Genomic DNA, 57,671 nt, shown 5'->3' with positions numbered 1-57,671 from the left:
AATAAAAATTCTGCTTTGGGATGACGCGCCATCAAAATTAGGTTTTGACTTCAAGCAAAACCTGATTATATCGATATGTAACAAACCACATTATATCTGTGCTGACACGAGATCTGTGGGGACATGGCAATGCCCTGTCCTTAGCCACTCGGAACCAGCTTGCCCAAATCTCCAATCCGTCCCCCCAATCCCCCACACCGTTGAGGCGCGCTACAATCAAAAATCGATCAACTTAGCACTCAGACTCAGAGAGTGCTAAATTTGCTAATGTAAGCGATTGGAGACAAACATGACCAAAATAGTTGCATTTAGCGACAAATCTCGGCGGGCACTAGAACGCGGCGTCAATCAACTCGCCGATGCTGTCCGCATCACCTTGGGCCCGAAAGGCCGGAACGTCCTATTGGAAAAGAAATACGGCGCTCCCCAAATCGTTAACGACGGTATCACCGTTGCTAGGGAGATCGAACTCGAAGACCCCCTGGAAAATGCCGGCGCTCGCTTAATTCAAGAAGTTGCCTCCAAAACTAAAGATATCGCAGGCGACGGCACAACAACCGCAACGGTTCTAGCTCAATCCCTCATTCGCGAAGGTTTGAAGAATGTAGCCGCGGGCGCGAACCCAGTCGCGCTGCGCCGGGGTATTGAAAAAACGATCGCCCACTTGGTGCTGGAAATCGAGAAATTGGCGAAACCCGTGGAAGGGGCTGCAATTGCTCAAGTCGCCACTGTCTCCGCCGGTAACGACGAAGAAGTCGGCGCCATGATTGCCCAAGCAATGGAAAAAGTCACCAAAGACGGCGTAATTACTGTTGAAGAGTCGAAATCTCTGACAACGGAATTGGAAGTTGTCGAAGGGATGCAGTACGATCGCGGATATCTTTCTCCGTATTTCGTCACTAACACCGACCGCATGGAAGTTGAGTACGAAAACGCTCGCATCCTGATTACCGACAAAAAAATTAGCTCGATTCAAGAACTAATTCCAGTTCTCGAAAAAATCGCCCGCACAGGTCAACCGCTGCTAATTATCGCCGAAGATATTGAAGGCGAAGCTTTGGCAACTCTGGTAGTCAACAAAGCCCGCGGCGTATTGAACATCGCAGCAACGAAATCTCCTGGTTTTGGCGAGCGGCGCAAAGCTATGCTTCAAGATATCGCCGTGCTTACTGGCGGTCAACTGATTTCTGAAGAAGTCGGACTCAGCATCGATACCGCAACCCTAGAAATGCTTGGTACCGCCCGCAAAATTACGATCGACAAAGAAAACACCATCATTGTCGCTGGCGAAGAACACAAAGCTGACGTGCAAAAACGGATCGAGCAAATCCGCAAGCAGCTAGAAGCGACCGATTCCGACTACGACCAGGAAAAGCTAACCGAACGCATCGCCAAACTCGCCGGCGGCATCGCTGTAATTAAAGTCGGCGCAGCTACCGAAACCGAGCTCAAAGACCGTAAACTGCGTATAGAAGACGCTTTGAACGCTACTAAAGCTGCTGTGGAAGAAGGTATCGTTGCCGGAGGTGGCACGACGCTAATTCACCTGATTACAAAAATAGATGCGATCGCACATACTTTAGACGCCGAAGAACAAGTAGGCGCTGACTTGGTGAAGAAAGCTTTGGAAGCACCATTGCGTCAAATCGCAGATAATGCCGGTGTTGAAGGTTCCATCGTCATCGAGCGAGTGCGGGCGAGCGAGTTCAACATTGGCTACAACGCACTCACCGACGTGTACGAAGATATGATTGCCGCCGGGATTATTGACCCGGCTAAGGTGGTGCGATCGGCTTTGCAAAATGCCGGTTCCATTGCTGGTATGGTTTTGACCACTGAAGCTGTGATTGTCGAAAAACCCGAGAAGAAAAAAGCCGGCGGCGGCGACATGGGCGACATGGGCGGCATGGGCGGCATGGGCGGCATGGGCGGCATGGGTGGCATGGGCGGCATGGGCGGCATGGGCGGCATGGGCATGATGTAGTCTTCAGCCATTAGTCAGCAGTCATGAGTCTGTAGTCTGTAGGGTGCGCCATAATCACCATTGGTGTCAACAAGCGCATCTTCTGTAGTACCCGTCTGTTTGACGATTAGCGCAGCTTATCCCCCCGGCGCCCCCCTGATAGTCCGGGGGGACTTGAAGCTATCAAAGTCCCCCTTCTTAAGGGAGATGCAATGGGGATCGGGACTAAGCTAGAAGCGAGAGTTCTCATGGATTTTAAGCTTAAGTTGACACCTATGCAGTGGGCGCCTTACCCGATCGATAAACTAAGATTCTTCCAGGAAACCGCCTCTGGCCCCTCTCCCGTTCTCTTTTAAGACGAGGGAGTTACATTGTTGCTGTGCAAGTCTTGAGGAGATTGAAACAGAGTTTCGAGATAAACTCTCGCAGCCTGGCGATAGCTGCGCGAAAGTTCAGGCGTACCGCTATCGGCATTCTGCAACAAAAACAGCGACAGCGCTGCGGAAAATACTCGGTCTAGATCCCATTCAGGATGGGTTTCCAGGTAAGTTTTGAGAGAATCGTGCAGCGTTTCGGGAATTTCGGCAAAAATACTGACTGTTGGGTTCATCATTTTTTTTAGTCTCGCTAATAAATTGAAAACAGAACCCCCCTTCGGCCGGATACAGGTGCAGGCACAGCCGAAATCAGAGCGCTTTTTTTTAGGTCGGTCGCATCATTGTGCGCTATCAGGGGGTGGGTTTGTCAATGTTGCGAAATATTACAAAGTCCTTTATATAAAAAAAAGGTTTACCAAATAATAAGCTTTTCAGGGCATTTTTTGTTACATATCTTTATATTTTGGGAGCTTTATGAAAGATTGGGCAGCAAGTTAACGAAATCCCCAATTCCGCAGCAAGAGGCTACCGTGCCGTTAATTTCTGTGGAAAACTTTGTCTAATCTGTGGAAAACCTCAGACTTGCCTGTGGAAACACTGTGGAATGTTTAGGGAAAAGTCAGGGAAAAAATAAGAATTGCAAAGGGCATGGGGCATGGGGGCATGGGCATGGGGCATGGGGCATTGTTGACTGTTGACTGTTGACTGTTGACTGTTGATTAATGTTATTGGTTATTTGTTATTAGCCACTGCAAAGGATTAACAACTGACAACTGACAACAGTCAACAGTCAACTGACTAAGTGCCACTCTGCTGCTTTTTGGCGGATGGTTGCCAATTCTTCCGGTGGCATTTTGTCGAGATTGGCTAAGATAAAGCTCATGCGACCGATCGACTGAAGTTTGTCCCGGTGGCGCGCGAGGAAATCCCAGTAGAAGAAATTGAACGGACAGGCATTTTCGCCCGATCGCACTGTGCGATCGAATTTGCACCCCCGACAATAATCGCTCATTTTATTGATGTAATTGGCAGAAGCAGCATAGGGCTTCGACGCCAACACACCGCCGTCAGCAAACAAACCCATGCCCAGCACATTAGTCTGCATTACCCAGTCGTAGGCATCAATAAACGCACTGTGGAACCATTTTTCTAGCTGCTGGGGCGAGATTCCCGCAATTAGACCAAAATTGCTCACAATCATTAAGCGCTGGATATGGTGCGCGTAACCGCTGACTTCGACTTGAGTTAAAACTTGGCGCAAACAGTTCATATCTGTTTTGCTAGCGTCCCAAAAAAACTCCGGCAGCGGCTGAGTGTGGTTGAACCAATTCTTCTCAAAATAATCAGCATCCACGTAAAAATACATACCGCGAATGTATTCTCGCCAGCCCAGAATTTGGCGGATAAAACCTTCGACGCCGTTTAAATTTAATTTTTTTTCTAAGTAGGCTGTTTCGGCCGCTTGAATAACTTCTAAAGGATGCAGCAAGCCAATATTGAGATACGGAGAAATTAGGGAATGCCACATTGTTTCCTCCCCCGTTACCATCGCATCTTGATAAGGGCCAAAAGCAGGAAGACACTGTTCGATGAAATGCTCTAATACTTGCAGTGCTTGCTCTCGCGTAACTGCCCAGCGAAAAGGTTCAATCTTTCCGTAAGTTGGGAAAGATAGAGATTTAACTTGTGCAATAACTTCTTGAGTTATGCCGTCCGGTTCAAACCATAGAGGTTTCGGTGTATCCAGTTTTCCTTTGGGTGGCTGACGATTTTCTTTGTCAAAATTCCACTGCCCTCCGACAGGCTTATTGCCATCCATTAAAACTTGGAAACGCTGGCGGCTGGCTCGATAGAAGTCTTCCATTAACAAACGTTTGCGGCTTGACGCCCAATCTTTGAATTCTGTTTCTGTCCAGAAAAAGTGATTGTTGGGAATTAGGGTTATTTTGCAGGGGAGTTGCAAGTTTTGAAGAATCTGTAAAAAAGGTCTCTCGTTCGGAGCCATCACCTGCACTTCGGTGATATTGTGAGCTTGTATCCAAGCTTTGAGAGGTGTTTCAAAGTCGCCCGATGTTTTGTAAGTGACTTGGCAGCCGCTGCCGCGCAATTCTTCAGCAAAGTGCCGCATTGCCGACCAAATTAATACTAATTTTTGTCGGTGGTAGCGGCGCTGTTGAACGTGCTGCCAAGATTCAATTAAAATTACGGTTAGGGAAGATTTATCATCTGTGCGGTTGAGAGCAGCTTGGTTCTGCCAAAGTTGATCGCCTAATATCCAAATGCCAACAGTCATTTTACTTGTTTTACCCTAAAAGTTATATTTTACTTTTTATGAGCGCTGGTTGTCTATTCACAAAAATTAATTTGGTGAAAAATCACCACCCAAAACTCATAATTTATCCGCTTGTGGCGAGAACGTACTAGAGCATAACATTGATTTCCAAAGATAGGGCCATCGACCAGCAAATTTAAATTTTATGTCTGTGTATCCTTCAGATGTTAATAACTTGGTCAGCGTCTCTACTGAAAAAAATTTAATGTGACCGTTATCCCAAAGGACGGTAAAATGTTTGTCTAGTTTACCAGAAACCGCTAAAGCCAGATTTTTTAAATACCCGTGATAGGGTGTGGAAATAATTAGCCTTCCTCCGGGATTGAGGCATCTTTTGGCAGTTTTTGCTAGTTCTTTAGGATAAAGCAAGTGTTCGATTACTTCAATAGCTAAGACAACATCAAATGAGTTCAGAATATCGGTATCTGGGAGGTCGTAAATATCTGCTTGGATAAACTGACACTCGGGGAAACTTTGACTGGAGATGGCAATTCCGGGCGCAGAAGTGTCAACGCCGACAACTTCGCAGCCCTGCTCTGCGATAACGTGACTGAGGCTGCCATTGCCGCAGCCGAGATCCAAAACTCGGAGTTTTGTCTTGCTGGTGTGCTGAAGTGTCGCCAGCATTTCTAAAAGGGGAGATATCAAATAAGCGTGATGATATCTCGGACGGTTGTTTGTGTAATAATACGTATAATTGCTAAAGTTTTTTTTCATCGATGAAGCTATGGAGATTATTGCCGAGACCGCGAATTTATGGAGCGTGGGTGCACTGTTTGGGCCAAGGTTCCCCACATTAGGGTTGTCAGAGTTGATCGGCAGCTCGATCGTCTCATTCTTTTTGTTTGACAGGTGAATTATTGTCACCGAATCAACCAGATGCCAAAAGAAATCTTTCACAGGGTGCAAAATCTTGCATCGCCCATCTCTGGCCCATCTCTCGAAGGCATTCGGAAAGAAAAAGTCCGATCGAGCAAGAATTCTCTCTGTACACTAGCCGGAAACCGAACTTTTTGCTTGTTAATTGGGGGCGAGTGCATCCATGCGATTCTAGCTTCAAGCAACTGCGGTATGTTCACCCGATGCTTTTTCCAGCCTGAAAAATTGGCTCCTGGGCGATGAGGTGCCAGTCCCTCCGAGAATTGAGAAGGGAAGTGTGACCGAAATCACAGGCAGTGGCGAAACAAATTGCTGAGCATCTTTGGGTCTACAGACTTAGAATCGAGATTACTACAGTGGCTTATATAATTGTGTTTAAATGTTGTTCTGAAGCGGTGTTCTCCAGTCAGCAGAGTCCCCTAGACAGATTCATGCTTTCGGTCTGGTTTATTTCACTTTAATGGTCGCTGTTGGGTGTTGCACCTTAATTTAGATATTTCCTATGGTTAAGTTAGGTCAATCCTCCTTTCGCCGTATTTTACTGTCGCGGATTTTGTTGCTCAGCGTACCTGTTCTACTGGTGGGGGAGTACGTTACCTATCGCAAGGCACGCTCAACGCTTCTGGAAACTGCTCGTCAAAACTTGACAGAAAGTGCAGTCAGAAAAGCAGACACTATTGAACAGTGGGCGAAATCGCTGAAGTCGAATCTGATCGGCGCTTCGGAAAGCTCGATGTTGCAGTCGGTAGATCCGAAGGATTATCAAAAGTTTATCGCCCAATTAGGGCAGCGGTTGCCAGCGCAGGTTGATTGCTTGCAATTGACTAATTTAAAGACAAATCAAGTGATAGCAAGCACTTGCGGGCAGCAGCCGATTCAGTCGTTGCCGGCAAAATTTTGGCCACCCGTACAGCAGCAGCAAACGCTGCTGGACGACAAGAGCGTTTACATCAGTCTGTCCTTACCTAAGCAACGACAGGGGACAGCAAACGATCAGAAGGTGGCTTTGGGGGCTGAGGATTTTCCTGGTGCGGGTAAAGAAGGCTCCGATAGCCAAGCGAGTTTGGTGTTGAGCGCTCCTGTTTACATTCGTCGGGGCAATACCCTGCAGTTGAGTTATGCTTTGAGTTTGCAGTCGGCTTTGCCTGTCCAAACCAGCGCTCCCAAGGGTTCTTTGGCCGGCTATACGGTGGCTATCGACCAAGATGGGACGATTTTGGCCCACCCGAATATAAACCGCGTGGGCCGCAATATCGCCCAAGAGGCAGATGCCGATCGACTCAAAAGTATTGTCAAAAGGGCGATCGCAGGCGGAACAGCTTTTCTCCATCTCTTTTCTTTTGAAAGAAATGGTGTAGAGTTACTAGCAGGATACGCTGCTATCCCGAGTCCTTCAACTAAACAGGAGAACAGCAAGTGGATTATTTTAGCTGTTTCTCGTTTAGATTACGCTCTGTCAGGTTTGGAAGAAATTCAGCAAGTTTTATTTAATTTAATTGTAGGTTTGGTTGCTGCTAGTATCATCGCGACTTTATATCTGTCTCGCGACTTGGCGCGTCCTGTGGAAAAACTCAGAGACTACGCGATGAAAGTAGATACGGAAGCGTCGCAGACAGTGCCCCAAGATTTCCAAATTAGGGAATTCAATCAACTATCAGAAGCACTAAACAGCATGGTGCAGGGCCTCAGATCCCGGGCAAAAGCATTGGAAGTCGCAACCGAGGAAGCGCAAGTTGCGAATCAATTAAAAAATGAATTTTTGGGAAATATTTCTCACGAATTGAGAACGCCGCTCAACGGGATTATTGGTTTTATTCAAATTGTGCGCGACGGCTACTGCGATGACCGAGATGAAGAAATGGAGTTTTTACAGCGGGCCCACGACTCGTCCATGCAATTGCTCAATATTATTAATGATATTTTGGACATTGCTAAAATAGAATCCGGCACCTTCTCCATGATCTTAGAAGTAGTTGATATTATTCAGGTACTTGAAGATGCCATTGATTTGCAAGCGACTCCAATCGAGGAGAAAGGCTTGAAGTTACGTTTGCCAGATCCTCATGATCCGATTATTGTTCATGCCGATCCAGAGAAGCTAAAACAGGTGTTTTTAAATGTTTTGAGCAATGCCGTTAAGTTTACAGAGTCGGGCAGCATTAATATATCTGTGCGGCTAGAGTCGAGGACTAATTCTGGTAGTTTTAACGGCAGTGGGGAAACTACGACTGGCACCAGCGCTCAAAGCGATTGGGTGGTGGTGACAATTAAAGATACGGGAATTGGTATTGAGCCCGAGAACCAGCAGAAATTGTTTCAACCTTTTGTGATGGCTGATGGTTCTACAACTCGCAGGTTTGGCGGTAACGGTTTGGGCTTGGCTATCTCGCGAAGGATAATGGAATCTATGATCGGAAGCATTACCCTGCACAGCGCGGGCGTGAATCAAGGTACTACGGTGATGATTTCTTTGCCTGTTAATCAGCAGTCAAGTTTTTATTTTCACAGCCCGGACTTAGTAACGGAAAAGGGAAATTTCAAAAGTTGAGGAGTGATTTTCCCAATCTAAAATCTAAAATCTAAAATCTAAAATCTAAAATCTAAAATCTAAAATGGTATTAGGGGCTGTCCGCCGAGTTCGAGGGATTTGCTCAAAGTGCTGAGAATGCGGATTAATTCAACGGAGGCGGAGCCGGAAGAGGTAGGACAGGAGGTATTAGTGTAGACGCAGTTGAGGAAGCGATCGCACACTCTCCTGAGCGGTTCTACTTGTTCTAAACTCAACACTTCGCGGTGTTTAAGGCTTGTTGGCTGCGGTGCGAGCGCACTTTCAAAAGAGTTATTCTCTTCGCCTCCCCAATCTGGATTGCCACGCTGCACAATCAGGGGAGTTTCTGGCGACATTTCGTCAAAAATCAAGGTTCCCAAACTGCCAACAACTGTTAAGCGCCGTTGTTTGTCGGGATTTAGCCAGCACAGGTGAATAAATGCTTGAAATCCGTCGGGATAGGTAAGCGTTACCCAAACTAAATCTGCTAGTTTGTCGGCCGGATTAGTAGTCAGCAGTGAAGGAGCCAATTGATTTTCAATTTCTGCTGTTTCTTGATTTATTCCTTTTTCCTTGTTCCCTTTTCGTGATTCCTTCGGAAAAACAGTGCCGATCGCCCTTACTTCAATTGGGGTTTGTTCCAACCAAGTATTGAAAATCGCGATATCGTGAATAGCTAAGTCCCAAAGGGCATCAACGTCATGGCGAACAGGTTCAAAATGGGTGCGCTGGGCGTAACCGTAGCGCAATTTTCCCAGTTGATGCTGTTTAATAATTCTTTGGCCTCGATCAACTGCTGGATGAAACAGATAAGTGTGGTCAACGAAGAGTTGCCGCTGCTGTTTTTCGGCTAATTGGCAGAGTTCTATGGCTTCCGTGAGGTTGAGGGCGAGAGGTTTTTCTGCTAAGACGTGGTAGCCTTGTTTCAGCGCTGCTGCTGCGAGGGTGTAGTGTGTGGAAGCTGGAGTAGCGATCGCCACAGCTTGCAGTCCCGGTAAGGCTTGCACTTGAGACCAATCGGTAGCTAGAATCACCGAGGCATCCAGATTAAACTGTTTTTGAACGGCCGCCAATGAATCTCGATTCGGGTCTACCACCGCTAAAACTTGGCTATTGGGATGTTCGAGAAAGTTGCGAATTAGGTTAACTCCCCAGCGACCTGCACCCCATACAGCTATTCCGATTTTCATTAATTATAATTTCAAAAATAGCACCGGAATTCTAGCATATTTTGTTATTATCTATGTTTTAATAAAAAAAAATCACGGTTGACTCTTGACTGTTGGGAGTAGTTATTGGTTATTGGTAGCAGCTAACAAATAACAAATCACTGCTAACACCAGTCAACTGTCAACTGACTAATGACTACCAACTAATTTATTGAAAGCTACCTGAGCCGCTGCTTGTTCGGCCGCTTTGATCGATCGACCTTTTCCCTCTGCTACCAACTTTCCCTGAATGAGAACTTCTGCTGTAAAACGATCTTCCCCGCCCTGCACTGTCCCGGTTTCTTGCACGCTATATTTGGGCAAAGTTTTGTATTTGCCTTGAGTCAACTCTTGGAGAGCAGCTTTGTAGTTTTGGCGGGCAGGATCGCTGCGGATTTCTGTCGCTAAGCGTTGAAAGTGAGAATCTAGCCAAGGGCGAATTAATTCTAAGCTCTGGGTACTCAAATAAAGCGCAGCCAGTACCGCTTCCAAAGCGTCGGCCAGTCGGGGTTCAGCGCCTGTTTTGTCCGAGGCGGCGCTGCTGGAAACAATTAAATAGCGATCGAACCCATAACTTTCAGCGATTTTAGCAAGAATGCGATCGCTCACCAAGATCGATCGAATAGCCGCAAATTCCCCCACTGTACAGTCGGGATAAATCTCAAACAACAATTCCGACGCAGCCAGTCGCACAACTGCATCCCCGACAAACTCTAGTTGCTCGTAATTTGCCTTAGCTGACGCGCTCGCATGAGTCAAAGCTAAATCGAGGAGATGCCATTTTATCGCATCATTTTTTTGCAGTCCCAATTTTTGAATTAATGTTTCAAGTTGCTTTTGGCGACCCGGATAAATCATACCATTTTAGATTTTAGATTTTAGATTTTAGATTTTATAATTGCGAATCACGGATGACTATCCTGGCTTGGAGCTTGTGTAAAGTTGCATTATTTTTTGAAAATGGTATCAGATTCATCTCGCCAAAAAGCTTTTCATTAAAAAACTAAATAGTCCTCCTGGTGCTTATGGTGAACCTTACCTAAAAGCAGTGCACACCTTTGCCAACATAAAACAGGTCGAAAGGATTTGTTGACCTTATTCCCAAGCGGTAATTTTAATTAAATGGGGGGGGAAAAAGTCGGACATAAGCCGGGTTCTGTTCTCTCAACTGCAAGCAGTTTTCGAGGGCAGTTATCTATCTGGGACGCCTGTTACCAGACGCCTCAAGCGGTACCAAAAAACGGAACTGGTAAAAAACCAACCATAGTTCCTCCGACCTTGCTCCCAACTGGGGTTTACCGAGCCAGCACCTCTCGATGCTGCTGGTGCGCTCTTACCGCACCTTTGCACCCTTACCCCCTCACACTTTGCGATGTTCGATGCTTGATTTTTGATTCAATCTCAAATCTCAAATCTTAAATCTCAAATCGGGGGGCGGTATCTTTCTGTGGCACTATCCTCACGATCGCTCGCACTGGGCGTTACCCAGCAAGTTTGGTTTTTCGGGAGCCCGGACTTTCCTCAGACCAGCTTTCGCTAATCCGCAACCGCCTGCGCCTACTTTTTCCCCAGATTTATTGTACGCGATCGTTCGTCAATCAATTTAAGATTTGAGATTGAAGATTTTAACTTGTCGCCCACTTAATTTAGGGATTTGTGTTTATTCAAACTCTTGTACGGTAGGCCCGAAAGCCCGCCCAACAATTGAATTTCCCTGCAACTCCCCTTAAATTCACTCACGGATGAATCAGGGGGCACAAAAGTTGGCAATTATCATACAAGGATTTAGGACACGGATTCAACTAGGGGCAGGAAACCTTTTTACCTAACAGGATTTAGAATTCTTCAATCTTGAATCCTAAATCTAAAATCTTCAATTCGGTTACTTTCTTGAGTCATCTTTCACAGTAGAAAAGTTTTCAAACCAGCCGCGCCGCCAAAAGAAGTAAACTAAAGCAGAGGCTATCGCTAGCATCAGCGTCCAACAAAGCGGATAGCCAAAATACCAATTCAGTTCTGGCATATTCAATGGCGATTTCTCTGTATTGAAATTCATCCCGTATACTCCCGCCACAAAAGTTAGAGGAATAAAGATACTAGAAATCACTGTCAGCAGTTTCATAATTTCATTCATTTTATTGCCAACCGAGGACAGATAAACATCCATTAAACCCGAAGACAACTCTCGATAGGTTTCCACCATATCCATCACCTGCACCGTGTGATCGTAACAGTCGCGCAGGTAAATTCGCACCTCCGGACTAATCAAATCACTGCTATCTCGAATCAAAACATTAATTGCATCCCGCTGCGGCCAAATGGCACGGCGCAGAGTCAGCAATTCTCGCCGGATTTTATAGATTTTTTCCAGGGTTTTGCGGGTGGGGTTCACCACCACTTCATCCTCTAATTCTTCAATGCGCTCTCCGTAAACTTCTAATACTGGGAAAAATCCATCTATAATCGAATCTAACAAAGTATAAGCCAGATAATCTGCTCCGTGTTTGCGAATAATTCCTTGTCCTTTACGAATGCGATCGCGCACAGGTTCAAAGCAATCATAGTCCGGTTCTTCCTGAACAGTTAACAGGTAGTGCTTGCCCAAAATGAAACTTACTTGTTCTTTATGAAAAGTATCTAATTCGGGATGGAGCATCACCATCCAAGCAATGATTAAAATGTGTTCTTCATAGTCTACTACTTTCGGTCGCTGGGGAACATTAACTACATCTTCCTGAGCCATTAGGTGTAAATTAAACACTTCGCCCATTTGTCGCCAAGTTTCTTGGTTTCCCAATCCCAACATATCAACCCAAGAAACAGATTCTGTATCTAAATAAGGAGCAGCTATTCGAGGATTTGCCAATTTAGCGCGAGTTGCGGATATTTCGCAATAGTCAATTAATACAATCTCCGGAGGCGGCGCATCTGGTTCTAAGTCGAGAGTTCCCGGCGGAGCCCCCGGATCATCATAAAAATAGTCAACATAGGAATCATCATCATCATCATCTTCTTCTTTAATTTGTTTGGCAACGGCACTAGAAGTATGTATGCTTTTGTATACCATGCTAATATTCCTGACTTTTAGAACCTTTAATTAGATTATCATTTTTCTGGTGCAACTACCAATTACCAATAAGTCATTACCTTTGCCGAATTGGAATCTCGATCGCGAATTCAGTTCCCTCTCCCGGCGCGGAAATGCACCGCAGCGTTCCCCCGTGTCTTTCCACCACAATCTGATAGGATATAGACAATCCCAAACCTGTACCTTTACCTACGGGTTTAGTAGTAAAAAACGGGTCAAATACCCGAGATTTAACAGACTCTGCCATTCCCGACCCATTATCTGAAATTGCGATCGCAACCCGATTGTTCTCCAACACCTCCGTGCGAATCCGAATCCAAGGCAATGCGTCGCAACTTAAAGGTAAAGTCGGAAAATCTTGCCCTCCCTCTTCCGAATAACTCGCCAAGTCCAACTTCCTATGCCTGACATCCGCTAAAGCATCAATAGCATTATTTAAAATATTCATAAAAACTTGATTTAACTGTCCAACGTAGCACTGTATCGGCGGCAATTTTCCATATTCTTTAACTATTTCAATCGGGCGATTTCTGCCATTTTCTTTAATTTTGTGTTGCAAAATTAACAGAGCGCTGTCTATGCCTTCGTGGATATCAACACGCTTGATATCTGATTCTTCCAGGCGGGAAAAGTTGCGTAAAGACAGAACAATTTGCCGAATGCGCTCTGCTCCCGTTTTAATTGAATTCAGGAGGTGCGGGAAATCCTCTTTCATAAATCCCAAGTCTATTTCTTCAGCCAACTCTGCTATAATAGCAACAGGTTCCGGGTAATGTGTTTGGTACAAACTGCACAGTTCCAGCAAGTTTTTGGCATACTCACTAGCGTACATAATATTACCGTAAATAAAACTGACAGGATTATTAATTTCGTGAGCAATTCCCGCCACTAGCTGTCCCAAACCCGACATTTTTTCCGCTTGAATTAGTTGAGCTTGAGTCCTGCCTAATTGTTTCAATGTTTGCTCAAGTTGGCGATTTTTATGTTTTAATTGAGATTCGGCTTGTTTCCGTTTGGTGATATTGCGCGCGATCGCGATCGCTTGATTCGAGTTAAAAGGCAGCAATCTCGCTTCATAAGTTTCTTCTCCTGCGGGCATAGCTAGCGAATACTCTATATTAATTGGAGTTCGTTTTTCGGAAACTTCAAGCATTGCCATCTCGAATTCGCGGGCGGCGGTTGCGGGCAATATATCGGTCATTCGTTTGCCCAGAAAATACTCGGGGCTGAGGTAAAAATCCAAGGAATTTCCTGACAAGTAGTCCAAAATAAGGCCGTCAGCATTGAGCCGGAAATACAAATCTGGCAATGCCAGGAAAACTGCTTCCAACTCGGAAGTTTTTTGGCGCAATGCTTCTTGAGCGCAGTAGCGATCGCTAATATCAAAAATCACCCCGTCCAAACAGCAAACGTTTCCCTCTGCGTCGAACACAGGAGAACCTTTATCCCACACCCATTTAACCGTGCCGTCTGCTGCTAGCAAGCGGTATTCCAAATTATAAGACTGTTTGTTTTCTATTGCTTGCCGAATAGTGACTTCTACTTTTGCCAAATCTTCCGGGTAAATAATGCTAGCAAAAGTCCTACCTCCCCTGTCCAAAGACAAAATAAAATTCGCAGCAGGGTAGCCCGTTAGTAAGTAAACGGCATTGCTAATAAAACTTGTTGAAAAATCGCATTGCCAGCGATAAACTACTCCGGGAATATTCGCTACCAAAGACCTAAATCTGGTTTCGCTCCGGCGCAAAGCTGCTTCCGATTCATGGCGTTCTGTAATATCGTGAGCGAAAGCTAGCACTGCAAATATATTGCCCTCAGCGTCGCGCAGGGGCAGTTTTTGGGTGTCAAAAATATGTACTGAACCGTCTGCAAACGTGGCCACATCGCAGGGATTATGGACGATTTCACCTGCCAGTACAGCAGAGTCGTCAGTGCGAAAGCCTCGGATATTTTTTGCTGAGTTTCCCAATACTATCTCTTCGGAAAATCCTAACTCTACATCTAATTTTCCAATAATTTCTTCGACTGTTTTACCGAGCGCTTGAGCGAAACTCCTGTTTGCCAAAATACAGCGAAAATTGTTGTCCTTGGCAAAAATCCAATCGCTGGTTTTGTCTATTACTGTACGCAGGAGTTGTTCGGAACGTTCGGTTTTTTCCAAAGAGGCTTGCAGTTGTAATTCCAGGCACTTGCGAGCAGTAATGTTTTCAAAAGCAACACCGACGCAGTTATTCGGTAAGGGAAAAGCTTTAATAGAAAAAGCGCGAGTTATTCTGCCCGCTTCATCACAGTCAATATCTTCAAGTTCTACGGCTTTCTGGCTGCGAATTACCGAAGCAAATGCTTGGGGAATGTTTTTCGATCGCAGGTGGGGAAAAATCTCGTCGATTGTCATTCCCAAAACATCCGCCATTTCTAATCCGGTAAACAGGGTAGCAGCGGGATTCGAGGCGATCGCCCTGAGAGTGCTGTCATCGTCTATATTTTCTAAATGGTAGACGTACAAACCAATTTGCATATTCTCGACAATTTGGTCGTAGAGGCGCACGCTTTCGTCTACCTGCCTGCGTTCGGTGATATCTTCAGTAATACCTAAAACGTACTGAGGATTGCCTGCGGAGTCGAGAATTGGCACTTTGCGGGTGTGCAATATTCTCATACCTTTGTGGCGAGTTTGGATCGGTTCTTCGGCTATGTCTTGAACAGTAGATTGGTTGCGATCGGCGGTCAATATTTCTCTATCTTGAGCAGTAAAAACATCAGCTTGTTCTTTGGGGTAAATATCGTAGTCATTTTTGCCTATCGCCTCTTGAGAAGTAACACCTGCGATCGTTTCTCCGGCTTTATTCCACAGCACAAATTTCAGCGAAGAAGCATCTTTAGCAAAAACTCCCACCGGCAGGTTTTCTACTACGGAATTGAGGAAGCCTCTAGCTGATTTTAATTCAGCTTCTGCACGCTTGCGTTCGATGCCTAAAGCGATGACATCGGCAACCGATGCTAAAGTTTCCTGAAAGGGTGCTGTCAGGGGCTGGCGGCTGATAATTACCATGACTCCCACCAGCCGTTCTTCGACTATCAAAGGGTAGCCAGCGAAGGTAAGAATTTGCTGGGGAATTGGGCAATTTGCCGGCTTTTGACTGGTGTTGATAATTGCTACTTCGGAATTTTGCGCCTCTGTTGCTTTGGCGGATTCTTCCTCTGGTAGTCCAAAATTATTCAGTTCAAATCCGCAGTCAAATTCCGGTTTTTGCTGTTTGGCGATCGAGTTAACCTTACTTTCAATAAAGCTAGCCCGATCGTCTGTGCGGCTGTATATTCCCGAGGCTGCTTGCAATTCCCAAACATGATGTGGAGAGTTGAAAGTCCAAATTTCAGCCGAAGCCACATCGAGATTTCGCACCATTGCCTCGCAGCAGGGAAGCAGGATATCTTGAGGGTGTTTGGTGAGGGCAATACCCACATCGGCTACCATTGCTGTGAGGCGAGAAGCTTGGGCTTTTTCTGCTTCCAACCGTTTGCGATCGGTGATATCTTCCACCAAAGAAAGCACGGTAAAAGTGTCGCCACTGCGAATAATCGAGTTGAACCAGCGACACCAAATTACCTGTCCGCTTTTAGTATAGTTGCGGTTAATTGAAGTATTGCCGTTGCCGGTGGCTAGTTCGAGTTCGATCGCGCTTACAGCCTCTCTATCTTCCTCGCAAACCAAAGCCAAATCGCCGAACTGCTTGCCCATCATATCATCGGATGTCCAGCCAAAGATTTCTTCAGCGCGTTTCGACCACTGAATGATCCGAAAATCTTCATCCCAGCCTACCATTGCCAGGGGACTGTTAGCTGCATTCAACCATAGTAAATGGTTCGATCGGCGCAACTGTTGAGTTTTCTGCTGCTGCCAGCGGTAGTGCCTGGTGATATCTCTACCGACGCCCAAAACCCGCATCTGGTTGCTAGAGGCATCCACCGCTGGCGTATAAGCAGTTTCGTAAATTTTAATCCCGCCGTCGGCCGCCGTCACCTCATGAATTGCCAGCCGTTTTTCCCCGGTTATAAATACTTGTTGCAGGCAGGAATCAATCTGCAAAATTATATCTTTTATCGCAGGATTATTAGGATATAATTTCAATAATTCCTGATTAGTTTTGTTGAGTATTTCAGCAGGCTCCAATCCCATCCAAGCAGCAGCAATAGGATTGATCGAGAGGTACTTTTGCTGTCGGTCGCACTCTAGGAAACCATCAACCGAGTTAGAGAAAAAAGACTGAAACGAGTTGATAACTTCCTGCATGGGTATTTTTTCATGAGAAAAGCTTAGTATTACGGAAACCTCATGTCTTTAGACTGAGCGAGGCAGCACGTATCAGGCAGTTTTCACCGCCTTGAATATTGATTATTGCTGCTACACAGGGCTACTAGGTACTTTTATGATCTATTTTCAACGGAACAATTACCGTTTTAAATATTTCATCGGCGATGCCATAGCAGCTTGGCCTTACACCCATATTTTTGATAACGTAATCCGTTAAGACTATAGCTAGTCAACTCTCTCTTTTGATTAGGGCATAAAGCCCCCTCTCTTGAGAGCGGGGTGCTGACTTGCTTAAGCTGTAAAATTTTCCTAAAGTTAGTTTAACCCACTCAAATCTTTTTGGGCACTTTACTGCTGCGTTTCCCGGTGCAATTTTTGGCGCTGTTCCCTATAATACAAAAATTTTAAAGAAATAGTATTTTTAGGAATATAGCTTAATTACAGCAGATGCTCTTTTTTTAAACCAGGCCCAGCGGATACAAAAGCGAGATGGAGAGAGGGGGAGACGAGGAGGTGGGCAGAGAGAGGTTCTCATCCACAACCTGCGAGAAAAATGCTTAAGAAATGCCCGAAAGCGTACCAATTCCCAATTCCCAATTCCCAATTCGGTAATCTGAAAGCGGTTTGGCACTACGCGCGGCAATGAACGCAAGCCGTGCAAAGCCATGTAACATAAAGATTGCGATATTTTTCTATGTAATATGGAACTATTAGATACCTTGATTGTGGGTGCGGGTATTAGCGGTTTGAGTTTGGCGCACGCACTTGACAAGGAAGCAACGAGTGCATCGCCGCTGAAGATTTTAGTCGCTGAGAGTCAGGGACGTGTGGGCGGGAACATCACCACTGTCACAGCGGAAGGGTTTCTCTGGGAGGAGGGCCCGAATAGTTTTTCGCCGACGCCGGAATTGATGAAGTTGGCTGTGGATGTGGGATTGAAGCAGGAGTTGATTTTTGCCGATCGCAAATTGCCTCGTTTTGTTTATTGGCAAAATAAGCTGCAACCGGTGCCGATGAGTCCACCGGCGATGATTCAGTCTCAGTTGCTGAGTTTTCCAGGGAAACTGCGGGCGTTGTTCGGGGCTTTGGGGTTTGTCGCGCCGGCAATCGGTGCTCGACTTTCGCAGCAGGGTGACGAGGAAACTGTTTCTCAATTTTTCCGCCGTCATCTCGGTACGGAAGTGATGCAGCGGTTGGTGGAACCTTTTGTTTCTGGGGTTTATGCGGGAGATCCGCAACAACTTAGCGCGGCGGCGGCTTTTGGTCGGGTAACAAAGATGGCTGATGTGGGTGGCGGACTGGTGGCGGGGGCGCTGCTTTCTGCTAGGAAAAGACCGAAGAAAATGCCCGCAGACCCGAATGTTCCTAAAACTAGGCCGGGGGAGTTGGGTTCGTTTAAACAGGGGTTGAAGGCTCTGCCAGAGGCGATCGCTGCTCAATTGGGCGATCGACTGAAACTCAACTGGCACTTGACTCGCCTCCAGCGTACACAACGCGAAACTTACATTGCTGTATTCTCCACGCCCGACGGACAGCAGGAAGTTGAGGCGCGTACCGTGGTTTTGACAACGCCGGCTTACGTTACAGCCGATTTGTTGCAGCCTCTGCAACCGGAAGTTAGCAGTGCTTTACAAGCTTTTACTTATCCTACGGTTGCCTGCGTTGTATTAGCATATCCGCAGTCAGATGTCAAGGGTAAATTAGTAGGTTTTGGAAATTTAATTCCGAGGGGGCAGGGAATTCGCACTCTCGGGACGATTTGGACATCGAGTTTATTTGCCGATCGCGCGCCTGCGGGCTGGCAAACTCTCAGCAGTTACATCGGCGGGGCTACTGATTCGGATATTGGCAATCTTGACTCAGAACAAATCGTTCGGGAGGTACACCGAGATTTGTCTCGGATTTTGCTGAAGCCCTCGGCGGCGCAGCCGAAAGTTTTGGCGGTGAATGTGTGGAAGCGGGCGATTCCTCAGTACAATTTGGGGCATTTCGATCGCCTGCAACAAATCGATCAAGGTTTAAAATCTTTGCCTGGGGTGTATTTGTGCAGCAACTACGTTGGTGGCGTGGCTTTGGGAGATTGCGTGCGAAGGGGTTTTGATCGTGCACGAGAAGTGGGCGAGTATTTGCAGAACAAACAATCAGATACTCGATCTGAATGATTGTCTGGGGAGGGCGGGTTTAAAAATATCGAGTATGTTAATCCGAGATATTGGTGAACCCGCCCCTAAAGCCGAATGGCGAATGCTACTAGGTTGTTGGCTCAAACTTGTAACCCACCCCCCGGACGGTTTGAATCATCGGCAGTTGATTGGGATCTAGTTCAATTTTGCGGCGAATTTGACCGATATGGACATCCACCACGCGATCGGCTCCTACATACTCGTAGTCCCAAACTTCATGCAGCAATTCCGATCGCCTCCATACGCGACCGGGTTTGCTGGCCAAACAGTACAGCAGGTCGAATTCTAAAGCAGTCAAAGCAACTATCTGACTGCCGAGAATTACCTCGCGGCGAACCGGATCTATTAGTAGCTCTCCAAAAGTAAGACTTTGTTGTTCGGCGGGAGTAACAATGCGTTTGCGCTTCAAAATTGCTGCAACGCGAGCTCCAATTTCTACAAGACTAAAAGGTTTAGTAATGTAGTCGTCAGCACCTTCGGCAAACCCTTTCATTTTGTCAGCTTCATCGGTTCGGCTGGTCAGCATCAACACAAACACGCCCGTGCGTCTTTGCATTTCTTGACACAGTTTGTAGCCAGTCGTATCAGGTAAATTTACATCTAGAACTACTAAGTCAGGATTGAGTTGCTCAAATAATTCCAGACCAGTCTGACCGTCCTGGCCAGACTCAACTTGATAACCTTGCTGGCTCAAAAAACGGTGAATTAAATTTCGGATTGCCGGGTCGTCATCAACCACAAGAATTTTTACAGGGGCCATGACCACAAGTTTGCTTGAAGAATTAGGCAAGAATATTCAGCCATAATAATAGAAAACTGGATACAAATCTCGAAAAAATTGAGCTTTTAATAGTTATAGCCCTATTTATAACCTACGCAAAATTTCAGGCAATAAATCTCCAGGAACTTTGGATAAGGCTAAATTTTGGCCTGGCAGCCCACATTCACTATAGAAAGCTCTAATCGTTTTAACAATATAGCTCAATGCTGTTTGCCGGGAATCAGCAGCTTGGGAGTTTGCCGGGGCTTGCAGGTTGAGTTTATCCCCATATGTTAACCCTTTGTCATTGAGATGTTGTCCCCATTCGACGCACACTTGCAACTGGTGGTGTAGTGCTGCTTCTAGATGGCTTGTCTGTGCGACTTTGTTAGTGGCGAAAGTTGGGTCGGTGGCTAGTTGATAGTGGGCTAGTCCGAGATTGTTGCGAGCGGCCAAGGCGTCAAAGGTGAGTTGGGTTCGATCGAGCTCTCCGGCGATATCCAGAGCGGCTTCGTAGGCGGTAATCGCCTGCTGCAATGATTCTGTCCGCGCCTGTTTCTGCTGAAACTGGTTCGCCAAATGCCAATAAGCGGTACCCAGATTATTGGAGGTGGCTGCTGCTGCTGCGGGTACTAATTCTCGGGTGCGGTATTTCAATGCTTCGCGGTAGGCGGAAATCGCCCTGACTAGCAGGGGTTCTGAGGGTTCGTGCTGGGCGAGGTTCCAGCAGGCGGTACCGAGGTTGTTTTGCACTCCGGCATAGTTGAGGGGTTCTCGTTCGGGACTGTAACAGGAGAGGGCTTGGGTGTAAGCTGCGATCGCCCTTTTGAGATATACGATCGGCTCACCATCTTGGGCTAAATTCCAGTATGCTGTCGCCAAATTATTCTGAGCAGCAGCGTACTGCTGAGGCTCCACGGCGGGGTCTAGATCCAGCAGCGCTTGTTGGTAAGCTGCAACTGCGTGCTGCAAGTTCTCTGTCTTGTCTCGATAGCGGGCTAAATCGGCCGAGGCGATTCCCAAATTTTTGTTTAATCTAACGCGGGTTTGGGGTACGGTTTCGGTATCTGTTCGGTTCAAACCTTCAAGGTAGAGGGCGATGCTGCGTTCAAGGCAGGATACCGGATCGGAGGCGTTATGCTGCGTGCGATCGCGCGATAGCATCCAATAGAGAGTGCCGAGATCGTTAAGCAGATCGGAAATTGGCGGTAGGCTGTTGGACTCCTGGGCGTACTGAGTTAAATTTTGTGTCAATTGGGCAATCAGCCGCGCGCATTCCTCAGTTAGTGGTTGATTTTGCTGCGAGTTGCTGTCAACGTCGAGATACGCAATCACTTGTTCGATCGCGCGAATAGCGATTGTCAGGTTTTGCTCTGAAACGTCTCCGCCCAGAATGCGATCGCGGTAGTAATTTCCCAAACTGTGATAAGCCAAAGCCAATGCTTCGGAACAACACTGATGTTCTTGCAGCAGTTCGATGTATTGCAGAGTTTGCAGCGGCAGAAAATTCTCCTCTGATGAGGCATTATTTTCGGCTGCCACATCCTCAGAAGCGGCTGCTAGCACCAAATCTGCCAGTTCGACGGATTTAGAATCTGGCCCTGGGGACGGGGAATGGGAAATTGGGGATTGTTCGTCCTCTGTTAGTTGGACGGATTTAGAATCTGGCGCTGGGGACGGGGGATAGGAAATTGGGGATTGTTCGTCGGGAATTGGGGATTGTCCAGACAAAGAAGGTATTAAAAGTTGGTTGCCAAAGTCTCCGCTGTCCCGTAAGTTTCGTAAGTCTCCGGAGTGCCCGAAGTCCTCAAAGTGCCCGAAGTCTCCCTTAGCTGGAGTTGGTTCGCCTTCAAACTCAAATACTCCGGTTCGCCAGTGCCAAAATTCCGGGGCCGATTGCTCGATCGAACTTAGCCAGGGGCGCGACACCCACAGCAACAGAGTAGACTCGCACATTTGCAGGTTTGCTTCGATGTCTCTCAAATAGCTCAGGAACGACCACTGCACTGCTGCTGACTGTCTGGTCAGGTGTTCTGCCCCGAGAATTTGAAATCCCGGCAAAGGGCTGTAGCTGCCTCTGTTTTGCGGCGGTGGGTGTTGGGTCAGCCACGCGGCGATCGAACCCCAAGGATTTGGATCGCTCAAGTCGAGTTCCAAACTGACAAATCGGGGGTAGTTGATCGGGGAGCGAGGATCTGAGCCTGCGCTCTCTGCGGCTAATTCTGTCTGCAAGCGGGCTGCCAGACAGTCCCGCAAGCACAAGTCGTCGCAGGCGGCAATAAAAATTTGACGGCGTAAATTGAGGTCGATCGCCTGTTTCAAGCGTTGGTATATCAGCTTGTTCGAGCTAGAAACTGTTTGGGAAGGAATAGACATCACGGTCAGCCGATGTTAGATTTTAGATTTTAGATTTTAGGTTTTAGATTGTAGATTGTAGATTTTAGAGTTGAGAGTTAAAATCTCCATCGCTCATAACTCACAACTAAGCCCCGAAGGCAGTCAATCGCACCCGTGATGACTAAAGGATTGTAGATTTTCAATTGGCAATTTTATGTGGGTGGCGAACCAGTGTGATTAATTGCAACCCAAGTCCCTGAACCCAACAGCCGAGAGGAAAAAACCCAATTTCTGCTTGTCTTATTTAGCTTTCCAGCTCGCTCGGCACGCTTCAGGATTGTCGCAACTACCTGCTTTGTATTGAAACACAAAAACCATGTTTCCATTGGTTGGAAAACATGGTTTGCTGAAGGATTATTTAAAATTGCGATTTGAAGCAGCTTTGACTCTCAGCCCAGCTTTTAGACGGAAGCAGCCACAAATACCAAACCAGCGACCAACATGGCTGCTGCAATTCCCATAATGATATAGTTCCGTTGCTGGTTCTTGTTGGGAGGTTCGGCGCCGTACACCTTCGGCTCTTTAGCAAAGTTGTTCAGGCGTCCATCGTCATCTTTGATGTAAGGCATCAGTCACAATCCTTAATATTTTTGATGCTTACAACTGTACCAAAAAAGCGCCCAGGAAAATTCTGCCATTTATTTGGAGGTGACAGTGCCTGTTTGGGGAGAAGAGGCGATCGCGTAATCTTTGACCGGCATTCTTCCTGCTAAGTACGCCATCCGCCCCGCTTCTGCTGCCATTCCCATTGCTTTGGCCATTGCGGGGGAATTTTGGGCATTGGCGATCGCCGAATTAATCAAAAGTGCATCGGCTCCCATTTCCATTGCTCGGGCCGCTTCGCTCGGCGTTCCGATCCCCGCATCGACTACCACCGGAACATTCACCGTGTCAATAATTATTTGAATGTTGGCCGCATTATTGATCCCTTGCCCGGAACCGATGGGCGAACCTAAAGGCATGACTGTCGCACAACCGACTTCTTCGAGGCGTTTTGCCAGCAAGGGATCGGCATTGATGTAGGGCAAAACGGCAAAACCTTCTTTAACTAATTGTTCTGCCGCTTCCAAAGTGCCGATCGGATCTGGCAGCAAATATTTAGCATCGGGAATCACTTCTAATTTGACAAAATTATTGTCTTCTTGCCCTAAAAGTTTCGCCATTTCCCTGCCTAAACGAGCTACTCTAATAGCCTCATCCGCAGTTTGACAACCCGCAGTATTTGGCAGCATCCAAATTTTAGTCCAATCCAGAGCCTCTGCCAATCCTTCATGGCCGGGAGCATTTGTTTGCACTCGCCGCACAGCTACAGTCACAATTTCGCACCTGCTAGCGTTGACACTTTGCTGCATTTCTGCGATGCTGCGATATTTTCCCGTCCCCGTCATCAAGCGAGAATGAAAAGTTTTGCCGGCGATAATTAGAGGTTTGTCTAAAGGGGGCGTTGCTGTATCTACTGGATAGCCAAAAATGCTGTACTCAAGTGCCTCTTCCCACTGTGTTCTGCCACCCATCATCTCTTCAAGCTTCCAACCTTCTTCTATTGTGAGATCGTCGTGGCTAACAGCATATAAAATTTGCCCTACAGTAATTAATTTAGCATCTCGCGGCATATTGTTCTGCAATCCCCGCGCTACAATCTCTTTAAATTCGCTGAAATGATCTTCCATTGTTCCACTCTTCCCTTGTGATGATTTGAATTTGTTCGCTGTTAACAACAAAAAATATTTTTTGAATTTGCTTTTCGGTATCCCAAAACAGAGCTTGTTTGATGCCAGCGTTGATTTTCCCGACATCATAATTTTCTCGATTGATGTGAAAAACAACGGCTGATGCACCTTGCTTTTTGGATCTACTGATGCCTTCTTGCACTCTGTCTCTGATGTTTTGAGTCTGTTCAGTCAACTCCTTAAATTCGCAAATCTCACCGTCAATCTCAGCGTCTGGCGTTCTCACACCTTCTGCTGCTTGCTCGCTCAACATTCTAACTCTCTTCCCTATTTTAGCCAAAACTTCCGCAAGAAATATTTCCGAATTATTAAGATTATGTTGTTGGTGAATTAGCACAAATCCGCCAGCTATCTCATCAAAATAATATCGCCGATATTCGGGTTCGGCATTTTCGTAGATGGCTCTGCTTGTTTCGATATATTCTGAATTCACCGTTATTATACTGTCAATAGACTCCGAGCGGGTAGAGTTAAATGTATGAAAGCAACTGTTGAGCAACTGGCTAAAATTGGAATATTTGCCAGCTTAAACCCAACTGAATTAGAGCGATTGCAAGAACACACAGTAATTCGGACTTACCGACAGGGAGAAGTTGTGATGTATGAGGGCGATCGCATCCCCGAAAAATTATACACTCTTTTGAGTGGTTCTCTGCGGGTTGCAAAAACAGCGGCGGCGGGCAAAGAAACAATTCTCCGCACTTTATTTCAGGGAGATATTTTTGCCGCACCTGCTTTGCTAGGCAACGGCATTGCCCCCGCAACGGTGACAGCAGAAACGGATGTGGAAGTTCTTACCACAGAACGGGAAGTTTTGCTAGCAGCTATTCGGGAAAATCCTGAGATTGCCTTGCGAATATTGGCGGTGTTTAATCAGCGGTTGCAGCAACTGCACGATACAGTTCACGGGTTGGTGTCGGAAAGGGCGATCGTGCGGCTGGCCCGATTTATTCATTACTTTGGGATCGAGCAAGGTACGAAGATTGCGGATAATAGTGTATGTTTAGAAAAACGTTTTCCCTACTATCAAATTGCTCGCAGTATTGGAATTACCTACGAAGAATGCGTGCGGTTGTTTAAGAAACTCAAGCCGTTTGTATCCTACAGTCGAGGCGGTAAAATTATTGTATTGGACTGGAAAAAATTGGAGGATATCGCCTCTGGAGATGAAATAGATTAAATGTTAAAATCTCCATTCTTGTAAGGGCGGGTTTCACAAACAATATTTGACTGCCACTCACTATCTATATAAACCCGCCCCCCACAACCAGTGAATCGGGGCGGGTTTATCAGATTATTGATTTTCGGCAATTATGGTTGGTAAAATTCGCTCCTACAGAATAATGATGGCATTAATTAGGCTCAGAAAGTGTCAAGATAAATGCCAAATTTTGTTCAGCTTTCAAAGCGTGGAGGGCGCGGGCGGGCAGAAAAACAAACACCCCCGGTTCCAAGACAATATCTTTGCCTTCTAGAGTCAAAATCCCCTTTCCTTCGATGACATTAACTGTGGCATTGCGCGGCGAAGAGTGTTCGGAAACCTCGCTACCAGCAGCCAGACAAAGTAAACTGTACTGACAATTATTGTCTTTGATTAAAACTTTGCTCGACACTCCGGCGGCGGGATATTCAATTGCGTCTCGGAGTTGGATAGCTGAAGATTGTAGCGGTAAAAGAGTAGTAGTCATAGTTTTTGACAATTAATTAATTTGGTCACAAGCCTCGAATTTATCAGTGGCTTCACTTTCTTCCATCGAAAACCCAAAAGCGAAAATCGATTGACTGGGTTAAGATTGTTTTTTGGCAGAGATAACGATGTAACCTAGATCTTTTTGGTAATGCTGGAAAACTCGACGCATTGCTAAGATACGATCGCGAATTTGCGATCGACTTAAAATATTCCACACAATCCGCACAGTACCCACAAACCCTTCATCTTGCAGCATTCGTGGCAAATTTAGGAGTCCCATCGCCCCGGTTTGACACTTTTCTACTTGCAAACCCGCGTTTTGGCAAACAGCAATCCAGCCAGACTCAGACAAAGGCGTTGAATTGACGCGAATCACTTCTGATAAAGCTTTGTGAATTTCTGATTCTCGGTTTTTAGCTAAAAGTTCGTGAGAGAGAAACTTGCCACCTGGTTTTAAACGATCGCAAATTCCCGATACAATTTTAGCTTTCCCTGACGGCGACTGCATGGTCAGGATAGCTTCAGCCAAAACCCAATCAAACTGTTGGGAAATCCGATCCAAGTGAAAAATATCTCCTTCCACAATTTCCACTCGATCGCTCAAACCGGCTGCTGCAACATTAGCACGAGCGCGGGCCACACTCTCGGGATTTTTCTCCACTCCAACTACTTTTACGCCAAAACGTTCAGCAAGGGCGATCGAACTATATCCAAAACTAGCAGCCAACTCCAAAACAGTCTCGCCCGGTTGAAAATCCGCCCATTCAAATAACTGTTCCGTAGCAAATTTACCCCCCGGCCTCAGCATTTTCTTGCCAGCCGCCGCCAGAACTTCATGTCCGGGTGCAGTCTTAAAATTGAGAGCAGTATTGGTCATTAAATTGACCTCCTATTTAACCTTACTCTCAGTTTGCCAAATTCTCCCAAATCTTTCTATGATCTAGCTCATATTCAAATTATCGTAGGGTGTGTCAGCCTTTTCAATTTTTACAGTTTTAGATTTTAGATTTTAAATTTACTCTACAAATTTTAGATCTTAGATTTGAGATTTTAGATTTACTCCACAGATGAATCTGGGAGGTTGAATAAGAGTCTAAAATTTGGGCTACTCACGAAAAGAGTCGGGGGCTTGTATCCGTAGGCAGGTGCGTTCAAAAACAATCAAAATCCCAGCCAGCAAGTTTTCGAGGCTTTCTCGGAACTCTAAAGCAATTCTCGCGCCACTAATACCCAGCAGTTGAATCAAATCCCCTGCTTGGAATGAGGGGATAGCGATGAATAACGCGATCGGCAATAATTGATTTATAATCAAGATATCTACTCCACCCCAATCATACCGAATCATGCTCGCAGAAGCAAACGCGACACTTTGGCCTAGTCTAATTACTGTTTCAGCATTAATTCTCTACTTCGTTGTTACTATCAACGTCGGCAGAGCTAGATTCAAATACAAAGTTTCTCCCCCGCAGATGACAGGAAACCCAGACTTTGAGCGAGTGGTGCGAGTTCAGCAAAATACCTTAGAGCAAATGATTCTATTTTTGCCATCGCTGTGGCTGTTCTCGCAATTTATCAGCCCAATTTGGGGGGCGGGTATCGGCGCAGTTTGGATAGTTGGACGCATTTTGTTTGCTTGGGGTTACTATCAAGCTGCCGAAAAAAGAGCGGCAGGATTTGGCATTAGTACCTTAGCTACTTTAGCTTTGCTGGGTGGTTCCTTAACAGGCATAATTATGTCGCTGCTGAAGGTTTGAGCCTAGCTTCGGGCCGACATAATTGTTTGTTTTTCTACTTGTTTCCCGGCTCTCCCTAGAAACGCATATCTGGAGGCTCACCCTCCAATTTTCCTGCTGAAAAAACGAGGCTGAGCCTCTGGACAGAGGTTCCCAGGCAGAGAGAACCCCGCAACCAGTTAAATGTAATAAATGTTAGGAGTCAATATGTCAGAAACCAACACACCCGTATTTGAAATTAAGCCGAAACTTTTTCAGCAGCTTGTCGAGTGGCAAGAAAAACTTGAACGAGAAGATGAATTAGCAAGCGAGTCAGAAAACGAAAAACGAACTGAGGTAAAAACTCCTCCCGACAGTGATGAACAGCATCCTCAAACAGATAATTTCTAGCTGGTGGCTAGCCGCATCTTTGGGATTTCCGGCTGCTGTCTCAGCTCAATCGCTGACACCCAGCCAAATTCAGCCCGTCAATAGCGGTTTGTTTCGTTCTAACTCTCAAGATTTCTTTCAGCAAGGCTATCGCCAACTGGAAAGAGAAATCGCAACTTTGTTGCAAAAAAATGTCGCTTCCGAAGGCAATATTCTGGAGATTGATGAAAAATTGCTCTCTCAGCTTTGCAACCAAGAATTTAAAATATCCTCGCGCAATTTTGACACACTAAATGCTGCTAATATTGCTGATTTTAAGGCAAAATTAACAAATATTTGTAAATCAAACTAAAATAAAAGTGAGGTAAAAATATAAGTTTTAGTGTAGATGGATAAAGAAGAAATGACCCAATTGAAACTAGCCATGCTGGAAGCGGAAACTGCCTCTCAATTGGCTGCGATCATTCTTGATTACACTCATGAGGAAATGATGCTAGTTTTTCAGGCGCTAGAATGGGAACAACAGGATAGGATTAAGACTGTTTGGAAGACTGTTAGTTAAAGTAGATTGGCGGAAATCAGAGGTTTTAATTTTTAACCGCAGATGTAAGCCGATAAACGCAGATGAACGCAGATTTAATTTTGTTAGTGTTCGCTGTGTAGAACAATCTGAATTTGTACACAGCGAACAATGACATATCTAAACTAGCGATTCGAGGCATAATTGGCGGAAATGATCGCCCCGTTGCTCGAAGTTTTGGTATTGATCGAAGCTCGCACAGGCTGGGGAAAGTAGCACTACTTTAGCATGATTTTGTTGGGCTAATTCTGCCGATCGCGGGATTGCTCGTTCCATTGTTTCGACAATTTCCCAAGCGTTGTAATTTGCTTGTTTGAGCCGATCGGCAAAAAGACTCGCTGCATCTCCAATTAACAGCACCGCAGCAGCTTTCGCCTTGATTGTATCAATCCAAGCGCGATCGTCACCTTCTTTGGCGTCACCACCCGCAATTAAAATCGCTGGTGCGCTTACAGAAGCCAACCCGACTTGGGCGGCGTCATAATTAGTAGCTTTGCTGTCGTTGATGAAATCTATTCCTTCCCAAGTGCAGATGTGTTCGAGGCGGTGCGAAACTCCGGGGAATTTAGCGATCGCCCGGGCGATCGCACTTTTATCTATCCCCGCCAAATTAGCCGCAGCCACCGCCATTAACAAATTCTGCAAATTGTGTTCTCCCACCATCCGCAAAGAATCAGCAGGCAGAATTTTTTCGCTTTGAGCTATTACCCAACCGTTTTCGATGTAAGCTCCAAAAGTGCGATCGCCCAACAAATCTTTTTCACCTTTGACACTTGTCCAACACGCATCCGGCCAAACGTCAACTCCTTGCTGCCGCAAACAAGGATCGTCGCCGTTGATTACTTGCAATTCAGACTTTTTCAGCAAATGCGCTTTAATGTTGTAGTAATTTTCTAAAGTTTTGTGGCGGCTGAGGTGATCCGGCGTCAAAGTCGTCAAAACTCCGATTCGCGGCGCTACAAAGGGCGAGGATTCTATCTGATAGCTGCTAATTTCTGCGATTACCCAATCCGGCTGTTTTTCGGCTAAAGCTAATTCACACGCAGCATAGCCAATATTGCCGCAAGCGGGAGCGTAAAGCCTGGCTTCGGCAAAAATAGCAGCAATTAAAGCAGTAGTAGTAGTTTTGCCGTTAGTGCCAGTAATTCCCACCCAAGGAGATTTGAGGTAACGCCACGCGAGAGCCATTTCTCCTATTGTTTCAATGCCTAACTCTCTAGCGCGCACTAATGCTGGACTGTCCCAGGGAACGCCCGGACTTACTACTATTAATTCTATAGATTCGACTGGTTCAAAAGATTTACCTAACTCAACATTAATTCCTTCGTTAGCGAATTCCTGTTGCTGTTCAAGCAAATTTGGGGAAGATGAGCGATCGCTCAGCGTTACTTCCCATCCTTCGCGTTTGAGCAGTCTTGCGGCGGCAATTCCTGATTTTCCTAGTCCAATGATATGAGCGATCGGCATAAGTTGTGTGTGTGATGGAGCGAACTTCCCTGGTTTTATAAGTTTATATCTTAACCTTCGATCGGTTGTTGGCTATTGGCCATTTTGCCTATTTTTTTATAGAGCGATCGAACTCTGCTGAGACGCGCGCGGTTTCGCAATAATTCTAATAGATTTACTACTTTTATTGGTAAGCTTTAATGTTATTTCGAGCGAGATTTTTAAGAAGTACGTTTCTCAAGTTGGTTTGTCGGCAGGCCCGCTCGTTTTCCCCAGGCCCGCCAGGGGTTGAAAACCCCTGTCTAACAGCTAAAGTTAGTTTTAACTGACTAAAAAGTATGGTATGTCTGGGTTTCAGTCCTCTTAAGAGGACTTTCGCTTTGAGACGGGGGTTTCAACCCCCGGCGGACTGAAGCGGAGGTTTTCAATCCCAGGCGGACTCAAATCTTGTCAATTTTAACTTTTCACGATCGCCCCAAAGTCAGCCAACACCCGCGCGTGATTCCGCAGCAAACCCAGTAAATTCAACCGATTTTGCTTAATTTCCGGGTCAGAATCCATCACCAAAACGCTTTCTGGCCCGTCGAAAAAGTTGCTGACAGTCGGAGAAATTTCCGTCAAACTATCTACCAACTGCTGGTAATTCCGAGTTTGTTTGGATAGCAGAGTTTGCGGCACTAACTGCACCACTGCATCGTAAAAAGCTTGTTCAGACGACTTTTGAAATAAATCTGGTTTCACGGCCGTTTTCGGTTCCAATTCTACTTTATCCAAATCACCTTGAGCCGCCAAACGAGTTGAACGGTTGACTGTTTCGTAAATTAGATCCAAAGTCTGGTTATTGCGGATTTGTTGTAAGAAAAGCGCTCTTTCCCGTGCGTCCAACAAATCTCTCAATGCTCGTTCAGTATATTCTGGGTCGTTTTCTCCCAAAACGGCATTTACCAAATCGTAATCTACATTTTTTTCTTCTTGCAACAAAGTCCGAATTCTTTGCAGGAAAAACTCGTATAACTGCGATAGCAACTCCGCAGGTGTTTCTGGGCGGGCTGCGGTAAATTCGGCAACCACTTCTGCGAGTAACTTGTGCAAATTTACTGGCAACTGAGCCGCCCAAATAATATTAGTGATTGCATTGGCTGCGCGACGCAAAGCGAACGGATCGGATGAACCAGTCGGCAACATTCCCAAACCGAAGATGCTGACTAATGTATCTAATTTGTCGGCTATTCCGACAACTTGACCTGTGAGAGTTTGCGGCAAATTGTCGCCCGCGCCTCTGGGCAAATAATGTTCAAAAATTGCTGTGGCTACTTGTTCTGATTCGCCACTTGCTAAGGCGTATTTCTGCCCCATGATTCCTTGCATTTCGGGCAGTTCGTAAACCATTTGGGTTACGAGGTCGGCTTTGCAAAGTAAGGCGGCTCTTGCTACATCAGCTTGCTCTTCCTCTGTGATTTGCAGTTGATTGGCAATTAAACTGGCAATCTTGCACAGACGATCGACTTTTGCGCGTACTGTCCCCAAATATTCCTGGAAAGTAACTGTTGCCAACTTGGGCAAATAATCCTCTAGAGGCTTTACCAAGTCTGCTTTGTAGAAAAACTGACCGTCTGCCAACCTCGCCCGCACTACTCGCTCGTTACCTGCAGCAATAATCGCGGCTTTAGCCGGGTCGCCGTTGGAAATTGTAATGAAATAGGGCAGAAGTTCGGGATAATCTGGGCTTTTGAGGATGGGAAAATACCGCTGGTTTGTAACAATAATTGTTGTTATTACTTCCGGTGGCAATATCAAAAATTCGTCGTCAAATTTCCCGACAACTGCGTTCGGCCATTCTACTAAGTCTGTGACTTCTTCTAACAAGTCTTCCGTAATGTCGGCATAACCGCTTTGTTTTGTTGCTGCGGCTTCTACTTGTGCTTTAATTTGAGTTTTGCGCTGTGATCGATCGACCTCCACGCAAGCAGCCCGCAGACACTCGACATAATCCTCGGCTTGCGGAATCGAGACAGGCTGCGGATGTAACACCCGGTGTCCTTGGGAAATTCGATCGCTCTTGACCGTATCCGAACCACTCACTAATGTAATTGGCAGTACACTATCATCTAACAGTGCCACCAGCGATCGAATCGGGCGTGGAAACTTCAAATCTCCGTCTGCCCACCGCATAAATCTTTTGCCTTCTAACTTATTAATCCACTGCGGCACAAGTTCTGTCAAAATATCCGCTGTCATCCGCCCCGGAATCTTTTTGAGCACAAACACAAAATCGCCTTTATCCGTAGCCCGAACTTCCAAAGCATCAATTTCTACGCCCTGCTTTTTCGCAAAACCTTCGGCTGCTTTCGTCGGTTTGCCATCCTTAAAAGCCGAACTTGCGGGCGGCCCTTTTACCTCTTCTTCTCTATCTAATTGCTGAACTGGCAGTCCTTTCACGAGAACGGCCAAACGCCTCGGAGTAGCGTATACATTAATAGAGTCCTTTGTCAAGGATTCTTCTGCCAGCGTTGCAGGTACAAGTCGCTCCCACTGGTGGGCACTGCCTGAGACAAAAGATGCGGGCAATTCTTCTGTACCGAGTTCTAATAAAAAGTTAGGCATATCGCACCGTAATGGAATTTTGTTTAGGGTAATTTAAGGTAATTTATCCGATCGCGTGATCGTATATCTGAAAAATACTCAAAAATCCAGGATACCACGTAAAATCGGGGGTGAAAGACAATATTCTCGACAGCCCATGACCTTGGCCCAAAGACTAGGACAAGATTGGAAGTCTCGACTGGAAAAAGATTGCCCGCAGGAGAGTTCTAGCACTCGCGAGAGTGTTGTCCGCTGGCTGTTGGGAGACAAGCCCGAAAGATTTGACACTCTTAGCCCAACTCAATTGTCTGTCGCCTCTGGGGCGATCGACTTTTTATATCGAATTTTGCTTTCTCGCTATCTGGGAGTACCGCCAGAAAAAGCTTACCGCAACTTGATCGGGCGGCTCGGCGGCTTAGTTGTGCTCCGGCAAAAAATCCAAGCGTGGGTTTCCCTGAGTCGCGACAGACAGCGGAGTGCGGTGGAGGTACTGCAAGAAGTGATTCAGGAAATGCTCAATTCCGATCGCTACCTGCAGCAGCAAGTCGCCTGGATTGCCGAATGCACCTCAGACAGACGCCTGCGAAATGCTTTGCTGCTAGCTAGCACAGAAGAATACTGCTTGCGGCCGATCCGCAACCAGCCACTGCTGGTCTACCGTTTTGTCAACTACCTGCGGCGTTCCCAGCGGGGCGGGTTGACGCAAGTGCCTGCGGGAGACTGGGTGCGGCTGGTGTCGGAACAGGTTCTACCCGACGATACCGACGAACCGCTTAGTCTGCTAGACGAACAGGCGATGTCCGAGTATCGAGAAAATCAAGCTTGGGAAGAGCAGCAAACTCAGCGGCAGATTGTCCAACAAGAATTTGAGAATTATTTAGCCGCTGAAGTCGATCCGCTGGCTTCCCGGTGGCTGCGGCTTTACCTGCAAGGCCGTTCCCAAGAGGCAATTGCCGAGGATTTGAAGGTTCCTATCAAGCAAATTTACCGCTTGCGAGAAAAAGTCAGTTACCACGCGATTCGGGTTTTTGCGGTCAAACAAGCACCGGAATTAGTCGCTAACTGGCTGGAAACTTCGCTGCAAGAACACAGTTTGGGCTTGACTCCGGCTCAGTGGGAGCAATATTTACAAAACCTCACGCCGGTGCAGCGGCAGTTGGTAGAATCGTTGAAAGCAGGGAAAAGTGTAGAGACGATCGCCTCTGAACTAAAGCTGAAAACCAATCAAGTCATCGGCGAGTGGAGCAAACTTTATTTAGCAGCTCAATCGCTCCGCAACGAGTAGATTGGTAATGGGTGGCGGGCAATTGCTAATTGTGAATGGGCGGTAGCATTTTTCGGAATCCGCGCTACAAATCAATTCCCCAACAGCCACAGAGTGCTGCGAGTTTCCCCGTGGAAAAGCGCGGGATGCCCCTTGTATCAAATCAGGTTTGATCGATCGGGATATCGTAGCGCTGCGGTGATGATCGTGATCGAAGACGATCGCAATCAACTGTCTGGGCTAAGATACTAGCAGCACGATCGACTTTTGAGGATTTTTTAACCAATCCTAAATTCAGCGCTTGTCCGTAAATCATCGGTTGGGGTGCATCTGTAATACTTGCGTATTCATGACATAATTCTATTGTTACTAGCCACGGGAATCAGTCTTGGGCGATCGATGATAGTTGGTCAAGAGTGCGCCAGTCATCATCTAGTTGTCAATCTTTTGGTAGAATTTGAGGCTGCAATACAGAAGGGAGAAAATTTTGGGACTAAGGATTTTTATTTAATAAAAGCTTCCGGTTGTTAGATTAATTCCTCCGTCAGGGAAGTTGCAGCGTTTAATTTTTTCGCATCAGGTTGGTGCGTCGCGCTCGATCGCGCTTCCAACTACAAAGCAGCTAATGGTATATACAACATCTTCAACAGACTCGGCAGCTACAATGGACTCCGATCGAATATTTCACCTAATCGACACAGTTGTCCCCTTTGAAGCTTGCCTTTACTATCAAGTTTTGCCTTTATCTCTAGAAGGTAATCTGTTTAAATTGGGCGTAGTCGATGCCCAAGATGACTCGGCCTTGGACTATGTGCAGCGGATTTTAGCTTACATGAATTGCTCAGTCACAACTGAGCAAATTACCTCGGAAACTCAGCGCTCGATGCTCTCAGCTTACTTGCTCCACGGCAGCCAGCTCAAAGTACCTAGCCAGACAGAAACCGCAGCAGCCCCAACACCCAAAAATCCCGCATCAGCAACTTCAGACCCCACAGCAGAAACGCTGCTGTCAGGGCCCGAACCCTCGATGCCCGCTCGTGAGCGGTTTAAAGCAGACCCCGCAGCAATTAAACCTGCTGGCGCTGAGGTTTCCCCGACGCCGACACAGCCATCGGTTTTGAATGTCGAGGCCTTGCACTTGTCAAGCCCAGTCGAAGTTTTGGCAACTTTGCCCGCGCCCCAACTGCTGCAAGAATTACTCGGTAGAGTGCTGCGAGAGGGTATCGGCCGCTTGTTTTTTGAGCGGCACCAGTCCAAAGGCCGCATTCTTTGGAGTCAAGACGGGGTTTTGAAATCGATGCTCGAAGGTATCGATATCCTCCTGTTCCAAGAGGTCATTGAGGAGTTGAAGCGGCTGACAGATATGCCTGCTGGCCCGGTGGAACAGCCCAAACAAGTCGAAGTTGAACGCATATATCAAAACACTCATTTGCTGTTGCGCTTGCGGGTAATGGCGGTGGGAGGCAAGGAAGAAGCCACGCTGCAAGTGTTGCGGGGGGCAGCTTTGAGGTTTTACCAGCAGCAGCAGTTGTCTAATTTGAGTCGGGACGCGCTGCGACTGGCCGAAGAATTGCAGCGGAAAGTGAATCAAATTCGCGATCAAACTCGGCTTTCTTCTTTGCCTTTAGAGGGGTTGCCGGCTTTGGAACAAGTGATTAGAAATCTTGACGACCAAATGGAAGCTTTGCTGCACGAACACAATCCCTAGCAGCCCTAATCAGCCATTGATGACTGTTTTGAATTTTTTTTACTCACATCCAGCCCGGTCAAATAATAATAATTACGTTTGTAGTGAGGACTAAAGTCCGAGCGAGTTTTATGATAACTCAAGTCTTCACTACAAACCAATTTGATGGCAGTTCTGCGAGGTGACAGAATATTATACCAGTTCCCAAAAAGAATGCAATTGTATGCCCGTGTTCTAAACCCTGGTAGGCATCAGTCATTCCCAATCTAAAATCTAAAATCTAAAATCTAAAATGGTATTAGCTGTGCTCGAAAACATCCTTGTACTGCAATAAATCCAAACTCACAAAAACTGGCAAACACTGAAAACATTGCTGTGCAATTTCCCAGCGTTCTTCTCGCTGCAACATAGCAGTCAACTTTTGTTTAGCGCTCAGCAAATAGCGGACATCGTTAGCAGCATAATTTAGTTGATCGTCCGAAAGATTAGTCGCATTTCCCCAGTCGGAACTTTGAGATGTTTTATTTAATTCTACCTTTTCCAGTTCTAGAATTAATTCTTTCAATCCGTGTTTGTTGGTATAAGTTCTAGCAAGTTTACTAGCTAGCTTGGTGCAGAAAACTGGTGCAATGTCAATACTTAAATTGTAACGCATTGTTGCCATATCAAAGCGCGCAAAATGAAATACTTTCTCAATACTTTCGGATTCCATTAACTGCTTTAAATTCGGTGCCGAAGTCTGGCCTTTGGCAATCCGAACCACTGCAACTTTACCTTCGGGATTGCACAACTGAACCAAACACAAGCGATCGCGCCAGGGTAGCAAACCCATTGTTTCCGTATCAACGGCGATCGCCGGCGCAGTCAAATAATAAGATAAGAGAGAATCGGGAATATCACCATCGCACACTTGAAAATCTGCAAATTCCATTATTAGTAACTGTTGACTGTTGACTGTTGACTGTTAACTGTTGACTGCCCTCTTCCCTCTTCCCTCTTCCTTGTTCCCTCTTCCTTCTTCCTTCTTCCTTCAGCTTACCGACTGCGAACAAAAAGCTGAGTAAAATAATACTCGCCTTTGGCATTTTTTGCAACCCCAATACCAGTCACATTAAACTGACCTTCCATATTTTTGCGGTGGCCGTCACTTTTAATCCAACCTTCAACAGCATTGCGTACCGGGTCGCTGAAGCCGAAATTGTAAGCAACGTTTTCAGCTACACTTTGATAAGGAATAGTAATTGCTTTCGCCCGCCCTTCAAATCCATCGTGGCTGAAACGTACTTTACCGTTAGCCATATTTTCGCTGTGAATTCTTGCTATCTGACTGATTCGCGGATCGATACTCAGCGGCGGCAACTTTTTAGATGATCGGTATTGATTTATCTGTTGGTTAACCGCTTTTTCTAAGTCAGTAATAGCACTGGAAGCAACATTAGCATTCATGGATGTTGGTGGCAGCGATCGCGCAGAAATAAATTGGGAACAATTTGGCAGGATTGTCAACAATCCCAAGCACATAAAAACCAAAGCTTTGGACATGAAATCAAACGAGAAATAAAGTTAATTGTTACCGATTCCTACAGGGCGATCGCCCCACATTCCGCTAACCTAGATATTCAGAACCTTCGCTACAGTGTTCACGTCTTTATCGCCGCGTCCGGAACAGTTAAGAACAATGCGGGGATTGCCTGTTAGCTGGGGGCACAGAGTCTCCAAATAGGCGATCGCATGAGAAGTTTCCAAAGCCGGAATAATCCCCTCCAACTGAGACAGCCGCTGAAATGCTTCCAGCGCTTCTACATCCGTTACGCTATAATATTCAGCTCTGCCGGCATCTTTCAAATAACTGTGTTCCGGCCCCACACCCGGATAATCCAAACCCGCACTAATCGAATGTGGCTCGATTACTTGACCTTCATTATCTTGCAGCAAATAACTCATCGCGCCGTGCAGAACTCCCACACTTCCCTTAGTCAAAGTAGCAGCGTGTTTATCAGTTTCCACGCCTTCGCCCGCCGCTTCAATACCGATCAACCTGACAGTTTCTTCCCCGACAAACTCGTGGAAAAGACCCATTGCATTAGAACCGCCGCCGACGCAAGCTAGTAAAATATCCGGCAAACCCCCCCACTTTTCCTGACACTGAGCGCGGGTTTCTTGACCGATTATCGCATGGAAATCGCGCACCATCATCGGGTAAGGATGCGGGCCCGCTACGGAACCGAGAATGTAATGAGTTGTTTCGACATTTGTCACCCAGTCGCGAATCGCTTCGGAAGTCGCATCTTTCAGCGTTCCCGTACCCGCCGCCACCGGCCGCACTTCGGCTCCCATCAGCCGCATTCTAAACACATTTAAAGCCTGTCTTTCCATGTCATGAACGCCCATGTAGACAACGCATTCTATCCCGAAACGAGCGCAAACTGTAGCAGTAGCAACGCCATGTTGACCCGCACCAGTTTCAGCAATTACCCGCTTTTTGCCCATGCGTTTTGCTAACAATGCTTGAGCTAAAGCGTTGTTAATTTTGTGAGCTCCGGTGTGGTTTAAATCTTCGCGTTTGAGGTAAATTTGCGGGCCAGTTCCGTCTGCTTTAGCATAATGCTCGGTGAGGCGTTCGGCAAAATACAAAGGGCTGGGGCGGCCGACATAATCTTTGAGTAATTGTTGGAGTTGCTGTTGAAATTCCGGTTCGCTGCTGTATTTGTGGAAAGCGGCTTCTAGCTCAAACAAAGCCGGCATCAGGGTTTCGGGGACGTATTTACCGCCGAATTTGCCGAATCTGCCGAGGGAGTCGGGGCGTTGGGCGCTGGTTTCGGTGGTGAGAGGCAGGGGAGTGACAGTCATTTGATTTTAGATTTTAGATTTTAGATTTTTTAGATTCGCGGGTAAGCTATAGGCTTGGTGTCGATCGTACCAAATTGGTTGTGGACTTGAGGCGATCGAACAAATTTCATTATAATTCCTTGAACGCTTGACGGGCTAATACAATAAGTAGAAGATAGAGCGCATTCCGAGCGATCGCAACCATACCCCAATCCGCTAAAACTAGAAATACCACTAAAAAAGTTCAAGCATCTTAACCTATGGCCGCATCCAAACGCAAAGATTCTGACAGAAAAACAACCGAGGGTAAACGAATAGTTTACTCCGAATTTGGCAACGTTGACAACTCGGCAGCCCTCCAACGGGGAGTTGCCGAAGTTCCCCCCAATCAACAAAACCTCAAAATCGAAGCATCCCGAAAAGGACGCGGTGGCAAAACAGTTACAGTCATCAGCGGTTTTCAGGAAAAACCAGAAACATTAGCAACTTTAGCCAAGCAGCTAAAAGCCCAATGCGGTACTGGTGGCACAGTCAAAGATAATGAAATCGAAATTCAAGGCGAACACAAGCAAAAGCTGCTAGAAATTATTACAAAGTTAGGCTACAAAGCTAAAATTAGTGGAGGGTGAATTACTCAATAGTCATTAGTGTATGGGCGGGACGGGTTTATGATATACTTAGTTTTAAACATAGATGGTTGGTAAAACCCGCCCCTACATCGCGCCAATTATACGATCGCGAATCAACCAGAAATGATATTACCAGTTACCGCCAATTTTTAATGTACACTCGACCTTTAGCTCGTTTAATCGAACAATTGCAGCGCTTGCCCGGAGTCGGTCCAAAAACAGCCCAGCGCCTCGCTTTACATATTTTGAAGAGGCCGGAAGAAGAAGTGCAAGCCCTAGCTAAATCTTTGATTGATGCCAAACAGCAAGTAGGTTTCTGTCAAGTATGCTTTCACTTATCTGCTGACCCTGTTTGCGAAATTTGCCGCAATACCAACCGCGACACTCATACCATTTGTGTAGTGTCAGAATCCCGCGACGTAATCGCTTTAGAAAAAACGCGGGAATATATGGGTAAATATCACGTTGTTGGCGGCGTTATCTCGCCGATGGATGGAATTGGCCCGGAACAATTGAACATTCAACCCTTAGTCCGGCGCGTCAGCCAGCAAAAGATTAAGGAAGTAATTATTGCTATTAGTCCCAGCGTGGAAGGCGAAACTACTACTCTTTATATCGGTCACTTATTAAAACCTTTTACCCTAGTGACGCGCATAGCTTTTGGTTTGCCGATGGGGGGAGATTTGGAATATGCCGATGAGGTTACATTGGCTCGCGCTTTGGAAGGAAGGAGAGAGTTGGATTAGTTAAAAACGGGTGGTGATACCTGATTTAAAAATAAGAGAAACGAACCGCGAAGACGCGAAGGACACGTTCGGCGAAGCCGTTCCCGAAGGGTAGAAAGAGAAGAGAAGAGTAAGGGTTCACAATTGATGCGACGATTGCTATATTCCAAGCTTCTGCGATTGCTTCGCTGAGGCTGGTAATGACAAATTAGTAAGATATGAAACCCGCGTCGGCGGGTTTTGTCTGTGTAGCGACAGGTTGAAACCTGTCGGGTATTTGGTACTTGGTATTTGGTGTTGAGTGTCGTTGTTCCCTGTCGTCACGACCGCGAAAGGGTAAACTGGACAAAGTTACCCAGAGTACAAAATCATGCCTAAATTCGATCGACCTTTAAGCTACCCCACAACCCGCAAAATCGACCAAACAGACGACTACCACGGCGTCAAAGTACCCGATCCCTACAGGTGGCTGGAAAATCCTGACTCCGAGGAAACCCAAGCGTGGGTGGAAGCCCAAAATGCAGTCACTTTCGGCTACCTCAACGAAATTCCGGCGCGGGAAAAAATCAAACAGCGCTTGACTCAACTTTGGGATTACGAGAAATACGGCATACCTTTCAAAGAAGGCGATCGGTATTTCTACTACAAGAATGACGGTCTGCAAAATCAATCCGTACTCTACACACTAACATCCCTCGATGGCGAGCCCAAAGTATTAATTGACCCCAACACTCTCTCAGAAGACGGAACCGTTGCTTTGGGCGGCGTAGCTATCAGCGAAGACGGCAAACATATGGCTTACGGTTTATCAACCTCTGGCTCGGATTGGCAAGAATGGAAAGTCCGCGATATCGAAACAGGTGCAGATTTATCCGATCATTTAAAGTGGGTTAAATTCTCAGGCGCATCTTGGACTCACGACGGTAAAGGCTTTTTTTACAGTCGCTACGACGAACCCAACGAAAAAAGCAAGCACGAAGACGTTAACTATTACCAAAAACTGTTTTACCACCAAATCGGCACGCCCCAATCTGAAGATGTATTAATTTACGATCGCCAAGACCAAAAAGAATGGGGATTTAGCGGCGGCGTCACTGAAGATGGCAAATATCTAATTATATCAGTTTGGCAGGGAACTGAAACAAAAAACCTGATTTTCTATAAAGACTTAACTGCCCCTGAATCGCCTGTTGTAGAACTCATTAACGAATTCGAGGCAGAGTACAGCTTCATCGACAATGAAGGCCCTCTCTTCTGGTTTCAAACAGACTTAAATGCACCCTGCGGCCGCGTAATTGCGATCGATACCAACAACCCCCCTCCTTTATCTTTGGGCGTAGGAGAAACTCCCCCATCGCCCCAGGAGAAATTTACAGAAATTATCCCCGAAGCAGCCGAAACCCTCCAAGGTATTGGCATCCTCAACAATCAATTTGTGGCTTCTTACCTGAAAGATGCCTACACCCAAATTAAAATCTTCAACTTAGACGGCTGTTTCGCGCGAGAAATAGCTTTGCCGGGAATCGGTTCGGCGGGAGGATTTGGTGGCAAGCGGCACGATACCGAAACTTTTTATGCTTACACGAGTTTCACTACACCAAACACTATTTACCGCTACAACCTGGTGACAGGTGAAAGCACAATTTACCGCCAGCCGAATGTAGATTTTAACCCCGACGATTACGAGACAAAGCAAGTATTTTATCCCAGCAAAGACGGCACGCAAGTACCGATGTTCATCACCCACAAAAAAGGCTTGCAGCTTGATGGCAATAATCCCACTTATCTTTACGGCTACGGTGGTTTTGGCATCTCGCTAACTCCAAGTTTTTCGATTAGCAATGTGGTGTGGCTGGATCTGGGCGGAGTTTATGCGATCGCCTGTTTGCGGGGCGGCGGGGAGTACGGCGAAGCATGGCACCAAGCAGGGACCAAGTTGAACAAACAAAATGTGTTTGACGACTTTATAGCGGGCGCTGAATGGCTGATCGAAAACAAGTACACCAAACCGGCTAAATTGGCGATCGCAGGCGGTAGCAACGGCGGTTTATTAGTAGGGGCTTGCATGACTCAGCGGCCGGAATTGTTCGGCGCAGCGCTGCCGGCAGTCGGCGTTATGGATATGCTGCGCTTCCACAAGTTTACCATTGGTTGGGCCTGGACTTCGGAATACGGTTCTCCCGATAATGCCGAGGAATTTCCGACAATTTACGGCTATTCTCCTCTGCACAACCTCAAACCGGGAACGGCTTATCCGGCGACAATGATTACAACTGCCGATCACGACGATCGCGTGGTTCCGGCGCACAGTTTCAAGTTTGCTTCTGCTTTGCAAGAAACCCACGCGGGAGAAAAACCCGTGTTAATTCGGATAGAAACTAAAGCGGGACACGGTGGCGGCAAACCTACTGCGAAAGTCATTGAAGAATTGGCAGATGAATGGGCTTTTTTAGTGCGGGAACTCGATATTAACTAACGTTTAAAAAGTGCAGAATTGGGGGTGGCGCAGTCGGAGAAAGTGCGATCGCGCCACCCTCAATTTTTGCGCCAATCTCGCGTTCAATTCTCAAATCCTGCGATCGATTCACTACCTTTGGCTGCCGCCACCCGAAAATTTAAATCATATATTAGTGCAACTTGTCAACTCCTAGGTGGTGTTAACTTGCCTTACGCGATGTTAATTTTTGTATGTTTTAGTGGTATTTATGATAATTTTTTGATATTGCTTCAATATAAGTGAATTTGGCGGCGATGTCAATCGCCAACAGTAGTAAATCGAATCGCAAATTAAAAATTTTCCAATTCTCGGAAACCATTTTTTTAAGTTGGCTTACGGTGAAGATTAAACAAAAAATCCTACTTACAACCGTACTGAGAAGCTTCGTGTTACCGGAATTACTGCCTTTTTTCAGCAATGCGTAAGTAATTGGCGAGCGAAATTTCCATCTTCTGGCATGGCTTCTTCTCCAATCAAAAGAACTGACTGGCGCAGTAAAAGCCAGAAAACGCTTGCGTAGGAGTTGGGTTGATTTCTCCTCCTAGCGACCCGCCATCGCCCGCAGCAGTCCTCGTCCAATTCTTTCCTAAAAGCTCAAAAAATACGTAAGTATTTAATTATTTTTATAAAACTAATTTATTGAAAATTTATATTTTGGTGTTTAGGGAATTTTCTCAAGGGGGGTAGGATAAAACAAATAACTAAATCAGGGAATAATGAAGATGATCTCGCATCTGCCGATTTTTTCAGGCGTCAAAATACCTAAATCTACCAATATTGCCACTAAGAACAACTTTTTTTGGAAAAAAGCAAGCTCTACAGCAGATATTGAAGCGAAAAAATCTCTAGTGATTGTTGACTCCCGAGTAGAAAACTACGATCAATTGATCGGTGGTATTAAAGCAGGAACGGAAGTATTTGTACTCAATCCAACCAGGGGGGCGATCGAGCAAATCACTGAAATTTTGAGTCAGCGCACCAGCATCAACAGCCTGCACATAGTTTCTCACGGCCGAGAAGCAGCAGTAGAAATCGGCTCAACAGAACTTAATATTGATAATCTAGAAACATACCGCAGCCAATTGCAGCAGTGGGGAAAAGCCCTTAACGAATCCGCCAGCATTCTGCTTTACGGCTGTAACATAGCAGCCGGCGAATCCGGCCTTAAATTCATACAAAAACTCAGTGAAATAACAGGAGCAAATATTGCCGCTTCCAATAACCTAACAGGGAGTGCAGCATTAGGAGGCGACTGGGAATTAGAAATTACTACAGGACAAATAAATACCGAACTAGCATTTGAAAAAGAAGTCCTAGAAAGCTACACATCAGTCCTGGCTACCTTAGTTGCCGAAACCTTTCAAGGTTCAACAGCACTAGGGCCTTGGATTTATGGAACTAGGGGCAATTCAGCCCCTCCTGGCTTAACCGCAGGCACCGGCCCGGGCGTTATTCCCGGTGTAGTGGGAGGGCCAGTCGATCAACCAGGCTTCGGCGCTTTGAGATTAACCTCAGCAAATAAGGACCAAGCAGCTTTTGTCATCTACAACAGCCCCATCTCTTCCGCTGATGGGCTAAAAGTTACCTTTGATTTATTTGCCTATAACGGCAATATTGGTGCCGATGGCATTAGTTTTTTCCTAATTAACGGAACAACTACGCCAACAGCAGCGGGAGGCTACGGCGGCGCTCTCGGCTATGCAACGAGAAATACGAACCCAATAACGCCTGGTATTGTAGGAGGTTATTTAGGTGTGGGATTAGACGAGTTTGGCAATTTTGCCAATCCGGCTGAAGCGGGCATAGGTGGCCCCGGGAAGCGACCTGATTCAATAACAATTAGAGGCAGCGCAGCCAATAACTATAATTTTTTACGTAACGCTACCGTTCCAGGTGGGGTAGATAGCACAGTTTCAGGTCGTGCTGATGCTAAAAGAAAAGTTCAAATTACATTGCTACCGGGTACAAACCAGCTTACAGTTGCCTTCGACTCCAACGATGGCGTATTCGTTCCCGCCGAAACACTGATCGACATACCGGATTTAGTGGCGGTAAACGAAGCAATACCGCCTACTTTTAAATTTGGTTTTGCTAGTTCGACAGGTTTTTATACAAACATTCATGAGATTGCTAATCTCACTGTCGAAAGTATCAACACTCCCGCACTTTCAGCCGACATTTCCGTTGCTAAAAGAGGCCCCGCGTTCGCCACCCCCGGCAGCACCATTACCTATACAATTACTTCCACTAATAAGGGAACCAGTAGCGCCGCAGACGTTATCATTCAAGATCAACTTCCGGCAAATTTAACCTTCGTCAGCGCTCCCGATACCGCTGGCAATGGCGTATATGACCCTACAAGGCAGACTGTCACCTGGCCGATGATTCCGACTCTGGCTAGCGGCGCTAGCACTACCCGCACCATAACCGCAATTGTCCCCGCACAGACAGCGATCGGCACAACCATAACCAACACCGCCTTTAGCAACTCCAGCACTTACGACCCCGACCTAGCTAACAACAACGGTTCCCTACTAATATCTCAAGCCCCAACTACAATTGTTGCTGCTAGTGCCGACGTAGTTACCACCAAAATCGGCTCCACTACCGAAACAGTGGGTAGGACAGTCAGTTACACAATTTCCACAGTCAACAACGGCCCTAGCACAGCCGAAAACGTCATAATTACTGACAGCATTGTTCCCGGTTTAACAATAGTTAGTCAATCCAGCGGTACTTACGATCCAATTACTGGCATTCTCACCTTCTCATCTGTTCCCAGCTTAGCCAGCGGTGCTGCTGCTGCGATTACCAACACAGTTAGTTTCATCGCACCTGCATCCGGCAGCGTCAGCAACACCGCCAGAAGTACCTCACCTACCCCAGATCCTTTTCCTGAAAACAACAACGGCACTGATCCGCTGGCTAAAGTCACCACAACTCTGACACCTAGTGCCGATGTCGTTACCACCAAAATCGGCTCCACTACCGAAACAGTGGGTAGGACAGTCAGTTACACAATTTCCACAGTCAACAACGGCCCTAGCACAGCCGAAAACGTCATAATTACTGACAGCATTGTTCCCGGTTTAACAATAGTTAGTCAATCCAGCGGTACTTACGATCCAATTACTGGCATTCTCACCTTCTCATCTGTTCCCAGCTTAGCCAGCGGTGCTGCTGCTGCGATTACCAACACAGTTAGTTTCATCGCACCCCCATCCGGCAGCGTCAGCAACACCGCCAGAAGTACCTCCATTACCTATGACCCGACTTCAACCAACAATGACGGTAGTGCTCCGGGCGCTAAAGTCACCACAACTCTGACACCTAGTGCCGATGTCGTTACCACCAAAACCGGGACTGTTACAGAAACAGTGGGTAGGACAGTCAGTTACACAATTTCCACAGTCAACAACGGCCCTAGCACAGCCGAAAACGTCACAATTACTGATAGCATTGTTCCCGGTTTAACAATAGTTAGTCAATCCAGCGGTACTTACGATCCAATTACTGGCATTGTCACCTTCTCACCTATTCCCAGCTTAGCCAGCGGTGCTGCTGCTGCGATTACCAACACAGTTAGTTTCATCGCACCCCCATCCGGCAGCGTCAGCAACACCGCCAGAAGTACCTCCAGTACCTATGACCCAATTCTTGAGAACAATGACGGTAGTGCTGCTAAAGTCACAACCACTCTGACACCAGCACCAACTCCGACTCCCAACCAACCGCCAGTTGCCAACAATGCCAAGTCCAGCCTAGGGCCCAACAGCAGCCAGTTAGTCACGGGATTGGGAGGAACGGACGACGGCTTGATCGTCTCTTATACCATCAACACTCTGCCCCCAGCAGACCAAGCCGTCCTGTTTTTAGGAGATCCAGCCAACGGCGGCGTTGCAGTGACACCCGGCCAAGTCCTGACTCCAGCACAGTTGCAGCAACTATTTTTCCAAACGACGGGCACCTTTACAGGAAGCAATTTCACCTACAGCGCCACAGACAACAGCGGTGCTATCAGTCCCCCTGCTACCGCTACTGTGGATGGACTGATAGCACCGACTCCAACACCCACTCCAACACCGACTCCAACACCGACTCCCACACCAACTCCCACAACTCCGACTCCCACACCAACTCCCACAACTCCAACTCCCACAACTCCAACTCCCACACCAACTCCCACAACTCCAACTCCCACACCAACTCCCACAACTCCAACTCCCACGCCAACTCCCACAACTCCAACTCCCACGCCAACTCCCACAACTCCAACTCCCACACCAACTCCCACAGCTCCAACTCCCACACCGACTCCCACAAGTCCAACTCCCACACCAACTCCAACTTCCAACCAACCGCCATTAGCCAACAATGCCAACTCCAGCCTCGGGCCCAACAGCAGCCAGTTAGTCACAGGATTGGGAGGAAGCGACCCCGACGGGTCGATCGTCTCTTACACCATCAACACCCTGCCCCCAGCAGATCAAGCCGTCCTGTTTTTAGGAGATCCAGCCAACGGCGGCGTTGCAGTGACACCCGGCCAAGTCCTAACGCCAGCACAGTTGCAGCAACTATTTTTGCAAGCCACAGGTAACTTTACAGGAGCCAATTTCACCTACAGCGCCACAGACAACAGCGGCGTCTCCAGTCCCGCTACCGCTACGGTGGCGGCCATACTTCCAACTGACAACCAACCGCCATTAGCCAAAAATGCCAACTCCAGCCTCGAACCCAACAGCAGCCAGTTAGTCACAGGATTGGGAGGAAGCGACCCCGACGGGTCGATCGCCTCTTACACCATCAACACCCTGCCTCCAGCAGACCAAGCAGTCCTGTTTTTAGGAGACCCAGCTTTGGGCGGTGGCGTACCAGTCACACCCGGTCAAGTCCTGACTCCAGCACAGTTACAGCAACTATTTTTGCAAGCCACAGGTAACTTTACAGGAGCCAATTTCACCTACAGCGCCACAGACAACAGCGGCGCATCCAGTCCCGCTGTCGCTACTGTCGCGGCTATCTTGCGGCCGGTTGGGCCCACACCAACTCCAACTCCAACTCCAACTGACAACCAACCACCAGTTGCCAACAATGCCAACTCCAACCTCGGGCCCAACAACAGCCAGTTAGTCACAGGATTGGGAGGCAGCGACCCCGACGGGTCGATCGCCTCTTATACCATTAACACCCTGCCGCCAGCGGCCCAAGGAATCCTGTTTTTAGGAGATCCAGCCAACGGCGGAGTAGCCGTGACACCGGGTCAAGTTTTGACACCGGAACAAATAGGACAACTGTTTTTCCAATCCACAGGTAGCTTTACCGGTGCCAATTTTACCTACAGCGCCACAGATAACAGCGGCGCTGTTAGCCCCCCAGCTAACGCGAATCTCGGTTTAACAGGAACGACACCCAACCAACCACCAGTAGCGACACCTACTAACCTCACGGTAGGGCCAAACAGCAGCGCCCCGGTGCCTGGATTGGGAGGAAGTGACCCCGATGGGTCGATCGCCTCTTATACCATTAACACCCTGCCGCCAGCGGCCCAAGGAATCCTGTTTTTAGGAGATCCAGCCAACGGCGGAGTAGCCGTGACACCGGGTCAAGTCCTGACTCCAGCACAGTTGCAGCAACTATTTTTCCAATCCACAGGTAGCTTTACCGGTGCCAATTTTACCTACAGCGCCACAGATAACAGCGGCGCAGTTAGCCCCCCAGCTAACGCGAATCTCGGTTTAACAGGAACGACACCCAACCAACCACCAGTAGCGACACCTACTAACCTCACGGTAGGGCCAAACAGCAGCGCCCCGGTGCCTGGATTGGGAGGAAGTGACCCCGATGGGTCGATCGCCTCTTACACCATCAACAGCCTGCCCCCAGCAGACCAAGCAGTCCTGTTTTTAGGAGACCCAGCTTTGGGCGGTGGCGTACCAGTCACACCCGGTCAAGTCCTGACTCCAGCACAGTTACAGCAACTATTTTTGCAAGCCACAGGTAACTTTACAGGAGCCAATTTCACCTACAGCGCCACAGACAACAGCGGCGCATCCAGTCCCGCTGTCGCTACTGTCGCGGCTATCTTGCGGCCGGTTGGGCCCACACCAACTCCAACTCCAACTCCAACTGACAACCAACCACCAGTTGCCAACAATGCCAACTCCAGCCTCGGACCCAATAGCAGCCAGTTAGTCACAGGATTGGGAGGCAGCGACCCCGACGGGTCGATCGCCTCTTACACCATCAACAGCCTGCCCCCAGCAGACCAAGCAGTCCTGTTTTTAGGAGATCCAGCCAACGGTGGTGTACCCGTGACACGCGGTCAAGTCCTGACTCCTCAACAGTTGCAGCAACTATTTTTGCAAGCCACAGGTAACTTTACAGGAGCCAATTTCACCTACAGCGCGAAAGACAACAGCGGTGCTATCAGTCCACCCGCTATCGCTACTGTGGCTGGACTGATAGGGCCGACACCAACTCCAACACCGACAACAACACCAACTCCAACACCGACAACAACTTCCAACCAACCGCCATTGGTCAACAATGCCAACTCCAGCCTCGGGCCTAACAGCAGCCAGTTAGTTACGGGATTGGGAGGCAGCGACCCCGACGGGTCAATCGTCTCTTACACGATCAACACCCTGCCCTCACCAGACCAAGCAGTCCTGTTTTTAGGAGACCCAGCTTTGGGCGGCGGTGTACCGGTGACACCAGGTCAAGTCCTGACTCCTCAACAGTTACAGCAACTATTTTTCTTCACGACAGGCAACTTTACAGGAGCCAATTTCACCTACAGCGCCACAGACAACGACGGCGCTATCAGTCCCGCTGTCGCTACTGTCGCGGCCATACTTCCAACTGACAACCAACCGCCAGTTGCCAACAATGCCAACTCCAGCCTCGGGCCTAACAGCAGCCAGTTAGTTACGGGATTGGGAGGCAGCGACCCCGACGGGTCGATCGTCTCTTACATCATCAACACCCTGCCCTCACCAGACCAAGCAGGTCTGTTTTTAGGAGATCCTGCCAACGGTGGCGTTGCGGTGACACCTGGCCAAGTCCTGACTCCAGAACAGTTACAGCAACTATTTTTCTTCACGACGGGCAACTTTACAGCCACCAATTTCACCTACAGCGCGACAGACAACAGCGGTGCCACCAGCCCCGCGCCCGCTACTGTGGCGGCTATCTTGCGGCCGGTTTCGCCAACTCCCACACCAACGCCGGCATCGCCGAGCATCTCAAATCCGATCGCCGAACCAGATACCGAGTGTTTGTGTCAGCCCATTATTGAAAAACCGGGAATTAACTTTGCGCCCCCGCAGCAACCACCTGCAGTTGGATTTGTCCGGCCTATTTCACAATTTTCCGAGGGACAAACCACCAAAGGAACCGACGGCGATGACTTCATCGTAGACACCAAAGGCAACCAAAAAATCGTCGGTTTTGAAGGCAACGACCTGCTTTTAGGTGAAGAAGGCGCGGACGAAATTTACGGCAACGAAGACAATGACAGGATTTTTGGGGGCATTGACACCGATATTGTTTACGGAGACGAGGGCAACGATATCGCCTTTGCAGGCAAACAGAACGACTGGATTGCCGGCGACTTAGGCTCTGACACCCTGTTTGGAGATCGAGGTGCGGATACGATTCTCGGAGACACCGGGCAGAACAACTCCCAGAACCCTGACGATGCTCGCGATTTGATTTTCGGAGGCGAGGGTGCAGACATCATTAACGGCAACGAGGGCGACGATACCATCCATGCCGGCAAAGGTGACGATATTGCCCTTGGAGGTAAAGAAAATGACCTGATTTGGGGCGAACTCGGCTCCGATACGTTGTTTGGTGGCATCGGCTCCGACAGCTTGTTTGGGGGCATCCGCGACCAAAGGGCCAGCGACTCGCAGGGACGCGACTTGCTGTACGGAGGCTTCGGTAACGACTTCCTCAACGGCCAACAAGCCAACGATACGTTGGTTGCAGGCAAAGATAACGATCGCGCTTACGGAGGTAAAGGCAATGACATCATCTACGGTCAATTAGGCTCCGATACTCTCTACGGCGGCGAAGGAGCCGATACTCTGCTCGGCGACAGTGGCAGTTCCCAGTCCATCGGGGATCTCGGCGAACAAGACTTAATCTTTGGGGACAGTGGCAACGACATCATCGGCGGCGGCCACGGTAATGATGCCGTGCAAGCAGGTAAAGGCAATGATTGTGTTTGGGGTGGCAAAGATAATGACTTGATTTGGGGCGAGCTCGGCTCTGATACCCTTGTCGGCGACAGCGGCAACGACACCATGTACGGCGGTGCTCGAAGTCGAGCTCAAGATGTTGGCGGCCAGGACTTGCTCTTTGGTGGCATCGGTGCTGATGTGCTGTTCGGCGATGAGGGTGACGATACCATTAGTGGCGGTCAAGACAACGACTTGATTTACGCCGGTAAAGCTAACGACCTCATACACGGAGATCTGGGCGACGACTTGATTTACGGCGGTGACGGCAGCGATGAACTCTGCGGTGGCGAGGGCAGCGATACCATCTATGGCGATCGTGCTGATAACCGGGGTGTCTCGGTGGGCGCAAACGACCAGCAAGACTGCATCAACGGCGGTGATGGCGATGACTTGCTCTACGGCAACGAAGGCCAAGATACTATCAACGGAGATGCTGGCAGCGATACCCTGATTGGTGGTAAAGATAGCGACCTTCTCAATGGGGGCGCTGGAGACGATTGGTTGTTTGGCGACTGGGGCGAGGATACTTTAATTGGAGGTATGGGGAGCGATCGATTTGTGTTGAATGGTGAGGGCGGCACCGATACTGTGATTAATTTCGAGGTAGGCGTCGATAAGTTGGTTTTGAGCGGTGGGGTGAGTTTCCAGCAGTTGCAATTTAGCGCCACTCCCAACGGTACGTTGCTGCAAGTAGCAGGAACCGATCGGGTTTTAGCGAATCTGGTGGGGATTAACGGGGCGATCGGCTCCTCGGATTTCCTACCAAATCTCTCTGAACTCTAGAATTGGCGGCGAAAGTCTCCTGTTCGGGCGAACAAAACGCCACAGCAGCTCAGAACTTCTGTGGCGTTCCTCACAATACTCTATTCGGGTGAGAAACTTTGTAGCGCTAGACCATTGACATCGTTCTTACAGTTGCGTTTTGTCCCTCTCTAAAATGCTAAAAAATAAAGGTGTATTCAAGCCGGATTTGGTATAATATCAAATCTGTTAGCCTTGGGATTATTCATAAATCTATTATCTTTAGCGGCGTGAATTAGGGTCAATCCCTTGTCATCTGCGGTGAATAAATTATTTTTGTTTTACCGCAGATACAGGCAGATCAACACAGAGTAACGCAGATTAATTAGATGAATTTTTGTTGCATCCTCCGTGATTCTGGACTGGTTTTTAGGCCCGACGAGGCTACCGGAGCTGATATAACTTTGTATGGGGTTTTTCAGGTGTTCCCAGGTACACAAGGGTTGGTAGCAAAGAGTGTTTACTACCAACTAATTTTAGTGTGTTGTGCGATCGGGCTTAAGAGCAAACTAAAATTCATCACTAATTCCTCATTCCCCTTCCATTGATTCACAATTCGGAAGTCAAAGATACAGAGATAGCTATTTTTCCCTTTTTCCTGCTTCGCCTCACTTCCCTACGATCAATTCCAATACTTAGCTTAAGATAGCGAAATCTGCTTGCGTAAAAACAGCCGGCGCGGCTGGCCGAACAGCCAACCAGTCCAATTCCAATCCACTTGTTGCAAGCGATAGCCGGCCTGATAGTACAACTGTCGCGCCGCGTGATTATTTTCCAGAACGTGGAGGTAAATCTCAGAAAATCCCCATTCTCTGGCTGTCTCCTCGCAGTTGCTGAGCAATTGTTGAGCAACCCCCTGTCGCCGGTAGTCCGGGTGAACGGCTAAATTCGACAAATAAGGATAGTCAGAATTAGGGATTTGCCAAGGAAAGCGAGAACGCATAGCCATTTCTACTGTTCCTGCCATGCGCTGAGCTCGGTGCGCTCTAGAATTCTGCGTTCCCTCCTCCCGCGAGACTAGCTCAGCAACCAGACAAATGTAATGTTCTGCCTTAGAACGCAGTCGATTTTTTAAATCTTCGTAAATGCCCAAACGCAACACTGGATACACCCATTCTACAAACCCCTCGCGGGAGTGAAAGCTCATGGCTAAAATATCAGCTAGCTGCGTTAAGTCGTTGGGCGCAGCCACCCGGATCGAAAAACCACAAAGTCCGGGAGTTTGTTGTTGGTGAGATGGTGAGGAAAAAAATGAAGGATTCACAATGCCAGGCCACTATATTAATTTTTTTACGCGGGTTTCTAAGCTACCATCTTAGAAAATTGGGTGATGTTATACTGATCTTATAACCTAACTTATAGGCATAGTTTATTAGCCCGATTAAATTATATTCTTTTCTGCTTGACTTTAAGTAGTATTTGAGGTAAATGGAAAATTATTAGCATTTAATACTCTAGTTATCACAAAATAAAACTCATCCCCTAATACTAGATTTGTGGATAAGCTATTTGGCCTTTAAATAGAAGCTTGATCCCTGGCTTTCGGCCGGCATCACAAGAGTTTAAGTAAACAGTAGAGTAGCTTACAAATTAAATGCGCGACAGCTTAGCGGGCAAGGTATTAAAAACAATCACAAACGTTTTAACGTCAGGTTCCCGGAATCTTACCGCTCTCTGCTTACGGAAATACCCGATCGAATATAATTTATCCGTCAAGCGGTAGTTGAAAGACTCAACGACTGATCAGACTAACACCGGGCGCGCTGGCGCGTCGGATGTTCCCCGCCGCCCCCCGGCCTGGCACCCCAGCTTTCAGCAGTTCTGGGCAATCCATCCCCTGTCCCCGATCGCACCGGCCTTACCTGTTGAGCTAGGGGGTACTTTCCCAACTTCCAATTGAAATTTGGATGCCTGGAAACAGTCTGCGGGGGTTTTCCCCCTCGGCTCGATACTCTGCTGCGCGCGATCGAGACCTTCAAAACCTCGATCGAGCTGATTGACCCTGCCCAAAAACCGATATACGCCACCGACACTGGTCGTGGAGAGATCAAAATTTTAGACCCTAGTTCAAGCTCCACGATTCATCTGTGGAGTACATCTAAAATCTAAAATCTAAAATCTAAAATCGACTGATCGGTTTCCACAGAGTACATCCCTAGCTAAGATTAACAGATGGATGCTCGAGCTTGCGGTGTTTCGCCGCAGTAATTGGCTTGTCGAAGGTCTGCAGGAGGCACAAAAAATGCCGAGATCGGGAAAAAAAGTGCAAGTCTAACTAAAATGGTACAGCAATTGCGTCACTCCCACAGACACCTGTCTGGTCTGTCAGCCACCCCCGAATATCAGTCAGGGGCTGGGCGCCGGATTGTGGTCGGTATCCCTGGCTGACTGTTAAAGTTGCTGTTACTTGTGGGAAAAAACACAGGCGAAGATGTTGGTTGTCTATTGTATCTTGCTGCGGGCAGCTTTCACATACTAAATAAAACAGTCCCAGGAGCCAGGATCAAACATAAATTTGGCAAATCAACTCACAATCAGGACGGTTATTCCTATGTATTCTGAGATATCCAGACGGCAGTTAAAATGACCAGATTTGTGTTTGCTCTCCTGCTGCATAAAGGTAAGGGGTGAAGGAAAATTCTCGGTAGACGAGTTTAGATGAATATCATTAAATAATAAAATTGGGGTGCACGACAGATAACTGTGGCTCAGAAGAATTCGGAATTGAAAACCCAGACATCAAAAATCAAGGTTGATGCTCTTGCCTCGCCCACTCACAACAACTCCATATCCACGAATTATTGTGATACTTTTTTCCAAAAATAATGGCACTTTCGGCAAAATCCCAACCCTTATGTCATCAGTCATTCGCAATCGAAAATCGAAAATGGTATGACTTCAGCAATTTAAATCGGCGAATTCTTCCTTTGATCAGACTTATTAAATCGAACAGCCCCGGGGCACAGGAGAACGGTGCATGAATTCCCAAGAAAATCCTAAGCTAAAAATTCTGATCGTCGATGACGAACCGGATAACCTTGACTTGCTTTACCGCACCTTTCATCGAGACTACAAAGTGCTCAGAGCCGAATCTGGCCCGGCTGCTCTCGAAATTTTGGCAAAAGAGGGAGAAGTTGCGGTGATTATCTCCGACCAGCGAATGCCAAAAATGAGCGGTACGGAGTTTCTCAGCCTGACGGCGGCTCAGTACCCCGATGTGATCCGAATTATTTTAACTGGCTATACAGATGTTGAAGATTTAGTTGAAGCTATTAACGCTGGCAAAGTATTCAAATATGTTACCAAGCCTTGGGATGCTCAAGAGCTGATAAATCTTGTCAGTCAAGCTGTTGAGACTCACAATCTTTTGAAAACGCGCACCAATGAACTGCGCCGTGCTTTGAGCCAAGAATCGCTGCTTTATGCCGTTACCAATACTATCCGATCGGCTCCCAATTACCAGCAAATGCTGCAAAGAATTGTGGAAACTGTCGGGCAGATGTTTGAGGTGAGTTGCTGTCTGCTGCGGCCGTTCCAAGACGGCCAAGTTGCCGATGAGTGGTTCGTTTACCAGAAGGTAGAAACTCAAGGGTTGGCGGGCGATGAGGAAGCGATGCCAGGAGATGCTTCTGCTGCGGAACTCTCCCCGGATTTGCTGCCGGATTTGGTTTGGGAAACTCTGGATGTGGAGGTGATTCAAGATGCCCAAACTGACGATCGAGTTTTAAACTCGGATAATCAACAGCGACAGCAGGCTTACGAAGCTGCGAATATTCGATCGAGCTTAATCGTACCGCTGTTTTACAAAATCGAACTTATGGCAGTTTTGGCGCTGCACCAGTTTGCGGAACCGCGCCAGTGGCAAGACCACGAGGTACAGTTGGTAATTACGGTGGCAGACCAAGCGGCTTTGGCGCTTTCTCAAGCCCGGGCTTACGAACAGGTACGGGCGCTGGCCAAGCGCGAGGCCCTAGTCAATACTATTACTACGGCAATTCGATCGAGTCTCGATCCCCAAAATATTTTTGCAGCCATTACTCAACAACTCGGTCAAGCTTTGCAAGTTGACGGCTGCGCCCTATCTCTGTGGACAGAAGATGATGAATACGTCCAATGCGTGGGGCTATACGACACAGATAGGGATACCGTGGCTGTAGAACAGGGTTTTATTGACAATCCAGAGGTAGTTGCGAACCCTCTTGGCTACGAGACGACTTCTGCCGATGCTGCTGAGAACACTCGCGCGTGGGTTTTTGCCCATCCTTCTTTGCCACAGTCTTTGGTGCCGATTCGGGGGAATCCGGTGTTGCTGCAAGTTATGGTATCAAAAGAGCCGGTCGCGATCGAAAATCTCGACGAACACCCCGAGTTAAATGTTACAGAACTGCAAGTTCGATCGCCAGCCCGCGCCTTGTTAGTCGTTCCCTTACTCTCAGAAGGCAAAATCATCGGCAGCATTTCCCTGCGCCAAAATCGCAGCATCCGCCGCTGGAACATCTCAGACATTGACCTGGCTCAAATAGTCGCAACTCAAGCTGCTCTGGCCGTGCAGCAGTCGCGCCTCTACCAGACTACCAGACAGCAGGCAGAAAGGCTTCTGGAAGCCGATCGGCTCAAAACCGAGTTTTTCCAAAATATCTCCCACGAGTTCCGCACCCCTCTAACTCTAACTATCGGCCCTCTGGAATCAGCTTGCAGGCGCCACGAAGACTTGCCCTACGAACAAGCCGTAATCGCTTTGCGTAATTCCCGGCGCCTCCTGCGCTTGGTAAATCAACTGCTGGACTTGCAGCGACTTGATGCCGGACGGATGCAGCCGAGTTTTCGCCCCTGCGATTTAGTCGGTTTCTGTTACTCTACCGCAGAGTCGTTCCGCGCCTACTGCGAGAAAAAAGGACTGCACTTAATTACCCAACTGCAAGAATGTCCTTTACTTTATTTGGATCTGGAAAGATTTGACAAAGTTATTTACAACCTGCTATCAAATGCTGTTAAATTCACCCCAGAAGGCGGAACTATCACCCTGAAAGTTGAATCGGCCGGCGCTCACTGCTTGTTACAAGTAAAAGACACGGGTATCGGCATTCGCACCGAACAAATTCCCTATTTATTCGAGCGCTTTCGCCAAGCCGAAGGTTCAGCTAGCCGTTCCTACGAAGGCAGCGGCTTAGGTTTGGCACTTGTCAAAGAATTAGTCGAACTCCACGGCGGTCAAATTTCAGTTGAGTCAGTTTACGGCGAAGGTACTACTTTTACCGTTTGGCTGCACTTTGGTTCGACTCACTTGCCTCCGGAACAGGTACTAGAAATACCTGCGGACTTTCACTCATCCAAAGCTGCTGTGGAACTGGCCGATGTGGAAGCGGATTTGTCGGAAAATGAGGCAGAAAATCATAACTTTGAGGCGCTCCAACCGATCAGATCAGAAACAGCAGTGGGAACGGTTTTGGTGGTTGACGACAATCCAGATTTGCGCTTTTATGTGTCGTCTATTCTGCGAGATTCTGGTTTTGCAGTTTTGCTCGCCCGCAACGGACAAGAAGGGTTTGCCGTGGCTAAAAAACGTCGCCCTAATTTAATTATAACTGATTTGATGATGCCTTTGATTTCGGGCTTGGATTTGATTCGGATGATTCGAGAGGATGAGGAATTGCAGGGAACTCCGGCAATTTTGCTGACTGCTAAAGCCGACGAAGATACTCGAATTGAAGGAGTAGAACGGGGTGCAGATGCTTATTTGTCCAAGCCTTTTAATGATCGAGAATTGTTGGCGGAAGTGCGGAATTTGCTCGCCCTCAAACAAAACGAGCGCCGAGTGCAGCAGTTGAATAGTTATTTAACTGAGTCGGTTCTGCGCCGATTTTTGCCGCCGGCGATGGTGAAGGCCGCAGCGGCTGGAGATTTGGCATTGGATTTGCGCCCGGAACCGCGATTGATTACTATTTTGTTTAGCGATATTGTCGGTTTTACTCAAATGGCAAATACGCTGCGATCGCGCCGGGTAGCTGAGCTGTTGAATGAATATTTGGCGGCAATGACTAAGGCTATTTTTGACAGCGGCGGTACGGTGGACAAGTTTGTTGGAGATGCGGTAATGGCTTTCTTTGGCGCGCCGGAGGAACTAACCCCTAATGAGCAAGTACGCCGCGCTGTGGCTGCTGCTGGCCAAATGCTGCGAGCTCTGAAGGAGCTTAACAAGAGCTGGTTGGAGCAGGGAATTGTTGGAGAAAATGGGGTGCCTCCGGTGCGGTTTCGCTGCGGAATTCACCAGGGTACTGCGGTGGTGGGGATGTTTGGCGGCCCTGATCGATCGGATTATACTGCGATCGGGCCGAGCGTGAATATTGCCGCCCGCTTGCAAGAGGTGACGGAACCAAACACGGTGCTAATTTCGGCGGCGGTGGCAGATTATGTTGAGGAAAATCGCATTGTTAAATATAAGCCTTTGAAACTAAAGGGAATTGATGAAACGGTATTGACTTTTTTACTAAATTGTGAGGAGTCATTATAAGTATTCTATAGCAACCGCTTTCGTCGGCGCCGGACACAAAGCGTAAGACATCCTCTATTGCATCTGGTAAACAATCAAACTGATCCAGTTTTTGGCGGATGCGACTCTTTAACCAAGACTCTTCTTTGCTCAATATTGTTAAGATGTGGTGAATAGGGAGGTAAGCTGTTGCACATTTAAACTGTGATACACGCATTGCCCTTATTTTTGATTTTACGACCCCACTTAATTATACCATTTTGCCAAATAAGTGCTACAATGTCAGGTCAGAAAATTAAGGGATTTTTTATGAAGGTCAACTATC

36 protein-coding genes and 1 other RNA gene are annotated in these 57,671 nt (G+C 47.3%); 15 read left to right on the top strand and 22 right to left on the bottom strand.

Annotated features, from left to right (window positions below; translation table 11 throughout):
• Positions 1–289: 289 nt before the first annotated feature.
• Positions 290–1,984, top strand: coding sequence for a chaperonin GroEL (gene groL, locus QT996_RS12620; RefSeq protein WP_333046885.1), 1,695 nt, complete (start codon positions 290–292; stop codon positions 1,982–1,984).
• Positions 1,985–2,315: 331 nt separating this feature from the next.
• Here the strand turns inward: groL and QT996_RS12615 are convergent, their stop codons facing one another.
• The 3 genes from QT996_RS12615 to QT996_RS12605 form a co-directional block, all read right to left on the bottom strand.
• Positions 2,316–2,573 (bottom strand): DUF2811 domain-containing protein, encoded by a 258-nt coding sequence (locus tag QT996_RS12615; RefSeq protein WP_333046924.1) that lies wholly within the window; start codon positions 2,571–2,573, stop codon positions 2,316–2,318.
• A gap of 557 nt (positions 2,574–3,130) precedes the next feature.
• Positions 3,131–4,633: a cryptochrome/photolyase family protein gene (locus QT996_RS12610; RefSeq protein ID WP_333046884.1), complete on the bottom strand. Its 1,503-nt coding sequence runs from the start codon at positions 4,631–4,633 to the stop codon at positions 3,131–3,133.
• A gap of 96 nt (positions 4,634–4,729) precedes the next feature.
• Complete coding sequence (locus QT996_RS12605; RefSeq protein WP_333046883.1) at positions 4,730–5,389, bottom strand: class I SAM-dependent methyltransferase; 660 nt, start codon at positions 5,387–5,389, stop codon at positions 4,730–4,732.
• A 664-nt stretch (positions 5,390–6,053) separates the two neighbouring features.
• On the opposite strand from QT996_RS12605, the gene QT996_RS12600 reads away from it, so the two are divergent.
• Entirely contained in the window at positions 6,054–8,099 is a 2,046-nt protein-coding gene (locus QT996_RS12600; RefSeq protein ID WP_333046882.1) for an ATP-binding protein, read from the top strand.
• A gap of 59 nt (positions 8,100–8,158) precedes the next feature.
• Here QT996_RS12600 and QT996_RS12595 read toward each other — a convergent pair whose 3' ends face one another.
• The 5 genes from QT996_RS12595 to QT996_RS12575 form a co-directional block, all read right to left on the bottom strand.
• Positions 8,159–9,289: a Gfo/Idh/MocA family oxidoreductase gene (locus QT996_RS12595; protein WP_333046881.1), complete on the bottom strand. Its 1,131-nt coding sequence runs from the start codon at positions 9,287–9,289 to the stop codon at positions 8,159–8,161.
• A gap of 168 nt (positions 9,290–9,457) precedes the next feature.
• Complete coding sequence (gene rnc, locus QT996_RS12590; protein ID WP_333046880.1) at positions 9,458–10,165, bottom strand: ribonuclease III; 708 nt, start codon at positions 10,163–10,165, stop codon at positions 9,458–9,460.
• Positions 10,166–10,437: 272 nt separating this feature from the next.
• Positions 10,438–10,871: RNase P RNA component class A (gene rnpB, locus QT996_RS12585), an RNA gene on the bottom strand.
• Positions 10,872–11,189: 318 nt separating this feature from the next.
• Positions 11,190–12,374, bottom strand: coding sequence for a magnesium/cobalt transporter CorA (corA, locus tag QT996_RS12580; RefSeq protein ID WP_333046879.1), 1,185 nt, complete (start codon positions 12,372–12,374; stop codon positions 11,190–11,192).
• Between the two features lie 76 nt (positions 12,375–12,450).
• Positions 12,451–16,686 carry a PAS domain-containing protein gene (locus QT996_RS12575; protein WP_333046878.1) on the bottom strand — a complete coding sequence of 1,412 codons (4,236 nt, stop codon included), beginning with the start codon at positions 16,684–16,686 and terminating at the stop codon, positions 12,451–12,453.
• A gap of 722 nt (positions 16,687–17,408) precedes the next feature.
• On the opposite strand from QT996_RS12575, the gene hemG reads away from it, so the two are divergent.
• Positions 17,409–18,869: a protoporphyrinogen oxidase gene (gene hemG / locus QT996_RS12570; protein ID WP_333046877.1), complete on the top strand. Its 1,461-nt coding sequence runs from the start codon at positions 17,409–17,411 to the stop codon at positions 18,867–18,869.
• An 88-nt stretch (positions 18,870–18,957) separates the two neighbouring features.
• On the opposite strand, the gene QT996_RS12565 is transcribed toward hemG, so the two are convergent.
• The 5 genes from QT996_RS12565 to QT996_RS12545 all read right to left on the bottom strand — a co-directional run bounded on the left by QT996_RS12565 (position 18,958) and on the right by QT996_RS12545 (position 24,210).
• Entirely contained in the window at positions 18,958–19,650 is a 693-nt protein-coding gene (locus QT996_RS12565) for a response regulator transcription factor (RefSeq protein ID WP_333046876.1), read from the bottom strand.
• Between the two features lie 105 nt (positions 19,651–19,755).
• On the bottom strand, positions 19,756–22,026 hold the full coding sequence (locus tag QT996_RS12560) for a tetratricopeptide repeat protein (RefSeq protein WP_333046875.1): 2,271 nt from the start codon (positions 22,024–22,026) through the stop codon (positions 19,756–19,758).
• A gap of 422 nt (positions 22,027–22,448) precedes the next feature.
• Positions 22,449–22,616, bottom strand: a complete 168-nt coding sequence (psb34, locus tag QT996_RS12555; RefSeq protein WP_333046874.1) for a photosystem II assembly protein Psb34 — start codon at positions 22,614–22,616, stop codon at positions 22,449–22,451.
• A 69-nt stretch (positions 22,617–22,685) separates the two neighbouring features.
• Positions 22,686–23,717, bottom strand: coding sequence for a thiazole synthase (locus tag QT996_RS12550; RefSeq protein ID WP_333046873.1), 1,032 nt, complete (start codon positions 23,715–23,717; stop codon positions 22,686–22,688).
• Entirely contained in the window at positions 23,692–24,210 is a 519-nt protein-coding gene (locus QT996_RS12545) for a CdiA C-terminal domain-containing protein (protein ID WP_333046872.1), read from the bottom strand. Before QT996_RS12545 ends, QT996_RS12550 begins: the two co-directional genes overlap by 26 nt.
• A 45-nt stretch (positions 24,211–24,255) precedes the next feature.
• On the opposite strand from QT996_RS12545, the gene QT996_RS12540 reads away from it, so the two are divergent.
• On the top strand, positions 24,256–24,957 hold the full coding sequence (locus QT996_RS12540) for a Crp/Fnr family transcriptional regulator (RefSeq protein WP_333046871.1): 702 nt from the start codon (positions 24,256–24,258) through the stop codon (positions 24,955–24,957).
• Positions 24,958–25,129: 172 nt separating this feature from the next.
• On the opposite strand, the gene QT996_RS12535 is transcribed toward QT996_RS12540, so the two are convergent.
• From QT996_RS12535 to QT996_RS12525, 3 genes are all read right to left on the bottom strand, one after another.
• Positions 25,130–25,465: a cupin domain-containing protein gene (locus QT996_RS12535; protein ID WP_333046870.1), complete on the bottom strand. Its 336-nt coding sequence runs from the start codon at positions 25,463–25,465 to the stop codon at positions 25,130–25,132.
• A 99-nt stretch (positions 25,466–25,564) separates the two neighbouring features.
• Positions 25,565–26,344 (bottom strand): methyltransferase domain-containing protein, encoded by a 780-nt coding sequence (locus tag QT996_RS12530; protein ID WP_333046869.1) that lies wholly within the window; start codon positions 26,342–26,344, stop codon positions 25,565–25,567.
• A 228-nt stretch (positions 26,345–26,572) separates the two neighbouring features.
• On the bottom strand, positions 26,573–26,779 hold the full coding sequence (locus QT996_RS12525) for a hypothetical protein (RefSeq protein WP_333046868.1): 207 nt from the start codon (positions 26,777–26,779) through the stop codon (positions 26,573–26,575).
• Positions 26,780–26,810: 31 nt separating this feature from the next.
• Between QT996_RS12525 and QT996_RS12520 the strand changes: the two genes are divergently transcribed.
• From QT996_RS12520 to QT996_RS12505, 4 genes are all read left to right on the top strand, one after another.
• Positions 26,811–27,221 carry an MAPEG family protein gene (locus tag QT996_RS12520; protein ID WP_333046867.1) on the top strand — a complete coding sequence of 137 codons (411 nt, stop codon included), beginning with the start codon at positions 26,811–26,813 and terminating at the stop codon, positions 27,219–27,221.
• A gap of 186 nt (positions 27,222–27,407) precedes the next feature.
• Positions 27,408–27,590: a hypothetical protein gene (locus QT996_RS12515; protein WP_333046866.1), complete on the top strand. Its 183-nt coding sequence runs from the start codon at positions 27,408–27,410 to the stop codon at positions 27,588–27,590.
• Positions 27,559–27,921 carry a hypothetical protein gene (locus QT996_RS12510; RefSeq protein WP_333046923.1) on the top strand — a complete coding sequence of 121 codons (363 nt, stop codon included), beginning with the start codon at positions 27,559–27,561 and terminating at the stop codon, positions 27,919–27,921. Before QT996_RS12515 ends, QT996_RS12510 begins: the two co-directional genes overlap by 32 nt.
• A gap of 51 nt (positions 27,922–27,972) precedes the next feature.
• A complete protein-coding gene (locus QT996_RS12505) occupies positions 27,973–28,131 on the top strand; it encodes a hypothetical protein (protein ID WP_333046865.1) in 159 nt (52 codons plus the stop codon).
• Positions 28,132–28,269: 138 nt separating this feature from the next.
• Here the strand turns inward: QT996_RS12505 and murD are convergent, their stop codons facing one another.
• Together murD and glyS are read right to left on the bottom strand one after the other, a co-directional pair.
• Positions 28,270–29,616 (bottom strand): UDP-N-acetylmuramoyl-L-alanine--D-glutamate ligase, encoded by a 1,347-nt coding sequence (murD, locus tag QT996_RS12500; protein ID WP_333046864.1) that lies wholly within the window; start codon positions 29,614–29,616, stop codon positions 28,270–28,272.
• A 435-nt stretch (positions 29,617–30,051) separates the two neighbouring features.
• Complete coding sequence (gene glyS / locus QT996_RS12495) at positions 30,052–32,199, bottom strand: glycine--tRNA ligase subunit beta (RefSeq protein WP_333046863.1); 2,148 nt, start codon at positions 32,197–32,199, stop codon at positions 30,052–30,054.
• 136 nt (positions 32,200–32,335) lie between these two features.
• Here glyS and QT996_RS12490 point away from each other — a divergent pair, with 136 nt between their 5' ends.
• Together QT996_RS12490 and QT996_RS12485 are read left to right on the top strand one after the other, a co-directional pair.
• On the top strand, positions 32,336–33,463 hold the full coding sequence (locus QT996_RS12490; protein WP_333046862.1) for a HetZ-related protein 2: 1,128 nt from the start codon (positions 32,336–32,338) through the stop codon (positions 33,461–33,463).
• 604 nt (positions 33,464–34,067) lie between these two features.
• Positions 34,068–35,150, top strand: a complete 1,083-nt coding sequence (locus QT996_RS12485; protein WP_333046861.1) for a hypothetical protein — start codon at positions 34,068–34,070, stop codon at positions 35,148–35,150.
• A gap of 277 nt (positions 35,151–35,427) precedes the next feature.
• On the opposite strand, the gene QT996_RS12480 is transcribed toward QT996_RS12485, so the two are convergent.
• The 3 genes from QT996_RS12480 to trpB form a co-directional block, all read right to left on the bottom strand.
• On the bottom strand, positions 35,428–36,060 hold the full coding sequence (locus QT996_RS12480; RefSeq protein WP_333046860.1) for a ribonuclease D: 633 nt from the start codon (positions 36,058–36,060) through the stop codon (positions 35,428–35,430).
• A 104-nt stretch (positions 36,061–36,164) separates the two neighbouring features.
• A complete protein-coding gene (locus QT996_RS12475; RefSeq protein ID WP_333046859.1) occupies positions 36,165–36,671 on the bottom strand; it encodes a CAP domain-containing protein in 507 nt (168 codons plus the stop codon).
• Positions 36,672–36,740: 69 nt separating this feature from the next.
• Entirely contained in the window at positions 36,741–37,979 is a 1,239-nt protein-coding gene (gene trpB, locus QT996_RS12470; protein WP_333046858.1) for a tryptophan synthase subunit beta, read from the bottom strand.
• Between the two features lie 239 nt (positions 37,980–38,218).
• Between trpB and QT996_RS12465 the strand changes: the two genes are divergently transcribed.
• From QT996_RS12465 to QT996_RS12450, 4 genes are all read left to right on the top strand, one after another.
• Positions 38,219–38,587: a translation initiation factor gene (locus QT996_RS12465; protein ID WP_333046857.1), complete on the top strand. Its 369-nt coding sequence runs from the start codon at positions 38,219–38,221 to the stop codon at positions 38,585–38,587.
• A gap of 152 nt (positions 38,588–38,739) precedes the next feature.
• A complete protein-coding gene (recR, locus tag QT996_RS12460; protein ID WP_333046856.1) occupies positions 38,740–39,333 on the top strand; it encodes a recombination mediator RecR in 594 nt (197 codons plus the stop codon).
• Between the two features lie 349 nt (positions 39,334–39,682).
• Complete coding sequence (locus tag QT996_RS12455; RefSeq protein ID WP_333046855.1) at positions 39,683–41,788, top strand: prolyl oligopeptidase family serine peptidase; 2,106 nt, start codon at positions 39,683–39,685, stop codon at positions 41,786–41,788.
• A gap of 743 nt (positions 41,789–42,531) precedes the next feature.
• Positions 42,532–50,838 carry a DUF4347 domain-containing protein gene (locus QT996_RS12450; RefSeq protein ID WP_333046854.1) on the top strand — a complete coding sequence of 2,769 codons (8,307 nt, stop codon included), beginning with the start codon at positions 42,532–42,534 and terminating at the stop codon, positions 50,836–50,838.
• 658 nt (positions 50,839–51,496) lie between these two features.
• On the opposite strand, the gene QT996_RS12445 is transcribed toward QT996_RS12450, so the two are convergent.
• A complete protein-coding gene (locus tag QT996_RS12445; protein WP_333046853.1) occupies positions 51,497–52,120 on the bottom strand; it encodes a GNAT family N-acetyltransferase in 624 nt (207 codons plus the stop codon).
• A 1,713-nt stretch (positions 52,121–53,833) separates the two neighbouring features.
• Here QT996_RS12445 and QT996_RS12440 point away from each other — a divergent pair.
• Positions 53,834–57,367: a response regulator gene (locus QT996_RS12440; protein ID WP_333046852.1), complete on the top strand. Its 3,534-nt coding sequence runs from the start codon at positions 53,834–53,836 to the stop codon at positions 57,365–57,367.
• Positions 57,368–57,671 lie beyond the last annotated feature (304 nt).

This window comes from Microcoleus sp. S13C4 (assembly GCF_036700865.1).
Lineage (GTDB): Bacteria > Cyanobacteriota > Cyanobacteriia > Cyanobacteriales > Microcoleaceae > Microcoleus.
Note: the sequence above shows the minus strand (reverse complement) of the source record. Positions and strands in the feature narration are given on the sequence as shown.

Bases quoted from the DNA above. Each gene is read 5' to 3' on its own strand.
- QT996_RS12440 (WP_333046852.1), top strand. From the start codon at position 53,834: ATGAATTCCCAAGAAAATCCTAAGCTAAAAATTCTGATCGTCGATGAC.
- QT996_RS12535 (WP_333046870.1), bottom strand. From the start codon at position 25,465: ATGACTACTACTCTTTTACCGCTACAATCTTCAGCTATCCAACTCCGA.
- QT996_RS12485 (WP_333046861.1), top strand. From the start codon at position 34,068: ATGGTATATACAACATCTTCAACAGACTCGGCAGCTACAATGGACTCC.
- QT996_RS12610 (WP_333046884.1), bottom strand. From the start codon at position 4,633: ATGACTGTTGGCATTTGGATATTAGGCGATCAACTTTGGCAGAACCAA.
- trpB (WP_333046858.1), bottom strand. From the start codon at position 37,979: ATGACTGTCACTCCCCTGCCTCTCACCACCGAAACCAGCGCCCAACGC.
- rnc (WP_333046880.1), bottom strand. From the start codon at position 10,165: ATGATTTATCCGGGTCGCCAAAAGCAACTTGAAACATTAATTCAAAAA.
- QT996_RS12480 (WP_333046860.1), bottom strand. From the start codon at position 36,060: ATGGAATTTGCAGATTTTCAAGTGTGCGATGGTGATATTCCCGATTCT.
- QT996_RS12520 (WP_333046867.1), top strand. From the start codon at position 26,811: ATGCTCGCAGAAGCAAACGCGACACTTTGGCCTAGTCTAATTACTGTT.
- QT996_RS12455 (WP_333046855.1), top strand. From the start codon at position 39,683: ATGCCTAAATTCGATCGACCTTTAAGCTACCCCACAACCCGCAAAATC.
- QT996_RS12605 (WP_333046883.1), bottom strand. From the start codon at position 5,389: ATGAAAAAAAACTTTAGCAATTATACGTATTATTACACAAACAACCGT.
- QT996_RS12530 (WP_333046869.1), bottom strand. From the start codon at position 26,344: ATGACCAATACTGCTCTCAATTTTAAGACTGCACCCGGACATGAAGTT.
- QT996_RS12575 (WP_333046878.1), bottom strand. From the start codon at position 16,686: ATGCAGGAAGTTATCAACTCGTTTCAGTCTTTTTTCTCTAACTCGGTT.
- recR (WP_333046856.1), top strand. From the start codon at position 38,740: ATGTACACTCGACCTTTAGCTCGTTTAATCGAACAATTGCAGCGCTTG.
- QT996_RS12600 (WP_333046882.1), top strand. From the start codon at position 6,054: ATGGTTAAGTTAGGTCAATCCTCCTTTCGCCGTATTTTACTGTCGCGG.
- QT996_RS12465 (WP_333046857.1), top strand. From the start codon at position 38,219: ATGGCCGCATCCAAACGCAAAGATTCTGACAGAAAAACAACCGAGGGT.
- QT996_RS12450 (WP_333046854.1), top strand. From the start codon at position 42,532: ATGATCTCGCATCTGCCGATTTTTTCAGGCGTCAAAATACCTAAATCT.
- QT996_RS12505 (WP_333046865.1), top strand. From the start codon at position 27,973: ATGACCCAATTGAAACTAGCCATGCTGGAAGCGGAAACTGCCTCTCAA.
- QT996_RS12615 (WP_333046924.1), bottom strand. From the start codon at position 2,573: ATGAACCCAACAGTCAGTATTTTTGCCGAAATTCCCGAAACGCTGCAC.
- groL (WP_333046885.1), top strand. From the start codon at position 290: ATGACCAAAATAGTTGCATTTAGCGACAAATCTCGGCGGGCACTAGAA.
- glyS (WP_333046863.1), bottom strand. From the start codon at position 32,199: ATGCCTAACTTTTTATTAGAACTCGGTACAGAAGAATTGCCCGCATCT.
- QT996_RS12560 (WP_333046875.1), bottom strand. From the start codon at position 22,026: ATGTCTATTCCTTCCCAAACAGTTTCTAGCTCGAACAAGCTGATATAC.
- psb34 (WP_333046874.1), bottom strand. From the start codon at position 22,616: ATGCCTTACATCAAAGATGACGATGGACGCCTGAACAACTTTGCTAAA.
- QT996_RS12475 (WP_333046859.1), bottom strand. From the start codon at position 36,671: ATGTCCAAAGCTTTGGTTTTTATGTGCTTGGGATTGTTGACAATCCTG.
- QT996_RS12490 (WP_333046862.1), top strand. From the start codon at position 32,336: ATGACCTTGGCCCAAAGACTAGGACAAGATTGGAAGTCTCGACTGGAA.
- QT996_RS12540 (WP_333046871.1), top strand. From the start codon at position 24,256: ATGAAAGCAACTGTTGAGCAACTGGCTAAAATTGGAATATTTGCCAGC.
- hemG (WP_333046877.1), top strand. From the start codon at position 17,409: ATGGAACTATTAGATACCTTGATTGTGGGTGCGGGTATTAGCGGTTTG.
- murD (WP_333046864.1), bottom strand. From the start codon at position 29,616: ATGCCGATCGCTCATATCATTGGACTAGGAAAATCAGGAATTGCCGCC.
- QT996_RS12515 (WP_333046866.1), top strand. From the start codon at position 27,408: ATGTCAGAAACCAACACACCCGTATTTGAAATTAAGCCGAAACTTTTT.
- QT996_RS12595 (WP_333046881.1), bottom strand. From the start codon at position 9,289: ATGAAAATCGGAATAGCTGTATGGGGTGCAGGTCGCTGGGGAGTTAAC.
- QT996_RS12565 (WP_333046876.1), bottom strand. From the start codon at position 19,650: ATGGCCCCTGTAAAAATTCTTGTGGTTGATGACGACCCGGCAATCCGA.
- corA (WP_333046879.1), bottom strand. From the start codon at position 12,374: ATGGTATACAAAAGCATACATACTTCTAGTGCCGTTGCCAAACAAATT.
- QT996_RS12510 (WP_333046923.1), top strand. From the start codon at position 27,559: ATGAACAGCATCCTCAAACAGATAATTTCTAGCTGGTGGCTAGCCGCA.
- QT996_RS12550 (WP_333046873.1), bottom strand. From the start codon at position 23,717: ATGGAAGATCATTTCAGCGAATTTAAAGAGATTGTAGCGCGGGGATTG.